This window comes from Propioniciclava soli (assembly GCF_014858005.1).
Lineage (GTDB): Bacteria > Actinomycetota > Actinomycetes > Propionibacteriales > Propionibacteriaceae > Propioniciclava > Propioniciclava soli.
The window spans coordinates 511,666-568,734 of the sequence record NZ_JACYOT010000001.1; the positions used below are offsets into that span (position 1 = coordinate 511,666).

51 protein-coding genes and 1 pseudogene (1 of these 52 only partly in view) are annotated in these 57,069 nt (G+C 67.8%); 40 read left to right on the forward strand and 12 right to left on the reverse strand.

Going from position 1 to position 57,069, the window contains the following annotated elements; genetic code table 11:
- Window positions 1–329: 329 nt before the first annotated feature.
- Genes IFY26_RS02330 through IFY26_RS02380 form a run of 11 tightly spaced genes read left to right on the forward strand, consistent with a single transcriptional unit; the run spans window position 330 to window position 10,370 of the window.
- Window positions 330–809: a hypothetical protein gene (locus IFY26_RS02330; protein WP_232547389.1), complete on the forward strand. Its 480-nt coding sequence runs from the start codon at window positions 330–332 to the stop codon at window positions 807–809.
- A gap of 4 nt (window positions 810–813) precedes the next feature.
- Window positions 814–1,482: an SAF domain-containing protein gene (locus tag IFY26_RS02335; protein ID WP_232547390.1), complete on the forward strand. Its 669-nt coding sequence runs from the start codon at window positions 814–816 to the stop codon at window positions 1,480–1,482.
- Between the two features lie 4 nt (window positions 1,483–1,486).
- On the forward strand, window positions 1,487–2,257 hold the full coding sequence (locus tag IFY26_RS02340; RefSeq protein ID WP_232547391.1) for a hypothetical protein: 771 nt from the start codon (window positions 1,487–1,489) through the stop codon (window positions 2,255–2,257).
- Window positions 2,254–3,798 (forward strand): CpaF family protein, encoded by a 1,545-nt coding sequence (locus tag IFY26_RS02345; RefSeq protein WP_232547392.1) that lies wholly within the window; start codon window positions 2,254–2,256, stop codon window positions 3,796–3,798. Before IFY26_RS02340 ends, IFY26_RS02345 begins: the two co-directional genes overlap by 4 nt.
- Complete coding sequence (locus tag IFY26_RS02350) at window positions 3,795–4,646, forward strand: type II secretion system F family protein (protein WP_232547393.1); 852 nt, start codon at window positions 3,795–3,797, stop codon at window positions 4,644–4,646. Before IFY26_RS02345 ends, IFY26_RS02350 begins: the two co-directional genes overlap by 4 nt.
- Window positions 4,643–5,536, forward strand: a complete 894-nt coding sequence (locus IFY26_RS02355) for a type II secretion system F family protein (RefSeq protein WP_232547394.1) — start codon at window positions 4,643–4,645, stop codon at window positions 5,534–5,536. The genes IFY26_RS02350 and IFY26_RS02355 overlap by 4 nt, the downstream gene beginning before the upstream one ends.
- A gap of 40 nt (window positions 5,537–5,576) precedes the next feature.
- Window positions 5,577–5,786, forward strand: a complete 210-nt coding sequence (locus IFY26_RS02360; protein ID WP_232547395.1) for a hypothetical protein — start codon at window positions 5,577–5,579, stop codon at window positions 5,784–5,786.
- 9 nt (window positions 5,787–5,795) lie between these two features.
- Entirely contained in the window at window positions 5,796–6,194 is a 399-nt protein-coding gene (locus IFY26_RS02365; protein ID WP_232547396.1) for a TadE family protein, read from the forward strand.
- Window positions 6,191–6,670: a TadE/TadG family type IV pilus assembly protein gene (locus IFY26_RS02370; protein ID WP_269778966.1), complete on the forward strand. Its 480-nt coding sequence runs from the start codon at window positions 6,191–6,193 to the stop codon at window positions 6,668–6,670. The genes IFY26_RS02365 and IFY26_RS02370 overlap by 4 nt, the downstream gene beginning before the upstream one ends.
- Window positions 6,670–7,089, forward strand: coding sequence for a TadE/TadG family type IV pilus assembly protein (locus IFY26_RS02375; RefSeq protein WP_232547398.1), 420 nt, complete (start codon window positions 6,670–6,672; stop codon window positions 7,087–7,089). Before IFY26_RS02370 ends, IFY26_RS02375 begins: the two co-directional genes overlap by 1 nt.
- Window positions 7,086–10,370, forward strand: a complete 3,285-nt coding sequence (locus tag IFY26_RS02380; RefSeq protein ID WP_232547399.1) for a LysM peptidoglycan-binding domain-containing protein — start codon at window positions 7,086–7,088, stop codon at window positions 10,368–10,370. Before IFY26_RS02375 ends, IFY26_RS02380 begins: the two co-directional genes overlap by 4 nt.
- A 66-nt stretch (window positions 10,371–10,436) precedes the next feature.
- Here IFY26_RS02380 and IFY26_RS02385 read toward each other — a convergent pair whose 3' ends face one another.
- Genes IFY26_RS02385 through IFY26_RS02395 form a run of 3 tightly spaced genes read right to left on the reverse strand, consistent with a single transcriptional unit; the run spans window position 10,437 to window position 14,154 of the window.
- On the reverse strand, window positions 10,437–12,428 hold the full coding sequence (locus tag IFY26_RS02385) for a DUF3732 domain-containing protein (protein ID WP_232547473.1): 1,992 nt from the start codon (window positions 12,426–12,428) through the stop codon (window positions 10,437–10,439).
- Window positions 12,428–12,928, reverse strand: a complete 501-nt coding sequence (locus tag IFY26_RS02390) for a three component ABC system middle component (protein WP_232547400.1) — start codon at window positions 12,926–12,928, stop codon at window positions 12,428–12,430. Before IFY26_RS02390 ends, IFY26_RS02385 begins: the two co-directional genes overlap by 1 nt.
- Complete coding sequence (locus IFY26_RS02395) at window positions 12,925–14,154, reverse strand: ABC-three component system protein (RefSeq protein ID WP_232547401.1); 1,230 nt, start codon at window positions 14,152–14,154, stop codon at window positions 12,925–12,927. The genes IFY26_RS02390 and IFY26_RS02395 overlap by 4 nt, the downstream gene beginning before the upstream one ends.
- A 397-nt stretch (window positions 14,155–14,551) precedes the next feature.
- Here IFY26_RS02395 and IFY26_RS02400 point away from each other — a divergent pair, with 397 nt between their 5' ends.
- From IFY26_RS02400 to IFY26_RS02425, 6 genes are all read left to right on the forward strand, one after another.
- Window positions 14,552–15,343, forward strand: a complete 792-nt coding sequence (locus tag IFY26_RS02400; protein ID WP_232547402.1) for a hypothetical protein — start codon at window positions 14,552–14,554, stop codon at window positions 15,341–15,343.
- A gap of 53 nt (window positions 15,344–15,396) precedes the next feature.
- Window positions 15,397–15,594, forward strand: a complete 198-nt coding sequence (locus IFY26_RS02405; RefSeq protein WP_077348558.1) for a hypothetical protein — start codon at window positions 15,397–15,399, stop codon at window positions 15,592–15,594.
- A 446-nt stretch (window positions 15,595–16,040) separates the two neighbouring features.
- Window positions 16,041–16,346: a hypothetical protein gene (locus tag IFY26_RS02410; RefSeq protein WP_232547403.1), complete on the forward strand. Its 306-nt coding sequence runs from the start codon at window positions 16,041–16,043 to the stop codon at window positions 16,344–16,346.
- Window positions 16,343–16,627: a hypothetical protein gene (locus tag IFY26_RS02415; RefSeq protein WP_077348554.1), complete on the forward strand. Its 285-nt coding sequence runs from the start codon at window positions 16,343–16,345 to the stop codon at window positions 16,625–16,627. Before IFY26_RS02410 ends, IFY26_RS02415 begins: the two co-directional genes overlap by 4 nt.
- Complete coding sequence (locus IFY26_RS02420; protein ID WP_232547404.1) at window positions 16,627–17,445, forward strand: hypothetical protein; 819 nt, start codon at window positions 16,627–16,629, stop codon at window positions 17,443–17,445. The genes IFY26_RS02415 and IFY26_RS02420 overlap by 1 nt, the downstream gene beginning before the upstream one ends.
- Before the next feature lie 10 nt (window positions 17,446–17,455).
- Entirely contained in the window at window positions 17,456–18,871 is a 1,416-nt protein-coding gene (locus IFY26_RS02425) for a hypothetical protein (RefSeq protein ID WP_232547405.1), read from the forward strand.
- Window positions 18,872–19,024: 153 nt separating this feature from the next.
- Here the strand turns inward: IFY26_RS02425 and IFY26_RS02430 are convergent, their stop codons facing one another.
- Window positions 19,025–20,032, reverse strand: a complete 1,008-nt coding sequence (locus IFY26_RS02430) for a hypothetical protein (RefSeq protein ID WP_232547406.1) — start codon at window positions 20,030–20,032, stop codon at window positions 19,025–19,027.
- The gene (locus IFY26_RS02435; RefSeq protein WP_232547407.1) at window positions 20,029–21,495 is read right to left on the reverse strand and encodes an AAA family ATPase; all 1,467 of its coding nucleotides are present in this window, start codon (window positions 21,493–21,495) and stop codon (window positions 20,029–20,031) included. The genes IFY26_RS02430 and IFY26_RS02435 overlap by 4 nt, the downstream gene beginning before the upstream one ends.
- Window positions 21,496–22,174: 679 nt before the next feature.
- On the opposite strand from IFY26_RS02435, the gene IFY26_RS02440 reads away from it, so the two are divergent.
- From IFY26_RS02440 to IFY26_RS02510, 15 genes are all read left to right on the forward strand, one after another.
- Complete coding sequence (locus IFY26_RS02440) at window positions 22,175–22,348, forward strand: hypothetical protein (protein WP_232547408.1); 174 nt, start codon at window positions 22,175–22,177, stop codon at window positions 22,346–22,348.
- 277 nt (window positions 22,349–22,625) lie between these two features.
- On the forward strand, window positions 22,626–22,859 hold the full coding sequence (locus tag IFY26_RS02445) for a hypothetical protein (protein ID WP_232547409.1): 234 nt from the start codon (window positions 22,626–22,628) through the stop codon (window positions 22,857–22,859).
- Between the two features lie 15 nt (window positions 22,860–22,874).
- Window positions 22,875–24,383: an SCO6880 family protein gene (locus IFY26_RS02450; protein ID WP_232547410.1), complete on the forward strand. Its 1,509-nt coding sequence runs from the start codon at window positions 22,875–22,877 to the stop codon at window positions 24,381–24,383.
- Window positions 24,380–25,405 (forward strand): hypothetical protein, encoded by a 1,026-nt coding sequence (locus IFY26_RS02455; RefSeq protein ID WP_232547411.1) that lies wholly within the window; start codon window positions 24,380–24,382, stop codon window positions 25,403–25,405. Before IFY26_RS02450 ends, IFY26_RS02455 begins: the two co-directional genes overlap by 4 nt.
- Entirely contained in the window at window positions 25,390–25,887 is a 498-nt protein-coding gene (locus tag IFY26_RS02460; RefSeq protein WP_232547412.1) for a hypothetical protein, read from the forward strand. The genes IFY26_RS02455 and IFY26_RS02460 overlap by 16 nt, the downstream gene beginning before the upstream one ends.
- Before the next feature lie 39 nt (window positions 25,888–25,926).
- A complete protein-coding gene (locus IFY26_RS02465; protein WP_232547413.1) occupies window positions 25,927–26,994 on the forward strand; it encodes a C40 family peptidase in 1,068 nt (355 codons plus the stop codon).
- Between the two features lie 218 nt (window positions 26,995–27,212).
- Window positions 27,213–27,848 carry a DUF1819 family protein gene (locus IFY26_RS02470; protein ID WP_232547414.1) on the forward strand — a complete coding sequence of 212 codons (636 nt, stop codon included), beginning with the start codon at window positions 27,213–27,215 and terminating at the stop codon, window positions 27,846–27,848.
- Window positions 27,845–28,444 carry a DUF1788 domain-containing protein gene (locus IFY26_RS02475; protein ID WP_232547415.1) on the forward strand — a complete coding sequence of 200 codons (600 nt, stop codon included), beginning with the start codon at window positions 27,845–27,847 and terminating at the stop codon, window positions 28,442–28,444. Before IFY26_RS02470 ends, IFY26_RS02475 begins: the two co-directional genes overlap by 4 nt.
- A 4-nt stretch (window positions 28,445–28,448) precedes the next feature.
- Window positions 28,449–31,928, forward strand: coding sequence for a BREX system P-loop protein BrxC (gene brxC / locus IFY26_RS02480; protein ID WP_232547416.1), 3,480 nt, complete (start codon window positions 28,449–28,451; stop codon window positions 31,926–31,928).
- Entirely contained in the window at window positions 31,928–35,344 is a 3,417-nt protein-coding gene (pglX, locus tag IFY26_RS02485; RefSeq protein WP_232547417.1) for a BREX-1 system adenine-specific DNA-methyltransferase PglX, read from the forward strand. The genes brxC and pglX overlap by 1 nt, the downstream gene beginning before the upstream one ends.
- Window positions 35,325–37,832 carry a BREX-1 system phosphatase PglZ type A gene (pglZ, locus tag IFY26_RS02490; protein WP_232547418.1) on the forward strand — a complete coding sequence of 836 codons (2,508 nt, stop codon included), beginning with the start codon at window positions 35,325–35,327 and terminating at the stop codon, window positions 37,830–37,832. The genes pglX and pglZ overlap by 20 nt, the downstream gene beginning before the upstream one ends.
- An 11-nt stretch (window positions 37,833–37,843) precedes the next feature.
- Entirely contained in the window at window positions 37,844–40,018 is a 2,175-nt protein-coding gene (gene brxL, locus IFY26_RS02495) for a BREX system Lon protease-like protein BrxL (protein WP_232547419.1), read from the forward strand.
- Between the two features lie 86 nt (window positions 40,019–40,104).
- Complete coding sequence (locus IFY26_RS02500; RefSeq protein WP_232547420.1) at window positions 40,105–40,563, forward strand: hypothetical protein; 459 nt, start codon at window positions 40,105–40,107, stop codon at window positions 40,561–40,563.
- Window positions 40,560–42,023 carry a type IV secretory system conjugative DNA transfer family protein gene (locus IFY26_RS02505; RefSeq protein WP_232547421.1) on the forward strand — a complete coding sequence of 488 codons (1,464 nt, stop codon included), beginning with the start codon at window positions 40,560–40,562 and terminating at the stop codon, window positions 42,021–42,023. The genes IFY26_RS02500 and IFY26_RS02505 overlap by 4 nt, the downstream gene beginning before the upstream one ends.
- On the forward strand, window positions 42,013–42,660 hold the full coding sequence (locus IFY26_RS02510) for a hypothetical protein (protein ID WP_232547422.1): 648 nt from the start codon (window positions 42,013–42,015) through the stop codon (window positions 42,658–42,660). Before IFY26_RS02505 ends, IFY26_RS02510 begins: the two co-directional genes overlap by 11 nt.
- Before the next feature lie 42 nt (window positions 42,661–42,702).
- On the opposite strand, the gene IFY26_RS02515 is transcribed toward IFY26_RS02510, so the two are convergent.
- From IFY26_RS02515 to mobF, 6 genes and pseudogenes are all read right to left on the reverse strand, one after another.
- Entirely contained in the window at window positions 42,703–43,347 is a 645-nt protein-coding gene (locus IFY26_RS02515) for a prepilin peptidase (protein WP_232547423.1), read from the reverse strand.
- 70 nt (window positions 43,348–43,417) lie between these two features.
- Window positions 43,418–44,101 carry a vWA domain-containing protein gene (locus IFY26_RS02520; protein WP_232547424.1) on the reverse strand — a complete coding sequence of 228 codons (684 nt, stop codon included), beginning with the start codon at window positions 44,099–44,101 and terminating at the stop codon, window positions 43,418–43,420.
- A 20-nt stretch (window positions 44,102–44,121) separates the two neighbouring features.
- Window positions 44,122–44,517, reverse strand: a complete 396-nt coding sequence (locus IFY26_RS02525) for a hypothetical protein (RefSeq protein WP_232547425.1) — start codon at window positions 44,515–44,517, stop codon at window positions 44,122–44,124.
- Between the two features lie 97 nt (window positions 44,518–44,614).
- Window positions 44,615–46,906 (reverse strand): toprim domain-containing protein, encoded by a 2,292-nt coding sequence (locus IFY26_RS18065; protein ID WP_232547426.1) that lies wholly within the window; start codon window positions 46,904–46,906, stop codon window positions 44,615–44,617.
- A gap of 144 nt (window positions 46,907–47,050) precedes the next feature.
- Complete coding sequence (locus IFY26_RS02535) at window positions 47,051–49,021, reverse strand: ATP-dependent DNA helicase (protein ID WP_332836135.1); 1,971 nt, start codon at window positions 49,019–49,021, stop codon at window positions 47,051–47,053.
- Window positions 49,022–49,108: 87 nt separating this feature from the next.
- Window positions 49,109–50,280, reverse strand: a pseudogene (gene mobF, locus IFY26_RS02545) (MobF family relaxase); the annotation flags it as partial.
- A gap of 420 nt (window positions 50,281–50,700) precedes the next feature.
- On the opposite strand from mobF, the gene IFY26_RS02550 reads away from it, so the two are divergent.
- From IFY26_RS02550 to IFY26_RS02565, 4 genes are read left to right on the forward strand one after another with little or no spacing between them, the layout of a single operon-like run.
- Entirely contained in the window at window positions 50,701–51,039 is a 339-nt protein-coding gene (locus tag IFY26_RS02550; RefSeq protein ID WP_232547427.1) for a hypothetical protein, read from the forward strand.
- Window positions 51,040–51,073: 34 nt separating this feature from the next.
- Window positions 51,074–51,988 (forward strand): hypothetical protein, encoded by a 915-nt coding sequence (locus IFY26_RS02555; RefSeq protein ID WP_232547428.1) that lies wholly within the window; start codon window positions 51,074–51,076, stop codon window positions 51,986–51,988.
- A complete protein-coding gene (locus IFY26_RS02560) occupies window positions 51,985–52,326 on the forward strand; it encodes a hypothetical protein (RefSeq protein ID WP_232547429.1) in 342 nt (113 codons plus the stop codon). Before IFY26_RS02555 ends, IFY26_RS02560 begins: the two co-directional genes overlap by 4 nt.
- A 6-nt stretch (window positions 52,327–52,332) precedes the next feature.
- Window positions 52,333–54,162 (forward strand): RNA polymerase sigma factor, encoded by a 1,830-nt coding sequence (locus tag IFY26_RS02565; RefSeq protein WP_232547430.1) that lies wholly within the window; start codon window positions 52,333–52,335, stop codon window positions 54,160–54,162.
- 162 nt (window positions 54,163–54,324) lie between these two features.
- Here IFY26_RS02565 and IFY26_RS02570 read toward each other — a convergent pair whose 3' ends face one another.
- Window positions 54,325–54,807, reverse strand: a complete 483-nt coding sequence (locus IFY26_RS02570; protein WP_232547431.1) for an Lrp/AsnC family transcriptional regulator — start codon at window positions 54,805–54,807, stop codon at window positions 54,325–54,327.
- A 123-nt stretch (window positions 54,808–54,930) separates the two neighbouring features.
- Between IFY26_RS02570 and IFY26_RS02575 the strand changes: the two genes are divergently transcribed.
- The 4 genes from IFY26_RS02575 to IFY26_RS02590 form a co-directional block, all read left to right on the forward strand.
- A complete protein-coding gene (locus IFY26_RS02575; RefSeq protein ID WP_232547432.1) occupies window positions 54,931–55,572 on the forward strand; it encodes a LysE family translocator in 642 nt (213 codons plus the stop codon).
- 13 nt (window positions 55,573–55,585) lie between these two features.
- Window positions 55,586–56,269 carry an alkylmercury lyase family protein gene (locus tag IFY26_RS02580; RefSeq protein WP_232547433.1) on the forward strand — a complete coding sequence of 228 codons (684 nt, stop codon included), beginning with the start codon at window positions 55,586–55,588 and terminating at the stop codon, window positions 56,267–56,269.
- Between the two features lie 288 nt (window positions 56,270–56,557).
- Window positions 56,558–57,001 (forward strand): hypothetical protein, encoded by a 444-nt coding sequence (locus IFY26_RS02585; protein WP_182818434.1) that lies wholly within the window; start codon window positions 56,558–56,560, stop codon window positions 56,999–57,001.
- A protein-coding gene (locus tag IFY26_RS02590; protein ID WP_232547434.1) for a hypothetical protein crosses the window boundary here: on the forward strand, window positions 56,998–57,069 show its beginning. It continues 81 nt past the right edge of the window; only the first 72 of its 153 coding nucleotides appear in the window; it begins with the start codon at window positions 56,998–57,000; its stop codon lies off the right edge, out of view. Before IFY26_RS02585 ends, IFY26_RS02590 begins: the two co-directional genes overlap by 4 nt.

Sequence of the window (57,069 nt, forward strand, 5' to 3'; positions counted from 1 at the left end):
GCGAGCTGGGGAGTTGCCTGTGGGGTCGGCGTCCCCGGTTACGGTGGCTCCGGCGGCGCAGCTCCGCTGAAGCACACCGGCTCCGGCAGAAGCGACCCCGTCGCCTGCGTGACGCAGGAAATGCCTCCCCGCGAAGTCCCCTGTTCGAACCCGGAGCTAGGGACTTGGAGCAACGCCCGAGCCTGCTACATCAAGGCCGAGTCGCCGCCGCCCCGCTGACGGACGCGGTGTGGAGCGGAAACACGACGGGATCGATCTACCGGTGCTCGGGTTCCGGCATCTGGTCTGGCCCGGGCTCCTACCTCTTCTGGGCCGATACCGCTCCTGGTGTGATCCCGGACCCCAGAGTGCTGGCCCAGCAGGCGGTCACCCAGATGCGCCTTCGCGCGGTCACGATCGGGATGGCGCCGGAGCCCTCGCCGGGTTCTGTGGGCCTCGTCGGGCTGCCGATCTGGTTGTGGGTGGCCTCACCGGACGCAAGCACGTGGGGGCCGAACACGAAGACCGCGTCCGCGGGCGGCTACTCCGTCACCGCGACCGGCAAGGTCACCCAGGTGGTCTGGAGCATGGGCGACGGCGGGACCGTCGCGTGCACGTCCACGGGCACCTCGTACAAGGACTCGTTCGGGATGTCGGCGTCGCCGGATTGCGGTTACCGCTACACGAAGCAGGGCACCTATACGGTCACCGCGACGAGCTACTGGACCATCAACTGGTCCGGGATCGGCGCGTCCGGTGTCATCAACCAGACCTACACGAGCTCGGTCGTTGTCACGATCGGCGAACTCCAGACCGTGGTGAAGGGATGACGACGTGAGGACACCGACCTTGGCGCCGACGACGGCGACGACCACGACCCCTCCGGCGCCTGCGGCGTTGGGTCCCGTGAAGACCCGGCGGCGTCCGGTGCTGATCATCGCGTCCGTGGCGGCGCTCCTGCTGTCGGCACTGGGCGGCGTGTGGCTGTGGACGGCGGCAACCTCGTCGGTCGAGGTCGTGGTGGCGAAGGCGGCCGTCCCTCGTGGCGCGGTGATCGCCGCCGGTGATCTGATGGTCGCGCGGGTGTCGCTCGATCCGGCGATCGCCTCGATCCCGGCCAGCGAGGTGTTGACGGTGGTGGGACAGCGGGCGGCGCTCGACATCTCGGCCGGCGGGCTGCTCACCCCGGACGCCATCGCCCCCGAGACCGTCCCGGCCAAGGGCGAGACCGTCGTCGGCCTGTCCCTGGTGGACGGGATGCTGCCCGCCATTCCCTTGAAGACCGGCGACGACGTGCGGGTGGTGCAGACGCCCGGCGCGCAGGGCCAGGTCGGCGACGTCTCGCCTGTGACCATCGCGGCCAAGGTCGTCGCGGTCACGCGCTCGCAGGACGGCCAGTTCGCCCTGGTTGACCTGCTGGTGAGCGCGGACGCCGCGCCCGATCTGGCAGCCCGGGCCGCGACCGGCAAGGTCGCCGTGGTGCTCGACTCCCGGGAACGGTGACGCCATGCCCGTCTTCACGGTCGCGTCCGTCTCGGGCTCGCTGGGGGTGACCACCCTGTCGGTCGGTCTCGCCCTGACGTGGCCCCGCCCCGTGGTGCTCGTGGAAGCCGACCCGTCGGGCGGCTCGGCGATCCTGGCGGGCTACTGCACCGGGGTCGCGCGGCCCGGACTCTCCGAGCTGGTGCTGGCGCACCGACACCACCAGTTAGCCGACGAACTGCCGTCACGGCTGTTCCCGCTGGCTGACTCGAACGCGAGCCTGTTGCCGGGGCTGCGGGCGCACCAGCAGGCCGCGTCGCTCCTCGGCGTGTGGGACGCGGTCCTGGACGCCCTGCGTGGACTCGAGGCGGAGACGGGCGTGGACATCGTCGTGGACGCCGGCCGGCTGGGGACGGTCGGCAGCCCTGAGCCGCTGATCTCGGAGTCGGACGTGACCATGGTGGTGACAGGGACCGGGCTGCCTGAACTGGCCCGGGTGCGGTCATGGCTGCCGGGTCTCCAGGAGAGCTCGCTGGGGGACGTCCGGCTGGTCATCGCCGGCCGCACCCGGCCGTACAGCACCTCCGAAGTCGCCAAGACCCTGGGCGTGCCGGTGGTCGGCGAGGTCGCGTGGGATCCGGACGCCGCGCGGTGGTGGTCCCACGGCGAGCCCCAACGTCGGTTCGAGCGGTCGCCGCTGCCCAGGTCCGTGGTGGCGTTGGGTGAGTCGCTGCGAGCCCTCGCGCCGCGCACCGAAGACGCGCTACCGCGCACCAGTGCGGGGGCGGAACGATGACGAAGCAGCCGCAGCCCACCTGGGAAAGGCCCGACCTGGCCAGCGTGCCCCTGTTCACCGCCTTCGGCGACGGCACCGATCCGGCGCGGCCGGGCCGGGTCCGCTCTGGGTTCACCTTGTCGACGGCAGTCGCACCGACCTCGTCGCTTCACGTCGTGGGCCGCGAGGCGAGGTCGGGCGTCGATGGTCGACCCACGGAGCGGGCGCCCGAGGTGGACTGGGACCAGGCGTCGGAACTGCGCGCGCTGGCGTCCAAACGCTTCTCCGAGCGGATCGGGCAGTCCCCCCTGGCCGACGAAACCGCGCGCCAGGAACTGGGGCGGGCCGTGATTCTGCAGGTCGTCCAGGAGGCGACCGAGGCGCGGTTCGCAGTCAACGGCTCGGTCAGCTCCGCCACCGCGCAGGACGCCTTGGCACAGGCCGTCTTCGACCTGATGTTCGGGCTGGGCCGGCTGCAGCCGTTGGTCGATCGCCCGGACGTCGAGAACATCATCGTCGTCGGTCACGACCGGGTGTTCCTGGACCTGGTGGGTGGCGAGAAGGTGCCGGGGCCGCCGGTGGCGGCGTCCGACGAGGACCTGATCCAGCTGCTGCAGGACCTGGCGTCCAGGGCCGATCCGCCGCGCGTGTTCTCGGACGCCAACCCCGACCTCCACCTCAATCTCGCCGGGGCGCGCTTGGCGGCGTCCGCGTTCGTCACCCACCGGCCGAGCGTCGTGATCCGCAGACACCGTCTGGTGCGCATCACCCTCGACGACCTTGTGGGCCTGGACACGGTGAGCCCTTTGCTGGCGTCATTCCTGGCGGCCGCCGTGAGGGCCCGGCTGTCGATCGTCGTCTCCGGCCAGCAGGGCGACGGCAATACCACCCTGCTGCGAGCCTTGTGCGCCGAGATCGGCCCGGAAGAGGTGCTGGGCACCTTCGAGACCGAGCGGGAACTCGGTCTGGAGCAGTTGGTCAACGAGCACCCCGTCGTGTTCTCGTGGGAAGCGCGTCCCGGTTCGGGCGAGCGGGGACCTGATGGGCGTCCAGTGAACGAGTTCACCCTGCAGGACGGGATGCACGCCTCGTTCCGGTACGCGCTCGACCGGCAGATCGTCGGCGAGGTCCGCGGACGCGAGGTGGCCCAGATGATCATGGCCATGGAGTCCGGCTCGGGCTCGTTGTCGACGACGCACGCCGCGTCGGCGTCCGACACGATGGAGAAGCTGGTCAGCTGCGCGATGCAGTCCGGCGAGTTCACCCGTGACTCGGCGGTGATGAAGCTGGCTCGCTGCCTCGGCCTGGTGGTGCAGCTGCGGTCCATGTTCGTCCGCGGCCGCGACGGCTCGGTCCGCAAGCGGCGAGTGGTCGACGAGGTGCTCGCGATCACGCCGGGCGAGGAGTCCGCCGGCTACGCCGCGACCACCGTCTTCCGCAGCGACCCCGACGGCCCGGCGGTCGCCTTCGTGCTACCCGACCACCTGCGGATGCTGGCGAGTCACGGCTTCACCGCGAACGAGTTCCTCCTGGAGGCGCAACGCCACGGCGGTGTCGCATGAACCCGCTCGTTCCCGCGCTGGTGAGCGTCCTCGGCGTCGGTGGCGTGATGGGGCTGGTCGCAGGGCTCCGTCGTGTGCCTGTCCCGACGGCCGCTCCGGCAACGCCCCGGCTCCTGGCGCGGCTTGCTTCGGTCCCGCGCCGTTTCCTGGTCGCTGGGGTCGTGGCGGCAGTGGCCGGGGTGGTGGTCGCCCTGCTGTCGGGCTGGGTGATCGCCATCGTGGTCTTCCCCTTGGCGGCGGTCGGCCTGCCGGTGGTCCTGGGCGTCTCCGACGAGTCCCACACGATCGAACGCCTCGAAGGCCTGGCGGAGTGGACGCGCAACTTGGCCGGCGTGATTACTGTCGGTGTCGGCCTGGAGGGCGCCCTCGTGGCCACCCTGCGCACCGCACCCGACGTCATCCGTCCCGAGGTGACCACCTTGGTGAGCCGCATCAGGTCGCGGTGGAACACCGCCGAGGCGCTCCGCGCGTTCGCCGACCAGTTCAACGACTCGACCGGTGACCTGGTGGCAGCCACCTTGATCCTCGCGGCCCAGAAGCGGGCGGACGGTCTCTCCCAGATCCTGTCCGGACTCGCCGAATCGGTGTCCGCGGAGGTCGCGGCCCGGCGGCATCTGGAGGCCGACCGCAGCAAGCCGCGCCAGACAGCGCGGATCGTCACCCTGATCACCGTGGTGTGCCTGGTGGGGATGGCCGCCACCGGCCAGTACCTGGAGCCGTACCGCTCGCCGATGGGGCAGGTCGTCCTGTCGGTGCTCCTCTCGCTCTATGTGGTGGGTCTTGTGGTCCTGCGACGGATGGCGCGGGTCAAGCCGCTGCCCAGACTCTTGGCAGGAGACCCGTCATGACCGGCCTGCAGCTCGCCGCCCTGACCGGCCTGATGCTCGCCACCAGCGTCCTGTGCGCGGTGTGGTGGCTCGCTCCGACCGTCCCGGCGCTCGGTCCCGCGCTGGACCGGCTGACCGGCGTGCCAACAGCTCCGCCCCTCCTGGGCGGCGCGGACGCCCAGGACCGGCTGGGTGCGTGGGTCGCGCGCTGGGTGCCGAGGTGGGTGTGGATGACCCCGGTCAAGGAGCTGGCGCTGCTGCGCCGGACGGAGGCCAGCTTCTACGGCGAGAAGCTGATCCTGGCTGCCATCGGGCTGGTCGCACCCCCGCTGCTATCGACGCTGTTCAACGTGTTCGGGTTGCGGTTCCCGATCGCGGTCCCGTTGATCGCGTCGTTGGTCGGCGCCGTCGGGCTGTTCGTGCTGCCCAACCTGGACATCCACGGCAAGGCGAAGGCGGCCCGCCTCGAGTTCAACCACGTGTTGACCGGCTTCATCGACCTGGTGGCCCTCGAACGCCGCGCCGGTTCCGGCCCCCGACAGGCGCTGGAGAACGCGGCGCGCGTCGGCCGCGGCCAGTGGGTCTTCGACCGCCTGGCGGAGGGCTTCACCCAGTCCAGCGTCGACGGCCGCCCACCGTGGGACGTCCTCCGCGCGATGGGTGACGAACTGGCCCTGCCCGAACTCGACGACCTGGCCAACATCATGGCGCTGGCCGAACAGCAGACGATGCCCGTCTACCAGACCCTTCGGGAACACAACCGAGCGCTGCGCGTGGCGCTCCTGACCGACGAGCAGGCCCGTGCGAACGCCGCCTCCGAGCGGCTCACCATCCCTGCGACCATGCTGGCGATCGTCTTCATCGCCATCCTGCTGGGGCCATCCCTGATGACCCTGATGAGCAACACCTGACCCCCAAAGGAAGAACCCCTTCAGGAGAGGAAACCCCACCATGATGCTCAACCTGTACGTGGAGAGCCAGCTCGTGCGCCGCGACCTCGAGTCGTGGCTCGCCAAGCAGCGTAAGCGGATGCTCGCCGAGGACGGCATGTCGGAGACCATCCAGAACGTGCTCTGGGCGATCTTCGCCATCGCGATCGTGGGGATCGTCGCCGCGATCATCCAGGCCTACGTCGTCAGCAAGGCCAACGAGATCCGGTAGGCGACGACCATGCGACGGTCCAGGACCAGCCGGTGGCAGATGCGGGGGGAGCGCGGTTCGTCATCGGTCGAGATGGTGATCGCGCTCCCGATCGTGCTCACCGTGCTGTTCCTGGCCGTCCAGGCCGGCAGCTGGTTCCACGCCCGGTCGATCGCCCTGGCGTCCGCCCAGTCGGGCGCCCGCACGTCGGCGATGCTCAACTCCTCCCTCGAGGCGGGGTTGTCGAGCGCGAGGTCCTTCGCCGCCGACGTGGGAGGGACGACGCTGACTGGCGTGACCGTCACCGGCGACAGGACGGCGACCAGCACCACCGTGACGGTGACCGGCCACAGCGTCCGGCTCGTGCCTTTCATGGACGTGACCGTGTCCCAGTCGGCCACCCTGCCGGTCGAGAGGTACACGCGATGAAGCACCCAGTTCACGAATGCCGACGCTTCAGGCGCGGGAGGCCCACGGCTCGGGGTTGGAGCAGCACCGATGAGCGCGGGTCTGCGGCGATCGAACTGGTGTTGTTGGTGCCGGCCCTGATGCTCCTGCTGATGTTCGCAGTGGCCGGCGGCCGGGTGGCGATCGCCCACGGGAGTGTCCAGCAGGCAGCCGCGGACGCCGCACGCGCGGCGTCCATCGCCCGCACCGCAGGCGCCGCGCAAACCACAGCCGTGGCGGCAGCGCGCGCCACCCTCGCCAACCAGGGACTGACGTGCGCGTCCATGACGGTCACGCTCGACACCTCAGGGTTCTCCAGGCCGGTGGGAACACCCGCCAGCGTCGCGGCGACCGTGAGCTGCACGGTGGAACTGTCGGAGCTGTCCTTGCCCGGCCTGCCGGACCGGGTCGTCAGCGCGACGGTCACCAGTCCGCTCGATGTGTTCAGGGGGCGATGATGAGGCATCGCGACGAACGAGGCTCGGTCACGGTGTGGGGCGTGCTGATCGCCCTGATCCTCACCCTCGTGATCGGCATCACCATCGACCTCACCGGACAGGTCAACGCCCAACAGCGCGCGCACGACCTCGCACAGCAGGCGGGGCGAACGGCCGCCAACCAGGTCCAGGCCAGCCAGATCATGCGAGGCCAATCCCCGCAGATCGACACCGCCGCCGCCCGGACGGCCGCAGCGGCCTACCTCCATGCCGCCGGCGTCGACGGCAGCGTGAGCATCACCGGACCGACCACCCTGTCGGTGCACGTCACGATCGTCTACCAGCCGAAGTTCCTCGGGACCGCCGGCGTCGGGCCCAAGACGGTCAGCGGCGACGCCACCATCCTGCTGTCGCGTGTCGTGAACGGAGCTCCCCGATGAACCCGCCGCCTCGTCACCCCCGTCTGCTCGGTCTCGCCGCCTCCGTCGCGCTGCTCGGCCTGCTCGTGGGTCTGCCGGCCGTGCTGCTGGCCCTCGGATGGGGGCCGACGCCCTCCGGTCTGGACGGATGGTGGGCGGCGCTCACCACGCCGGATGACGGCCGCCTGACCATCCTGGTCCTGAAGGTCGCCGCGTGGATCGTCTGGGGACTGCTCGCGGTCACGATCATCACGGAAGCGATCGCAGCCCTCCAAGGCCTGGAGGCACCCAAGCTGCCCGGGCTCCGGTGGTCCCAGGTGCCGGCCCGCCGGCTCGTGGCCGCAGCCCTGCTGCTGTTCATCACGGTGCCCGCGGCGGGGATCGAGACGGCATCAGCAGTCCCGGACGGCCCGAACCCGGTGGCCTCGCCGACGGCAACGGCCGCACCCCAGCTGTCGAAGCCCGCCGGGCCTACGCCGAGCGCCGTGGCCCTCTCGGCGAATGCCACCCCGCCCGTCACCCACACGGTCAAGCGCGGCGAGACCCTCTGGTCGATCGCCGAGCAGCACTTGGGGTCCGGGAGCCGCTACCCCGAGATCCTCAAGCTCAACCACGAACTCCTGCGGGGGAAGGCGCAGTTCCTCAGGCCGGGCTGGGTGCTCACCTTGCCCGCGGGCTCGCGGGCCGACGGCGTGCAGGCCACGGCATCGAACGACCACGATCACTCCCGCTACACCGTGGTCAAGGGGGACACGCTGAGCGAGATCGCCCAGGAGCACCTCGACGACGCCGACGCCTGGCCCCGGATCTTCGAGGCGTCCCGGAAGCTCAGCCAGCCGGACGGTCGTCGCCTGACCGACCCGGACCTCATCCTCCCCGGCTGGCATGTACTCATCCCGGCCGCTGCGGGAGCGACGCCCGACCTGCCCACCACCTCGCCCGAACCCGAACAAGCCGAGCCGACACCCCAGACCTCGCAGCCCACGCCGGCTGGCGCCGTCCCTTCCGCAACCGCCACGCCCACGCCGGTAGCCGCGGCGTCGCCTGCGACGTCCGAGACGGCCGTCGCTGTTCCCGTCGTCCCGTCGAGCGCCCCGGCAACGCCCGCCCCGTCCGCCTCGGCGACCGTGTCCACCGACGTGAGCAGCGACGACAAGCCAGCGAGCGAGGCGTCCGACCGGGATGCCGACGCGCCGGCACCCTGGTTGCTGGTCGGACTCACCGGAGCCGGCGGCGTCCTCGCCGCTGGGCTGCTGGCCGCGCTGCGCCAGCGCCGGAGGGCCCAGTTCCGTGCCCGTCGGCCGGGGCGGACGATCCAGGCACCGCCGCCGGAACTCGTTCCGGTGGAGAAGACCGTGATGACCGAGGGGCAGGCAGCGACGCCCACCCTGCTTGCCATCGACCACGCGCTCAGGTTGCTCGCCGTCTCCGGCGAGGACCGCGACGCCCCACCGCAGCTCCTGGCTGTCCAGCTCCTGCCAGGCGAGGTGGCAGTTCAGCTGGTCGAGCCCATCACGCTGGCGCATCCGTGGCGGCCGGACGGTAATGATGACCGTCGATGGCTGCTGGCCACCGACTCGCACGAACATGAGTCGACCGCCCGATCCGCCTACCCGCAGCTCGTCTCCGTGGGACTCGACGACGACGGCGCCACCTGGCTGGTCAACCTCGAACAGCTCGGCACGATCAGCCTGACCGGGGACCCCACCTACGCCGCCGACTTCGCCCGCTACCTGGCTGCCGAGATCGCCGTCAACCCGTGGGCACGCCAAGTCCAGCTCGACTGCATCGGGATCGCCAAGGAGGCCGAACCGCTCGACCCGGCGCGCATCCGCCACCACCGTCTCGAGGATTCCGCCTCACTGGACGCGGCGATCGCAGCGGCCCGCGTGACCGTCGACAAGTGCGCCGAGCATGACGTGACCGCAGCCGCCGGGCGCGTCGACGACCTGGGCGGCGACGTGTGGGATAGCTGGCTCGTCCTGGTCAACGGGGCGCTGTCGAGCAGCCCGCTCGACGAGCTGCTCGCCCTCGTCGGCGGGCATCACGGGAAGACCGGCACGGCCGTCGTCATGGTCGCCGACACCGAGCCCGTCCGTGGCCGCGGCGTCCGACTGACCGGGCAGGGGCGGGTGCTCATCCCGTCCCTCGGCCTCGACCTGATCGCCAACGGACTCACCCCCGCCGAGGCAGAGGGCTGCGCCCTGCTCCTGGCCCACGCCGACCTGCTCGACGACGTCGACATGCCGACGGACGGCGACGACGGCTGGCGAGAGTACTGCGACGCCGCCGGAGCGATCCGTGACGAACTCGTGCTGCCCCGTGACACAGACCCCGTGTCCGAGCCGGGGGCGACGGTGATTCCAGCCCCGGACGCTGAGGTCCTCGACGTGGCTGCGACCACCACGGACGACCTGCAGCAACTCGCCCCGCATGTGCCCGAGAAGATCCGGACAGCGGTCGAGGGCGCCGACCCGGGTCTGGACGCCGATCTGGCGGCCTGGGCGGCCGGGACCCGCCCGCATCTGCGGCTACTCGGCCCCATCCAGGCGCGCACCGGTACGACCGGGAAGCCCACGGTGGTGGCCAAGCGCAAGGCCTTCTACACGGAGCTCCTGGCGTTCCTGGCGCTGCACCCCCAGGGCGTCACGATCGACCAGGTCGTCGATGCGTTCGGCTCCGACGCCACGCAGATGAGGGTGCACCTCTCGAAGGTGCGCAGCTGGCTGGGCGTCGACCCCACCTCCGGCGGCAACTACCTGCCCGACGCCACGAAGTCCCCGGCGGGCATCGCCCGAGGTATGGGCATCTACCAGCTGATCGGCGTCCTGGCTGACATCGATCTGTTCCGCCGACTTCGCGCGCGTGGACAAGCCCGCGGTCCCGAGGGCCTCAGTGACCTTCAGGCGGCATTGGAGCTCGTGACCGGGGAGCCCTTCACAGGACAACGTGGGCGCGGCTGGGCTTGGCTGGCCGACGGCGCCCGCATCGACCAGCACATGGTGTGCGCCGTCGTCGACGTGGCCCACACGATCACCATCGCAGCGCTGCACGCCGACCACCTGGAGCTGGCCCGCACCGCCACCGAAACCGCGCTGCTCGCCGCCCCTTACGAAGACACGCCGAGGCTCGACCTCGCCGCGGTCATCGCGGCCGAAGGCGACCGGCAGGCCGCCGAACGCATCCTGCGAGACCACGTCAGCAACCGCTCCGAGGACGGCGAGGCGCCAGACGATCTCCCAGCCCGATCGGCCGATCTTGTCTCGAGCCCACCGTGGCAGCGGAAGGGCCGCGTGGCGTGATCTCGCCCACTGACCGGCTCCCGGAGGAGCGTTGCTAGTGACGGGCGTGCGATCCAGCGGTAGGGCTCAACGCGGCCCGGTCGCCGATCCGGACTTACCTTCCCCCGAAAGCTCGGGACCGTCGTGGATCCACTCCCGTGGGATGAGGGCGTTACCGTTTCGCCAGACCTCAATCACCGAGCCCCTGAACCAGTCGTCGGTGAAGTCCGCATGGTCGAACGCGATGATCTGTAGTTGTCCGTCGAGTCTGGCGACAGCATCAAACATCAACTTGTAAAGCTTCAGGGTGTTGTCACGATCAGCATCTGAGAGCTCCGTGAGATCGCCGCCCCGTTGGCGATCCCGGGGGAAAAAGGCTTGGCTAGGCTGGTCAAGGACGATGAAACGGGGCACGGGCCGGTCTGCCTCGATGAAGAACCCCTGAAGCGCGAGATAGGCAGTCAGATGGTAACCGACCCAGCTCATGCCGCTTCCGATGGCGCCTGCGTCCATGTAGGCAGGGCCCTGGAGTGTGTCTGCGACGACTGTGAGGCGATAGGGGTCGATCCTGACCCCATGCTCGGAGTGCTCGAGCGGCAACGACCTCGCAAGGTCGGTCATTCGGCGCCCGACGATGTTGAGAAGGGAGTTGACCGCCGAGCGCAGCGCTTCGGGGTCTAGCTCCTCGGTGAGCCTTGCAGCCCGGTCCTCCAAGGCTCCGATTGCCCGTTCCAGGGTCGTGATGCTGTCATCGCTCTCCATGCTGGTCGTGTCTAGGTACTGGGCAATTCGGCCCTTCACGAAGCTCTGCTGAGCCCATGTCCGCTGGGCGCCCGCGCGGATGTCCTCGCTACTGGCGAACTCCTCGAGCGCCGCTTGGATGTCAGCGATCTCGGCCCGCTTCTCGTTGCGCTCATTGATTAGTTGCGTGCGCGCGGCGGTCACGCGTGGCAGGTCACGTTGTGCCAGTTCGATGCGCCGGGCAACGCGGCCCAGACTGTGACTTATTGCCTCGTGCGTGGAGGTGCCCTTGATCGGGCTCGCGCAGACGGGGCACAGGGCACTGTCATCCAAGGAATCTGGGATTAGCCCAATTGAGGCGAGCCGAACGCGGTGTTCATTGAGCTCGGCGCTGTACTCCGTGCCAACCCGCGCGAACTCGTCAAGACCCCGGATCTTGTCGTTGATCTCGCGCACATCGCTGCGCAACGCGGCCCGACGTGCAACGAGGTCCTCTGCCTCAGCGGCACCGTCCACCGCATCGATGTCGACCGGCGGTTCCTCCTCCTGCAGCACAGCTGCGAGGAGCCGGAAGGCTTCCGCTGCGTCGCTCGGTATCGTGTCGATCTGCAGGAGGCCGCTCGCCTTGGCTTCGGCGATGAGTCCCGCGGCGCGCCCTACCCCGAGGTGTCGCGCGGCGCGCGCCTCACCAAGGCGTGCTGCGCGTCGTCGGATCTCGCGGCGCAGCTCTGCGAGCTCCTCACGTTTGCGAAGGGCGTCGGGGCCCTGCGCTCCGAGAAAGTATGGGAAGGTGTCGCGAATCGCCTGCTTCTGAAAGTCACGGTTCTGGTGGTGGAAGAGTAGGTCGGGGTTGGCAACCTCCCCCTGGCCTTGAAAGCAGTAGTAGAGGGCGTGCCGCAGGTTGGCTGCCAAGGCGCGCCGTGTCTGGCCCTCGGCCGGCAAGTGGAGGTTGTCCTCGATGCCGATGAGTCCGCCCAGATAATCGACGAGTTCGTCTGTGTTGGTGTTGATTGCGAGCGAGGAGAACGGCGGCTGCTCACGCTCGCCGACTGACAGCATCGCCTGCGTGGTTGTAACGCCATGGGCGGGCGCGGGACGCCCGACAAAGAAGCTGGTGTCGCCGACGTGAGCCAGCAGCCCGTACCAGGCCACCGTGTCTTGGATGGGTCCAAGTGGCACGTGCGGGCTATCGCTACCAAGTAGGAAACGGAGGATGCCAATGATGCTGCTCTTCCCAGTACCGGACTCGCCCGTGATGACGTTGAGCCGGCCTGGCTGGAAGCGGATGCGTCGGACGTCGCCGTCAGCGTTGTACAGAATGAGTGCATCGAGTTGCATCACGGTCGGACTCCCCATCGGGCAAGGGCGGTGGCTTCATCAGACTCGGTTCCCCCGAACCACCTGCCGAGAAAATGGGCGGTTTTCAGACAAGCATTCCAGTCCTCCGTCGGGTGCAGCGTTCGCGGGCGGCGCCGAATGGCCCCGGCCGAGATCGAGCCGAGCGAGCCCCTCAAGACAGAATGCCTGAGCCCGAAGGTGATGGCACTCGCCGTGACTGGCCGGAACGTGCTGACCCGGTTCGCAAAGTCCATGAGCAGCACTGGATTCGCCCGTTGCCAGCCCCACATCGATGAGGCTGTGGTCGAAGGCAGCGCGTCACGAGTGGGCTTGTGCAGCGCGTTGGGAAGGATTATGAACGCGAACGTGAGGGGCATGGGTTCCGAAACCTTCTCCTCGTAGCCTGCGCATGCCTTGTGGAGCAGCAGCGCGCAGAACGCAGGGTTGAACAGGGTGCTCGTCTCGGAGTCCAGCGCGGATCCAAGGGCGCTAACACTCATGCGGCACCCTGGCCATCGTCAACACTCTGCACTTCGGCGAGCCGGTGTTTCATTAGCTCGACCCAGTCGGGATGCCAGCCGATCTGCAGGCGGTCCGCAAGGATATGCAATGAGCCGAAGGGGATGTAGCCCGATCGGACTTCCGCTCGAACCTCGGGAAGCGCTCGATCTTGCAGCCTCTGGTAAAGCCGCAGGGCGCTGACGTGTTTGTCTGTGTCGAGATCCTCATCGTTGCCGGACGGTTCCTCCAGTGGCAGAAACACCCGCTTCCATTCCTCCATCAGTCGCCGGTCGTATGCGGCAAGTTCGCCGATCGTGAGGAGCTGCTCCCGCTGCCATCTGGACCGTTGCAGGAAGGCCCTGTTGTGGTCGTACACGGCTTGCCTGATGCGCTCGTGGTGAAGCAGGATGAGCTTCAACTGGGCAACGAACACCCGGTCGTCTTGCGCGATTTCGCTGCGGGTTGGCTCTGGTTCATCGTCGTAGTCCAAGGGAAGATTGTCGTCTCGCAGCGACTGAGCGATCAGCAGGAGTTGTCCTTCGATTTCGCCGATGTCAATCCAGTCGTTCTTGCCCTGGGCCACAGAAGTGAGGTGCGCCATTGCGCGCCCGTGCCACCAGCCACGAAGGCGCTCAACCAGGGGAAGTCGTCGCTGTGGAACCGTCGCTTTTCGCACGGTGGAAATGAGGCGCTCGGTCATGTCTGCGGCGCTTACCGCCCCGTGGAGCACCACTACCCTGTCGAGCAGTTCAGTTCGCTGGTCTTCGGGGAGAGAGAGGTACCTCGTGTAGTAGGTGGCGGACCCTCGGTTACCGGCTGCCTGGGCGACGGCATCGAGCTTCTCGCGCGCATTCGCGACGTCTTCATTACTCCGAGCTGGTCCGAGCAGGCTCGCGGCCGTGCCGGCCGGTGCGGCCGCGGTTGTCATGAGAAAGCACGCAGATCGATCGCTTGATGTCTCGATCCAGTTGTGAAGCGTCTTCCAGAGGTCCTGGCTGGCGTCGCCGAGGGATCCCTGTCGACTGACACGATGCTTCGTCTGCCAAAGCTCGCGGGGACGACCCTCGACTTCGAAAGTGATGTCGTCCACCGTTTCTAGAGATAGGCGGAGGTTCTCATCCCCGTCCATTCGTTGGAGAGCGATCAAGAGGGCGTACTCGACCTGCGCAAGGTAACCCAGCGCAGATCCCCCTGCGCTGAACCGGTTTGTGTCGGCGTTGGTCACGTTCAGACCGTAGCAGCGCTCCCCGTCGCAAGTCCGCGAACGTGACCCTGCGCAACCTGTGCCCTCACGCCCAGTCCAACCCGTAGGGACAGTGATCCCGTGACTCTCGGGTGCGTGTGACACCTTCGACGCCATGGTCCTCGCGTGCTGCCGGTCCATGCTCTCGGCCACCCCACCAGAGTCCTCCCATGCCTTGCTGCATGATGGCGGAAGGGACGGTCTTGCGGCGAACACTGCCGGCGGGGGTTATGGGGCAAATGTGCTACCCACTAGGGGGGTAATGCGAATCGAGAGTCTCCGCAGGCGGATTGATGCCCGCCAGCGCCGAGTCGGGCTACGAGAGTAGCAAGGTCTGATTGGTGGTCTTCCCGCGTACCCACGCGGAAGGACCACGGTAATGAACGTCACCGAGATGTTGGGTTTGCAGGACGAGCGGATGGAGTCCGTCGTCAAGGATCAGTGGGCGGGATGGGTCGCCTTCGAGCCCCGGTTGGGGGTCGTTGACGACCCGGCCGGACTGGACGCCTGGCGACGAGCGGCCGATCCCGCGGTCGCCAACGGCGTCCTCCTCGGCCTCGCCCGGTTGGCGGCGTTCGATGGCGCCGACGACCGGGAGGCAGCGCTGGTGCTCGCGTGGCTCCTGCTCCCGACTGCCCTGCGCGTCCGCCGCCGGTTGGGACTGGCTGATGATCGGGTCGACGAGGTGCTGGCCGCCCAGTTGTGGGTGGAGGTCCGCGGCCTGCCTTGGCGGCGTCCGCACTGGGTGGCGGCGAAGGTCGCCGGTCAGCTGCGTGAGGGGGTGCTACTGGATTGCGGGGCGCCCACGCACCACATGCCGCACCGGCTGTCGACGGTCTCGTTTGGCCCCGTCGACCCGGCCGACGACCGGCTCGTGGAAGACGACGACCCGGCAGCCGAGTTGGCCGAACTGCTCGCCTGGGCATGCGCCGAGGACGTCATCACCGACGAGGACTGCGAGCTGCTGGTCAGTCTGATCGAGGCCGCGAAGACCCTCCAGGCCGATGGCCGCGCCCGCGAGGGCGGGGTGGCCGGCCTGTCGAGTCGCCAACTCAGCGCCGTCGTGGCCCAGGAGTGGGGCGTGTGTGCCCGGACCGTGCGGCGTCGCACCGCTCGCTGCGTGGCGGCCCTCAGCGAAGCCGCTGGCGAGTACCTGAACGCCGTCGGCTGACTGTCCACCGATGACGGGCGCGGCCCGTTAGGGATGGCGGAGGTGATGCCGAGATGACCAGCACCCCGGCCGAGGTGGCCGCCCTGTTGAAGATCGCGGCCATGGAGCCAGAGACCCTGGACGATCTGGACGGGTGCCTGCGCAGGCTTCGCGACGTGCAGAAGGCCAGACGCGAGCTGGCCAAGGTGCCCCCGGCCATGCTCTTGTCCGGGCTGCTGGATCGGCGCCCTCGGGGCGGTGACCCGTCGTGACCGCCCACAGCGTGGCAGAGCTCCAAGAGGCCTGGCGCGCCATCGAGGCGGGCGAGTTCTCCCACGGGCCCCGGTCCACATCCGCGGCACCGGGACCTGCGACCGTCTGGACGCCGGCGCCAAGTGAGCGGGTGGTCGTCGTCGTGGGCTGCGCCGGCGGAGTGGGTGCGTCCACGCTGGCGCTCGCGCTGGCCACCGCAGCCGGGGCACCGGCGCGGGTGGTGGAGTGCGGCCCTCCGTTAGCGTCCGGCTTCTCTGCCGCAGCCAATGCCGAACTCGGGACCGAGGGCCCTTGGCGCCGCGGGAGTCGTGGCGACGTCCTGCTGGAGCGCCCCATCGCCGGCGACGCGATCGTGCCAGTTCCGACCGAGTCATCGGTCGAGTGGACGTTGGTGGACACCAACTGGACCACCGCGTCAGGCCCAGGCGCCGGATGGCTGGGGTCAATGCTGCGCACGCTCGACGATGTCGTCCTCGTCACGAACGCCACGGTGCCCGGGGTCCGCCGGCTGGAGTCGTGCGCCGAGCTCCTCGGCTGGGATGCGCTGGGGGTGGTCGTGGGACCCACGGCCAAGCGGTGGCCGCGTCCGGTCAAGGTCGCCGCGGCCGGGATTCCCGCTCGCGTGCACCTCACCGACTTCCCGCTCGATCCACGCCTTCAGGTCACCGGTCTGACTCCCGACCCGTTGCCCGCCCCGCTGCTCAAGGCGGCCCAGAACGTCCTCGCCCTCCTCCGAAAGGAACCGACATGAACCCGCTGATCGTCCCGCTGAAGATCTGCCCGGTGGCGCCCACGGGCGTCGCCGCCTACACCGACCAGATCTCGGGCATGGTCCTGTGGTCCGTGCTGTGGCTGTTCGGCATCGCGGCCCTGGTGTCCGTCGGGGCGATCCTCGTCGGACGAGCCACGCACTCCCCGCACCTCTCGAAGGGCGGCATCATCGGCCTCGCCGGCGTCCTGGTGCTCGCCGTGGTGCTGATGGGTGGCTACGGGATGCTCAACGGCATCCTCGGCGACGGCTGCGTCGGCTGATGTTCCGGCGTCGCCCACCCGTCCCGGCGAGCTCAGCCGAGGTCGTCCCGCTCTCGCGCACTCAGCTGCTGGGCGTCCTCGCAGGACTGCTGCTGGTGGGCGGCGTCCTGCTGTACGGGCTGGGCTACACCCTGGTCTCCAGCTTCTCGGCGGGAACCGCGCCCGAGGGCGTCCTGAGCGACGCTCACCCGGACGCCGACCCCGCGCGGCGGCGAGACCTCATTGCTGCCGCGCCCATGGCGACGGTGGCCCAGGATGCCGGCCTCACGCCGGGGGTGGCGATCTCACTGCCTCCCGCGATCAGGCTGCCCGCCGCCACGACCGTGGGCGCCGGCGGTGTGCCGTCGGGCTTCCCAAGCACCCCCGAGGGCGCGGCCGCGCAACTGGCGGCCATCGAGGTGCGCGTGCTGTCCGCGATGTCGCTGCCGGTGGCCATCGAGGTCTACCGCGACTGGGCGATGCCCGGCGGGGTCGGCGCCGCGGACTGGTCGCAGACCCGCAACGTGCAGTCTTTCCTGACCCACGCCCGGCAGTCGTCCAACGAGTTGGACCCCGGCACCCTGGTCAGCGTCACGCCCGCGGCCATCCAGACCAAGGGGACCGACGGCCCTGACTGGGTGGTCGCGTGCGTGCTGCTCGACGTTCGCGCCGCCCTGAAGGCGGAGGCCCGCATGGGCTACGGCACCTGCGAGCGCATGCAGTGGACCGGCGGCCGCTGGCTGATCGCCCCCGGCGCCCCACCCGCCCCGGCCCCGTCAACCTGGCCAGGTTCGGACGCCTCCGTCGAGGCCGGCTGGCAGCCCGTCGCCTCCAACTGAAGGAGCAGCCATGCCCATCGATCCGTTCGGCCTGCTCGGCTCGGCCATCGCCAACGTGGTGACCGACAGCCTGACCGCGGCCATGCTCGCGCTCTGGAACGCCGGCCTGTGGGTGCTTCGGGCAGTCCTCGAACTTGAGGACGCGATCCTCACCCCGAGCCTCGGCGAAGACGGACCCGTCGGCGAGCTGTACGCGACCACCTTCTGGATCGCCCTCGCGCTTGTCGGGATCCTCATGCTCGTCCAGGTCGGCGTCGCCCTCGGAAAGCGGGACGGGCACAGCATCGGCCGGCTCCTCGTCGGCGCCGCCCAGTTCGGCTTCGTATGGTTCGCGTGGGTGGGCTACGGCGTCACCCTGGTCGCCGCCTGCAGCGGCCTGACCAAAGCCCTCATGCAGTCACTGCTCAACGTCACCCGCTGGAGCGAATGGGAACCCTGGGAACCGTTCACCGCCAGCGACATCACCAACGGCACCGTCGCCGTCATCCTCGGCATCATGGGGATGCTGCTGTGGCTCGCCGCGATCGGCCACACGCTGGTCATGGTGGCCCGAGCCGCCTCCCTGCTCGTGTTGGCGGCAGTCACACCGATCGCGGCTGCCGGGCTGGTCACCGACTTCGGACGCGGCTGGTTCTGGAAGTCGTTTCGCTGGTTCCACGCCGCCGCGCTCACTCCGCCCCTGATGGTGCTGGCGCTCGGCATCGGGGTGAGGATCACCACCGAGGTGGCGGTCGGCGGTGAGGACGACGTCCTGAAGTCGATTGGGACGGCGTTCGTCGGCGTCGTGCTCATCTGCGTGTCGTCGTTCTCCCCGTTGGCGCTGTACAAGCTGTTCGCGTTCACCGATCCGGGCAGCACGTCCGGGTCCGCCTTGCGCGCCGGGATCGCCGCCGCCGGTGGCATCGGCGGCGTCCTCGCCGGACGCCAGACCGGCAGCAGCGCTGCCACTACGACCGACGAGGCCGGACGCACCGCGGGCGAGGACGGAGCCGCGGCGACCACGATTGGTCGGTTCGCGGCGGGCATGGGCCCGGTCGGTCAGGCCTTCTCGACCGGCATCGGCGTCATGGCGGCCGTGGGCGGGACCGCCGCGGCCATGGGCGCCGATCAGACCAACCAGATGGGAGTCGGTCACAACAACTTCCCGCCCGACTACTCACGCCGCGGCGTACGGGCTGGCAGCGGCCAGTCGGGATACGACGGTGCCACCGACGAGTCGGCCAACCCAGACGACCCAACTGTGGCCAACGGCGGCGGGTGGGGAGGTCCACCCCCGGACGCCGCGCGGGGCGGCGCGGCGTCCGGAACGGGCTCAATGCAGTCCACCGGGACGTTCGCACCCACCGGAGCGCGAGGGGGAGCTGGGGCGAGGGGCGCCGTCAGTTCGTCAGAGGTGGTTGAGGTCGCCGAGGTGGCGGCGCTTTAGCACTCGGGTCGAGACTCAATCTCGGGTACCGGGACGCGTCCTGAAACAGGCGTCTCGGAGCCTGAACGCGGGTCTTGAGGTAATTGGGGCCTCGCGGGGGGTTTCGGGCTGCTGCGTGGCGACTCCCGGAACGCGTCAGTGTTGCTGATCGCTTCACGAAATGACCCGCGTGACACTCACCATCGTGGGTTGAGTGTTGTTCTCCATCGCCTCGGCTGTCTGGAGCGTCTGCTGCGCGAGCCCGTCGTCATGTCGAATGAAGCGGAGGTTGTCGTTCAGGACCTCGCTCGACAGGGCAGTGAAGTTGTGCAGCACGTCGAAGGAATGGCCCGAGCTGAACCAGATGAAACGATCCCGGAGCGCGGTGGACTTCAGCAATCTAACTTCGATCCTCATCGGCAGGACGCGCTTGCCGAGCGACTTGCTCAAGAATTCCTCAATAAGTGCTTCGTGACCCGAACGGTCGGCGGGCTGCCAGTCGCGCTGGAGCTTCCCCAATATCGACAAGCTTGAGTTCGCGGGCATTGTGTTGGCGAGCGTCTGAACCAGCCACTCGGCGTGTCTGGTCGTGCTGTTGCCGCTTATGATGCCTTCAAGAATGTGGGGGTCGAGAAGTTTGACTCCGGATGAACGGACGGCGAGGGGCCGGATAAAGGAGTTCACGACGGCGGAGCGGCGCGTCTTTCCCATCGGAAACAGGCCAACCTCTCTCGCCGCAACCACAGCGGGAGACCGGTGGATCGTGCTCGGGATGACGACGTCCGAGTCGTCGATTGTCGTGTAACCCGAGGTGTCGTCTACACCGTGCTGCTCGGCGACCGCGCGGGTGGCGACGAACACGCGCACGTCGACCTGGTCGTCATGGACGTTGCCGTTCTGTCGTAGTCGGTCGCCCACACTCATGGCGCCCGGGAGTTGGTCGAGCCGGTTCAGATCGTAAAGGCTGTGGATCTGCGCTTCCCATAGCTTCCTCGACAGGTCGCCAAGGCCGGCGAGGGCTCGGAACAGGGCCTCCCGATCTGCTCCGGGAAGCGTCAGGATTCCATGAGCGCCCAGCGTAGTGACAACCTCGCGGTGGATTAGCTGATCACGATCGGTCGGATAGTCGGTCAGCGCGGCTGGGTCCACCGCGATCGGGAGCAGTACTTGGGGCTGGCTCACGCGGTGATCCCGAGGATGTCCGCGAGTCCGTCGTCGAAGAACCCGGTGGGCCATGGATCGAGAAGTTCGCCGTGGTCGCCGAGCCGAAGGCGGCGTACGGATGCTCCGTTGGCTGCCGTGTTGTCGACATAGATTACCGCGACGTCATCCGGACGGAGTTGCCCACCGCGGATCAGACGCCGGAGCCGGAGGAGGATCGCCTCGGAGTGAGTCTCGACGATGACCTGATTCCCGCCCGCCACGGCAGCCGTCGCGAACAAGTTCCCGAGTCTGGCCTGCAACCGCGGATGGAGGTGCAGTTCCGGCTCTTCGATACAGATGATCTGCCGCTCGGCGTGGACGCATACGTCAATGACAGGTAGTAGCTGGCTTACGCCGTAGCCGACCTGGTCTAGGTCGACGGGCGCGCCCGAGCGAACGTCCTTCAGTATCCACTTTCGTTTGTGTGGATTGCGGAGCTTCCACAGCGGATCTTCCCCGAACTCATACGGAATCTCGAGCTGAGTCAGCATCTGATTGAGGAGGTCAAATTCGCTGAATCCGGGCCTCAGCGGTTTGCGGTAGCCGTCGAACCAGCCTGAGTTGAAGGCACCACTCACCGGGTCGTAGGCCTTGCCCGGAGCGCCGCGATGAGGACCCAGGTACCGGAGCAGGAAGGCCATCTCGAAGAGCTCTGCTTGCAGCCGTCGGTCGGCATGTCCGAATAGCTCGGCGTCGATGAGCTTCGTCACGCGCGACCATGCCTCACCATCTTCGGACTTCTCTACGACGAAACTTGCGAGCTGCGGCTCTCCGAAGTCAGCAGGGTGAAAGGGATCGTGGTCGTCAGTGAAGTTCTCCGGTGTGAACCGCTTCCGGGCAACCTGCTCTGTATCGAACGGCGCGAACGATGTGGTGTGGACGTCGATCGAGCCCACCGGGTTGAGGTCGTACCCGAGTTCGGCATGTGCGCGTCGGCCGTCGTGACCCTTGAAGTCGACGCCGAGCACGAGCGGCGACCGCCACTGATGGCCGCTCGGGTCGTCGGGGTCGGGTTCCGTATACGTCAGCAGACTGCGCGCGCTCGACTCGCTGAACGCAGCGTCCCAAGGGCGAAGCGCGTCGTAGCGCCCCGAATCAACGACCTGCATAAGGAGTCGGAGGGCTTTGATCACCGTCGACTTGCCGGCTGAGTTAGGCCCGTAGATCAGAGTGATCGGAGCGAGTGAAACATCATGAGGCCCAGCAAAAGATCGCAGGTTCTCGATGTGGAGCTGTTCGACCAGAGCGCTCGGCTCCGAACGCTGCTCTAGAAGCGGGTCGCGTGTCTCGCGGGCGATTCGAGTGGTTGAGGGAGCCGCCGCAACGACTTCGTCGTCCCCGAAGGAAGTGAGGATCTCCTCTTCCTCACGCTTCAGGCGCGCCTTCTCCGCCGCAACTGCGTCGCGCTCGCGCTGACGTTGTGCTTGGCGCTTGGTCCTCATCGACCCGGCGTCGATTCCTATCCAATCGGCGCCGTACTGAGGGTTGCTGAGCCGTGAGCTGGGGTCGCTTGACTCTGGGGCTACGCCTGTTGGATCCGGCATCCGGGCCCCTCTCTACCTGTTGCTTGTGTGATGTCATTGAACCGCGGACGGGTATCCACGGACGAGAGGACGCTCCGCCCGGCGCAGGTAACCCCGAAGCCTGGGCGGAGCGTCGACGGGAGTCAGCGACGCGTTGCGCGCATCCAGAATGAGCCGTCGCCGTTGCTCACCTTTTCCCAGCCGCCGATGGCGTGCTGGGAGCCGGAGTGCTGGTGCAGGCGGGCGTCACTCACCTCCCTACGAGACCAGCACTTCTGGTCGCGGAAGTTCTTCCCCATGATGTTCACCCCCCTCGGTCTGTCGAGTTGCCCGTCGAGACTGCATGCTTGGCATCTCGTCTCCGCCGCCGGTCGCCCGAAGCAAAGTCGACCAGTCTATGGAGAGCCGACTCGCGCTGTCAAACAGCGAATCTCGAGTTGCCTGGAACGGTGCGTCTTGCGGTACAAGACGGCATCGCCGTATGCTGATCAACTTTGCAACTCCGACGTTGCTGGCTGGGTGACGTACGAATTGCAGCGCGGGCGGTGCGAGAGGGCACCGTGCGACCTTGCACCTGACCACCAGAGGGAGGTGAATCATGACTCTGCAGAGATCAGCCCAGCCCGCCACTCGTACGAGCCTCGTCGCTGCTGTTGGCGCGTGTGCCCTGCGCGTGTGGCGCGACCCCGGTTTCCAATCCGTGCTCCGCAAGGAAGCGTGGCAGTTCGCCGTCAACGTGTCCGCCGAGGCGCGCGCCGCCGCTCAGCGTTGAGACTTCTTTGAGATGCCGGCGATCATGCATGACGGTCCTTTCGGCGGATTGGCGAGGGGCGCCAGCATCCCCGATGTCAGGATCGGGCAGTTCCGTATGCGCAGCTGCTCTCCGACCTCAGCGGCATGTGCGCTGTTGAGGAGGTCGCGGGCGCCTCCGATCCGATCGCACCTGAGAACTCGATCCGTCCGTTGCACCCGGCCTGTCCACGGGCCAGCCTCCGGCCCCGTTATGCAATCGAGTGGCCTCGGGCCACCACGCTGACAGGAGGCGCCGCATGGATGACTGGACCTGCCCCTACCCGGACGTCGATCCACCCGAATCGCAGCCGACGCTCTTGGATCAGGACCGGCGCGCGATCGAGGACCACCACGCCCGCGCGCAGCAGGCGGAAGCCACCCGCGTCGCCGAACTCCAGCAGACCCAAGCCGTGGACGTCGTCGGCAACCAAGCCGAGGCAGACGTCCCGCGCCTGTTCGCGACGCCGCTCGGCGCCGCGCTGACCTTCTGAGCGACTGGCAACGTCATGGCAGCGGTGTACGACGACTACGGCCCGGATCGAGTCGGCTTCTTCTTCGGGTTGACCGGCCCCCGGCTGGCGGCCTTGACTCTCGCGGTCATCCCCGTGTTCGTAGCCGCCAACCAGCAACGCTGGGCCCTGGCGGCCGAGTTGGCGGCCCTGGCTGCCGTGGTGACGGTGCTTGTCGTCGTCCCCGTCCGCGGCCGATCGGCCACCGGCTGGCTACTCGCCAGCCTCAGCTTCACCGCAGGCAAGGCGTTCGGCTGGACCCAGTGGCGCAGCAAGGCCGCCACCGGGAAGGCCGAAGCCCTTGAGAACGCGGACCTCCCCGGGGTGATGACTGGCATCGAGGTCCACGACGGCAGCCCGAAGGGCCCGGCGCAGACCCGGTACGCGATCATCCAGGACCACGGCCTGCGTACCTGGGCGATGACGGCCGCGATCCGGCACCCCGGCGTCGGAATGGCCGAGGGCGACCGCCGCGACCAGTACGGACGCGGCCTCACCGAACTCCTCGACGTCGCCGCCCGGGCGTCCCTGATCAGCGACGTCGTGTTCCTGGTCCGCACCGTCCCCGACGACGGCGCCGAACGGCAGCAGTGGATCGCAACGCATCGGCGTCCCGACGGCCCCGAACTCGCCCGCCGGATGAACGACGAACTCGCCACCGCTCTGACCCGCGCCGCCGTCCGCACCGAAGCCTTCGTCTCGTTCGTGGTCCCCGAAACGCGGATCGCGAAGCAGGCCCGCGAGTTCGGCGGCGGCCTGGAGGGTCGTACCCGCGTCCTGTACGCGTTGGCCGACGAGATCGCCGCGATGCTGCGCGGCGGCATGGGCATGACCGACGTGACCTGGCTCACCTCCCCCCAGTTGGCGCTCGCGGTCCGGACCGGCTTCGCGCCCGCCGACCGGGCCGGGATCATCGACGCCCTCGCCGCCCACCAGAGCGACCCGTCGGTGTGCACCGAGGTGCCGTGGGCGATGGCCGGACCCTCCGGCGCCGACACCACCATGCGGCACTACTCCCACGACGCCTGGAACTCGATCAGCTCCACCATCAAGCTCCCCGACCGGGGCGCCTGCCTCGGCGCCCTCGCCCCGGTCCTCACCCCGTCCGAGCCGGGGGAGCGGCGCTCCTACACGGTGGTGTTCCCGATCCTTCCGTTCAGTCGCGCCGACCGGCAGACCGCCTCGGGGGAGTGGGCCGCCGACATGGGCGAAGGACTCCGCGGACGCCTCCAGATCCGGCAACGCTCCCGTGACCGCGCCAACGTCACCCGCGCCCACCGCCTCGACGCGAAACTCGCCTCCGGCCACGCCCTCACCCGCCCCTACGCGGTCGCGTGCGTCACCGTCGCCAAGACCATGCGCGTCGCCGAGTTCGGACGCCGCCTCGACGCGTCCATCCGGCGCGCCGGCTTCGCCCCCCTACGCCTCGACCTGGCCCAGGACGCCGGCTTCGCCGCCGCCACCCTGCCCCTCGGCCTCGGGCTCACCCGGAAGGCCGACGAATGAGGACGCCGCCCCGCGGCCGGTCGACCGCCCAACTGCTCGCCGACTTCGGCCACGACCTGCCCACCAAACCCGAACCCGAACGGCCCGGCAAGGAGCCCTACCTGTTCCACCCGTCGCCCCGCCACGGCCAACGGCGTCCCGGTCGGGGTTGGAGCCCATCCCGCACCCCGGTCGTCCAGTACCGGATGACCAGCGACCAGGCGGCGGCGTGGTGGCCGTTCATCGCGAACCCGCCCCTGCCGCCCACCGGCGCGCAGATCGGCATCGACGAACTGTCCGGGGGCAGCTTCTACGCCGACCCGCTCGGCTGGGTGCTCGATGACACCGTCCCGGTCACCAACCCCAACGTGATCACGTTCGGCAAGCCCGGCGGCGGCAAGTCCACCAACTCCAAGAACTTCGCCACCCTGATGATGGACTTCGGCTACAAGGTGTTCGTCCTCGGCGACCCCAAAGACGAGTACGAACCCTTGTGCCGCGCGTTCGGCGTCCAACCTTTCGCCGTCGGCCCCGGCATGAGCGCCCGGATCAACCCCCTCGACTTCGGCCCCCTCGGCGACGGGTGGGACACCCTCGACAGGGTCGAAGCGCAACGACGCGCCGGGATCATCTTCCGGCGGTGGCTCACCCTGATCCGCGGGCTGGTCGGCTCCCAGTTCGTCGGCGAGCAACGCGTCCCGTTCGGACCCACCGACGCCCGCGTCGTCGAAGCCGCCCTCGCCCAACTCACCGGCTACCTCGACGGGCACCACACCCTGCACGTCACCACCATCCCCGCACTGTGGCAGCTGCTCGCCAACCCCACCGACCAGCTCATCACCGAATGCCGCTACGCCTCCACAAGGCAGTTCCTCGACGAGACCCGCCTGCTGCGCGACGCCCTCGGCCAGCTGGTCACCGGCGCGCTGGCCGGCCTGTTCGACGCGCCCACCACCATCGCCGTGGACTGGACGGCCCCATCCAGTCGTTCTCCCTGTCCCGCCTCGAACCCCTCGGCGACGAGGCCATGGGCATCGCCCTGACCTGCCTGTCGTCGTGGGGACGCGCCATGCGCGAGATCAAGGCCCCCGGCGACCTCCGGATCAACATCCGCGACGAGATGTGGAAACAGATGCGCCTCGGCCTTGAAGCCGTCAAGAGCCTGGACGCCGACATGCGGTTCTCCCGCCGCGACGGTGAGATCCAGTTCGTCGTCGGCCACAAGCCCGGCGACATGCTCACCGTCGGCGAGTCGACCTCGGCAGCGACCGCGATCGCCAAGGAACTGTTGAACCTGGCCGACTTGAAGATCCTGCACGGGCAGGATCCCAGCGTCGCCCGCGAGCTCGCCGAGCTGCTGGAGCTCGGTCCGATCGCCGAGCACTTGATGGCCGACTGGGCCACCCAGCGCAAGGGTCGCGCCCTGTGGTGCGTCGGCAAGCAGATCTACAAGGTGCAGACGGTCCTGCACCCCGCGGCCGCCGCGTTCACCTACACCAACCAGGCCATCGACGGCGCTCGCTAGGCGTCGAAGTTCACCGGGGATGACCGAAACGAGCTCACGATGAAGGTTCTTGCCTGGGCCCTCGCACTCTCACTCGGCGCCCTGCTCACCGTCGCGCTCGCGCTGGTGTTGTTCATCACCACGCTCGCCACCCCGGCCGTCGCAGCGAACACCTGCACACCGCCCGCGTCCGCGATCGGTCTGCCGCAGCCCGGCAGCCCGCGTCAGGCGAGCCTGCACAACCCGCCCACCGAGATCCCGACAGACGTGCTGGCGCTCTACGAGGCCGCCGCGACCCGGTACGGGCTGCCCTGGACCCTGCTCGCCGGGGTCGGCATGGAAGAGACCAACCACGGCCGCAACATCGCCACCTCCAGCGCCGGCGCTCGCGGCCTGATGCAGTTCATGCCGGCGACGTTCACCGCCTACGGGGTCGACGGCAACGGTGACGGGCGGGCGGTGATCACGGACGATGCGGACAGTGCCCACTCGGCGGCCAATTACTTGGTCGCCTCGGGTGCGCTGTCGGGTGCCGAGGGCGTCCGGAAGGCGCTGTTCGCCTACAACCACGCGCTCTGGTACGTCAACGACGTCCTCTACTACGCGGCCGCATACAGCGGTGGCGACGTCGCCGAGAACCCGTGCGTCGCCGACGACACAGACGCCACCGGCACGCCCTTGACCGGCACCGGCCCGGCGACTGACGCCGTCAACGCCGCCCTCCGCTGGATCGGCACCCGCTACAGCTGGGGCGGCGGCACTCCCAGCGGACCCTCAACCGGCATCTGCTGCTCACCCGGCGGCCAGGACGGACGCGTCGTCACCGGGTTCGACTGCTCCGGGCTCGTCTTGTACGCCTACGCCCAGATCGGGGTCCGTCTGCCACACCTTGCCCACGACATCACCTACAACTCCGGCGGCCGGGTGATCCCGAGGGACTTCGCGCAGATGAGGCCGGGAGACGTGATCGGCTTCTCATACTCGCCCGGGGGCCGCGTGTTCCACGCCGGCATGTACATGGGTGACGGCCGCATGGTGAACTCCGACGGCAGCGGCGTGTCGATCGACAGCCTGACCACCGGGTACTGCAGCCGGCTCGTCTGGCGAGTGGTGAGGTTCGTCGCGTAGGCGAGTTCTCTTTGCCATCGCGCGGGCCGCGGCGGGGCATCATGCCGCCGCCGCGGCCTGATCGCGGGTGTGACAGGAAGTGTCGGGCGGGCCCGCTAGGGTCGGGGAGGAAGTGGCAGCCGTAAAAGGGCTGGCGTGTGCCGGATATCGGTGCAACGGCATGAACGGCACGGCCATGGGCTGACGAGAGCCTGACGACGACCCGAAGAGGAGGATCGATGAACGACGCAGCAGCATCGGTGGCCCCCTTGCGCTATGCGTTGTCCTTCACCACGGGCACTCTTCTCTCTCGCGAGGCCGCACTGCTTGCGCCGTTGTACGTCCAGCACCGTAAGTGGGAAACGGTCCGCCGCTTGGCTTTGGACAGCAACCTGCTGCAGGTCAGAACCCACAGCACTGGGATCCGCCTCGTTCGGGAGACGGTCAAGCGTCTTTCGGTATTGACCGACGACGAGGTGGTCCTGGTGACTGAGGTCACCGCGTCCGAGAGGAACTACCTGATGTGGGCCGCCGCCTGCCGCCGGTACGAGCTGATCGGGGAGTTCGCGGAGGAAGTCCTGCGCGAGCGGTTCCTGCTCCTGGCCCCCACGCTGGATCATCACGACTTCGATAGCTTCGTTCGGAGTAAGGCGTTGTGGCACGACGAAGTGGCAGAGATCAAAGACTCGACGTTACGGAAGTTGAGGTCGAATGTGTTCCGGATGTTGAAGGAGGCAGCGTTGCTGTCGGGGGGTGGGCGCATCATGCCCGCCGTGCTGTCGGAGCGAATCTCGGTCGCGCTGGGTTCCCACACTCCGAGCGACCTGCGATTCTTCCCGATCCGGCCGATGGCTGGAGAGGTGACGGCGCGGTGATCCCCAAGACACTGCCCGAGCAGGAGGAGCACCTGGTCGCTGTTCTCAGGGGCGATCGTTTCTTGCAGATGGAAGGCCTGGGCAATGAGGTTCCCTTCTTCATCTACCCCTATCCGCCCGAGGCGGCGCTTGAGGTGGCAGGGGCGAAGAAGCGGGTCAAGAATCGACTTCGCGCTGCCGGGGTGAAGGTCTTCGAGATCAACCTGTACGACTTGTCGGTCGAGTTGCTGAAGGGGCGGAAGGTCTGGGATCGGGTGTTGGCGGTCGAGCCCGACCAGGACAAGGCCGACTTCCGCGAACTGCTGCAGGGCATGCTCGACCCGCAGCTCCACATCGCCCCGGCGATCCGAGACCGACTGGCGCAGGAGGAGTTCGACATCTTCTTCCTCACCGGTATCGGTGAGGTGTTCCCTTACATCCGCTCCCACAACGTGCTGAACAACCTGCAGTCGGTGGTCAAGGGCAAACCGATGCTGATGTTCTTCCCGGGCCGCTATGAGCAGTCCGACACCTTGGGCTCGTCGCTGGTTTTGTTCGGCCAGCTCAAGGACGACCAGTACTACCGAGCCAAGAACATTTTGGAACAGGAGGCGTGAGCTGATGCAGCTCGACCAGATCTTCGCCAAGGACATCCAGCGCCCGATCGAGGGCGTCATCAAGGCTGATGACGCTGCGCATCTGGCCACTGAGGTCGACGAGTATGTGCTGACCAACGAGGCCGCCAAGGGGTTGGAGATCCTGCTGGAGAAGTACACCTCCTACACCAACGGCAACGGCGTGTGGATCTCCGGCTTCTTCGGCTCTGGCAAGTCGCACATGCTCAAGATGCTCGCCCACCTCTTGGGCGACGTCGAAGGGCAGGACTTCTCGCGCCAGAACGTTTCGGACAACTTCCGATCGAAGGCTCCTGACGCTTTCCTTCCGGGGCTGCTGAACAAGGCAGACCGGATCCCCGCCAAGAGCCTGCTGTTCAACATCGACCAGAAGGCCACCCTGATCAGCAAGGACCAGAACGACGCCCTGCTCAAAGTGTTCGTCAAGGTCTTCGACGAGTCTCAGGGCTACTACGGCAACCAAGGCCACGTTGCTCGCTTCGAGCGCCAGCTCGACAACCGGGGCCAGTATCAGGCCTTCCAAGACGCGTTTGCGCGCATCTCCGGCATCCCGTGGGCCCAGGGACGCGAACAGACAGCGCTCGAAGGACCGAGTATCGATCGTGCCTTCACCGAAGTCGACGGCAAGGCCCACAGCGGGGTCATCCAGCAGTACAGCGCCTCGTACTCGGTCTCGATCGAGGATTTCGCCGACCAGGTCAAGGCCTGGCTGGACAAGCAGTCAGACCCGACTTTCCGCCTGAACTTCTTCGTCGACGAGGTGGGGCAGTTCATCGGCTCAGACACCAAGCTGATGCTCAACCTGCAGACCATCGCCGAGTCGCTCAACACTAAGTGCGGCGGTCGGGCATGGGTGTTTGTGACTAGCCAGGAGGACATGGAGAAGGTCCTCGGCGACCGGACCCGCCAACAGGGCAACGACTTCTCCAAGATCCAGGCGCGGTTCAAGACCCGGCTGAAGCTGACGAGCGCCGATGTGGAGGAGGTCATTCGCAAGCGGCTGCTGGAGAAGAACGACGTCGGCGTTGGTGCGCTGTCGGTGATCTACGCCGAGCAGCACGCCAACTTCAAGACCCTGTTCAACTTCGTCGACGGCGCCAAGAGCTACCGCAACTACACCGACGAAGCCCACTTCGTCGGCACCTACCCGTTCGTCAGCTACCAGTTCCCGCTGTTCCAGGCTGCCATCGAAGGCATCTCCGACCACAACGTCTTCGAGGGGCGCAACAGCTCGGTCGGTGAGCGCTCGATGCTCGGCGTCGTCCAGCAGGTCGCCAAGGACATTGGCAACGTCGAGGTCGGCCACCTCGCCACGTTCGACAGCATGTTCGCCGGCATACGGGCCTCCTTGAAATCGGCAGCTCAGCGTTCGATCGACGTCGCCGAGCGCAACCTGGACAACCCCCTCGCGGTCAGGCTGCTCAAGGCGTTGTTCCTGGTCAAGTACGTCGAGAGCTTCCAGGCGACCCCCCGCAACCTGACGGTGCTGGTGTACGACCGCTTCGGCCTCGACCTGCCAGCGCTGTCGGAGCAGGTCAAGGAAGCACTGACCGTTCTGGAGACGCAGACGTACGTTCAGCGCAGCGGCAACACCTACGAGTACCTGACCAACGAAGAGCAGGTCATCGAGGAGGAGATCAAGAACGTCGACATCGACGGCTCCGAGGTCAGCGGTCGCCTGTTCAGGATCCTGTCCGGCGACGTCATCAAGACCAGCAAGATCCGCTACGCCAAGAACGGGCAGGACTTCCCGTTCGGCTTCAAGCTCGACGACCAGGCGCACGGCTCCCAGAAGGAGCTGTCGGTCCACTTCATCTCCCCGGAGTACCCCTACTCGCCTGAAGAGATCCGCATGCACAGCGCAGGCAAGGACGAGCTGCGCGTCATCCTCGAGCCCGATGCGCGGGTGCTGTCGGATCTGCGGCTGTTGATCAAGACCGAGAAGTACATCAAGCGCAAGCAGGGCACTTCGATCTCGGCCATCGAAGGCCAGATCCTGCAGACCAAGGGTGCGCAGAACACCGGGCGGGAGAAGGAGCTGATTGAGCGGGTCAAGGCCTCGGTGGGCAAGTCCACCCTGGTCATCAACGCCGCCGACATCACCTCCAGCTCGCTGGATGCGCTGGTCCGGGTGACCGAAGGTTTTCAGGAGCTGATCAGCCGCACCTACACCCAGCTCAAGCTGCTCGACGGCCGAACGTACAGCGAGCAGCAGGTCGCCGGGGCAGCCAACCCCGACAGCGGCCTGTTCGACGCCGCCGACGCAAGCAAGCTCTTCGCGCCGTCCGAAGAGGTGCTGTCCTTCGTCCTCCGCAAGGAATCCCTCGGCGAACAGGTCACGGTGAAGACCATCGTCGACAGCTTCACGGCCAAGCCCTACGGCTGGGACCTGGCCTCGATCGAAGTCCTGATCGCCTACCTGATCGGGACCTCCAAGGTAACTCTCACCGTGGACGGCAACCTCCTCAAGCGTTCCGAAGTCGCCACGGCGCTGCGCAACACCCAGAAGCACGCCCACGCCGTGGTGTCACCGCAGAAGACCTTCGACGAGCGCAAGGTCGCGGCCTTCCGGAAGTTCTGCACTGACTTCTTCGACGAGCCCAACGCCCCCAAGGACCCGCTGGAGTTGGCGCGCCACGGAGCCGACAAGCTGAAAGCCAAGCGCGACGAACTCAAGGCCACGATCACCAGTTCCAAGTACCCGTTCGTCAGCCAGCTCTCTGGCCCGATTGACCTGCTCGACCAAGTGGTCGGGAAGGCCAACGACTGGTACCTGACCGACTTCAACCTCGGCGATGACCTGCTCGATGCCAAAGAATCGACCATCGACCCGATTCAGGCCTTCATCAGCGGCGGCCAAAGAGCTATCTACGACGACGCCCTCGATCTGTTGACCACCCACGCTGGCAACCTCGGCTACCTGCCCTCCGGCAGCGACGCCACAGTGCGAGCCGCCCTAGACGACCCGAATGCCTTCCGGGGTAACAAGATGGCCCAGCTCAAGCAAGCCGCCGAGCAGCTGCGCACCCAGATTGACCGGGTCGTCGCTGACAACCGCGCTAGCGTCATCGAAGCGATCGAGGAACGCAAGGCCGAGATCGAGCAGAGCGCCTTCTACGCGAAGGCAACTCCCGACGCCCAGACGAGAGTGCTGCGACACGTCGACCAGACGATCGCCCGTGTCCGCACCCAGAATCAGATCGCCCTCATCCGGGAGACCGGCTCGAGCTTCGAGGAGACCGTCTACCCGAGCCTGCTTGACCAGCTGGCCGCTTCACAGCCGGGAGGGGGCGCCGGCGATGACGAGGCGCCGCCACTCCCGATACAGACGGTATCGGTCAGGACCATCTTCGCCATCGGCATCTCCGGAGTGCTGGAGACCGAGGCGGACATCGACCGCTACCTCGACGCCCTGCGCGTGGCGCTCGTGAAGACCCTCAACGACGGAAAGCGAATCTCTCTCTGATGCAAACTGCACCGCTGAAATCGTTTGCCACCTGGGCACGCACGTCGCTCATCCGCGAGGTGACAGCCCGGATTGCCGTGGTGCTGGCCCCCTCCTCAGCCGAGCGGGTGGAACAGCTACGGTCCGTGGAGGCATTGGAGAAGGCCGTCGCGGCGGCCGGTGGGGGCGACAAGGGCAGGGCTGCCGTCGCCGACAAGGTCGCCTACACGTGGTTTAACCGGATCATCGCCCTGCGCTTCATGGACGCCAACGGCTATACCAGTGTCGGTGTCGTCTCTCCGCAGGCCGGCGTCGCGACCGGACAGCCCGAGATCCTGGCCGAAGCCAAGCGAGGCAACATCGACACCGGGGTGGTCTCGGGCAAGACCCGCGAAACCGTCGCAAGTCTGCTAAACGGCACCCGACGGAGCGCCGATGCCCAAGGCGAGGCCTACGCTCTGCTGCTCGCGGACTACTGCCGCCACTGGAACCGGGCCATGCCGTTCATGTTCGAGCGCGAGGGCGACTTCACCGAGCTGCTCATCCCGGGCAACCTGCTGTCCGACGACTCGGTCCCGAGCCGAGCCGTCAAGGTCCTCACCAAGGATGTCTGCCACGACGTCGAGGTCATCGGCTGGCTCTACCAGTTCTACATCTCGGAGCGGAAGGACGAGGTCTTCGCTGGGTTCAAGAAAAGCCAGAAGGCCGGCGCCGACGAGATCCCCGCAGCCACCCAGCTCTTCACGCCCCACTGGATCGTCCGCTACCTCGTCGAGAACTCCCTCGGCCGGCTGTGGATGCTCAACCGGCCGACCTCGCACCTGGTCGACCAGATGCAGTACTACATCGCCCCGATCGACGGGGAAACCGAATCCCTCAAGATCGCCCGGCCTGAAGAACTCAAAGTCGTCGACCCAGCGTGCGGCTCGGGCCACATGCTCACCTACGCCTTCGACCTGCTCTACGCCATCTACGAAGAAGAGGGCTACGCCCCAGCCGAGATCCCCAGCCTGATCCTGACCAACAACCTCTACGGCGTCGAGATCGACGCCCGCGCTGGAGCACTGGCTGCCTTCGCCCTGACCATGAAGGCGCGCGCCAAGCAGCGCACGTTCTTCAACAAGCAGATCCAACCCAACGTCTGCGTCCTCGACCCGATCAGCTTCACCCCGGATGAGATCGACTTCTTGCTCACCCGGGACGGCGACAAGCATGAGGAGGTGTCGTTTTGGAACCAGTTCGCCGAGGCAGACACCTTCGGGTCGCTCGTCAGGCCGGACCCAACGGCGACGGTGCGACTTGCTCGCCACGCCATGGCGCTCGACGCCAGCGGGGATATCTTCAAGACAGATGTAGTTGTCCGCGCGAAGCGCGTCGTGGTTCAAGCGCGGTACCTCACACCTCGCTACGCCGTGGTTGTCGCGAACCCTCCGTACATGCAGTCTGACAATATGAATGAAGCATTGCGGGAAATGGCGCAGTCCAGCTATCCTGACACTAAAGCCGATCTCTTCGCAATGTTCATCGAGCGAAATCGCGCACTGGCGCTACCTAATGCGGTAATCGGCATGATCACGATGAACTCTTGGTTGTACTTGAAGTCGTTTGAGTCCCTTAGGCGCGCCATCTTGTTCAAGAGTCGACTTCTCTCGCTTGTTGATCTAGGCACCGGGGCTTTCCCGACGATCCCTGGCCAAGTCGTCGCAGCCGCAGCATTTCTCATGGCGAACACTGGGAATTCGGGTGGTGCAGCGGTTTTCGTTGATGGCACCTCGGCAGGGAGTTCATGGGCCAAGGAGCGATTGCTTCTCGATGCGGTGGCAGGCGTCGACCTCTCACATCGGGCACATCTATCCCCGAGTATCTTCAGCGCGGTCCCTGGAGCGCAAGTGCTCCTTTCCATAGACGCAAATATGCTGAGACAGTTCGCCGAATGGGCCAAGGTAGGCGACTATTTCGAGCCGCGAGCAGGCATATCGACCGGACGGAATAGTGAGTTCATTCGTCTGTGGTTCGAGGTCTGCCGATCGGACATATCCACGACGGTTCCCCCGACTGGCCGGTGGAAGCTGCACAACAAGGGCGGCGGGGGCGAGCGCCGTTGGTACGGCAATCTGGATTACGTCCTTCGATATGACGATCATTCCGTCGAGCAGATGCAGACGCTTCCTGGCTTCCGCCATGATGGCAAGGAGCGCTATTTCCAGCCGCATGTCGGCTGGTCCAAGGTGTCGACCAAGTCGCCTGCCTTCCGATTCTATCCCGGAGGTATGACTTTCGATTCTGGAGGGCTAGGGCTGTTCGCGCGGTCCGAGGAAGACCTGTATCGAGTGCTCCTCTACCTCAACTCTCGATTGGCACGAACACTGATTGAGGCGGTCAGTCCAACGCTGAACTTGAGTCCAGGTCAACTAGAAGCTCTTCCGCTCCCCCCGCTGGATGCCGTTCCAGCTGACTCAGTTAGGGACGTGGTGGACAGCGTTCGGCGGATGTGGGAATGGAACGAAGAAGCGTGGGGGTTTTCTCGGCTGCGGCTGTTGGAGGAGCCGGGAACACTGAGAGATCGCGTCGAAACGGCGGGCCGAGCCGAGACCGCACTCGCCGAGGGTGTACTCGCGAGGATTCGGTCTCTTGAGATTGGCGCTGGATGGGGCGCAGAGGAAGGCCCGGACGTTCCATCACGTGTGTCCGGCAGGACAGCCAGAAGCATCGTCGGCGACCTGGTTTCCTACGCGGTCGGCTGTATCTTCGGCCGCTTCGCTCTTGATGAGCCGGGGCTCATTCTGGCCGACCAGGGGGCAACGGTGCAGGACTACCTGGCCAAGGTGCCGAACCCGACGTTCGCGCCCGACAAGGACAATGTCATCCCTATCGTGGATGGCGACTGGTTCGAAGACGACGTGGTTGCGCGCTTCCGCACGTTCCTGCGGGTGGCTTTCGGGGAGCAGCACTTCGAGGAGAACCTGCGCTTCGTCACTGCGTCCCTTGGTGTGCGGGACGTCCGCGACTACTTCGTGAAGTCGTTCTACAAGGACCACGTTCAGCGGTATAGGAAGCGCCCGATCTACTGGCTGTTCTCCAGCCCCAAGGGTTCGTTCAACGCCCTGATCTACATGCACCGCTACACGCCGTCCACGGTATCGACGGTTCTCAACGAGTATCTGCGGGAGTTCATGGCCAAGCTCTCCTCGAGTCTGCAGCAGCAGGAGCGCCTTGCGGTTGGCGGTGGGACGCCGCGTCAGCAGGCGGCCGCGCAGAAGGAGGCCGATCGGCTCCGCAAGGTGCTGCTGGAGCTCGAGGAGTACGAGCACGACGTGCTGTACCCGCTTGCCTCTCGTCAGCTCGCCATCGATCTCGACGACGGCGTCAAGGCGAACTACCCCAAGTTCGGTGCCGCCCTGAAGAAGATCCCCGGACTTGAGGCCGCTGATGAGTGACGTCGCTGCCGTCCGTCCGCACCTACTGCGCTGGTTCGACAGCCGCCGGGTGGTCTTCTGGCATGACCCGGAGGGCCAGTACGCGGCAGATCTCGACAGCCTCGACCTGCCGGGGATCCAGACGATTCGTGTCGCCAACGATGAGTTCGCCGTCAAGAACCGGTTGTTGCACGACGAGCCAGAGACGAAGTTCCTGGTCTATCGCTCAGGTCAGGTGCCCAGCGGCATCGGGGATTGGCTGCTCGATCTGGAGCTGGCCTACGGGGTCTTCACAGCCGACCGCACCGCACTCGTCGCGCAGGGTCTGGGCCTGGTCGGCGAGGGCATCGACGAGGTCGTGCACGCACACGAGAAGTTCTTCAACGCCGCCAAGCGCGTCCAGAGCCTGAAGGCACTGCTCAGCCCGGACGACGACGCTGCTCGACTGCGTGCCAAGATCAGCGCCGTGGTGCTCGGCCAGCGGGAGCACAGCCTGCTGGAGATCACGCGCACCCTCTTGACCGAGAACGCCAAGGGGTCGCACGCCAAGTACGACGCCCTCGCCGACTACGGCCTCGACGGCTTCTACTGGCAGGGCGTGGCCCACATCTACGGCTACGAATCGCCCACCCCGAGCATTGACGACCTGGTGTTATGGATCTTCCAGCGAGCACTGGAGGGCTTCAAGTCGGACCGCCCGGGCGGGCTGCAGAACATCCAACTCGATTTCGCGAGCCTGCGAAACGACCGGCGCAGCCAGGAAGCCATGTCCACGCTCGCCAAGCGGGCCGCCAGGGACTTGGACTACAAGTCGAAGATCGAGGACGCCAGCTTCCGCGAACTCCTCAGTGTCGACCTGTTCGAAGAGACCGACCAGAAGATCATCAGTGACCTGGCGCGCGCGGTGGCCGGGCAGACCGTCACGCCGCGCGAGGTGGCCGAGGTGGTCCGGGCACGGCAGAGCAGTGTCTGGATCGACAACTATCGACGGCTCTACACAGCCGTGGCGAGTGCTTCGGAGCTGCTGGGCGAGCTGGCCGCGCTGAACTTGGCCATGCAGTCCTTCGACACCGGTCTGGAGCGCTACCGACGCGAGTGGTTCCGCATCGACCAGCTCTACCGCCAGTTCGTCGTCGCTGCCCGGACAGCTGAATACCCCAAGCCCCTGGAATCGCTGCATGAGCAGGTCGAGAAGCGCTACACCAACAAGTACGTCTACGAGCTGGGCAACGCCTGGCAGCAGCAGGTCGACCAGGTCGAGACGTGGCGCTCGACCGCGCTGCGCTCCCAGACCGACTTCTACGTCCGCTACGTGGAACCGCTGGTGCGCGACGGTGACAAGAAGGCCGTCGTCATCGTCTCCGACGCCATGCGCTACGAGGTGGCCGACGAACTCGGCTCGCTGATCAGGCAGGAAGATCGCTTCGACGCGACCTTGGAGGCCGTCCTGGGGGTGCTGCCCAGCTACACCCAGCTCGGTATGGCCGCCCTGTTGCCGCACTCGACGCTCAAGCACTCAGCAGACGCCAAGACGGTGCTGGCCGACGACCAGCCGACCTACAACACCACTCTCCGGAGCAAGATCCTGGAGGCGGTCGGTGGGTCAGCGATCCAGGCCGAGGACTTCAAGGCCCTAACCGCCGACGAACGGCGCGAGCTGTACAAGGCCAACCGGGTCCTGTACGTCTACCACAACCGAATCGACGCCACCGGGGACAAGCTCGGCACCGAGCGCCAGGTGTTCGAGGCTGTGGAGGACACGCTGCGCGACCTCGTCGACCTGGTGAAGAAGCTGGCCGGCGCCAACGCCACCAACATCTTCATCACGGCCGACCACGGATTCCTGTTCCAGGACGAGGCGCTGGCCGACCCCTTCTTCCTGTCTACCAAGCCCCAGGGAGACGACCTCAAGTACGTCAATAAGCGCTTCGTGCTGGGCAACGGCCTCAAGGTTGATCCCGCCTTCGCCACCTTCAAGGCTGCCCAGCTCGGGCTGGACAGCGCGCTGGAAGTGCAGATTCCCAAGTCGATCCATCGCCTGCGGATGGCCGGAAGTGGCTCGCGCTTCGTTCATGGGGGGGCGACCTTGCAGGAGATCGTCGTCCCGGTGCTGGCGGTCAACAAGAAGCGCAGGAGCGACGTCAGGCCGGTGAATGTGAAGATCCTCCCGGAGTCGGACAAGATCACGACCGGGCAGGTCGTCGTCCGCTTGTTCCAGTCAGAACCTGTCAGCGACAAGGTCCAGCCACGCTCCCTCCGAGCGGGGCTCTATGCGGGGGAAACGCTGCTCTCGAACCTCGTCAGCCTAACCTTCGACGAGATGTCAGCCGACGCACGTGACCGCTACCAGAGTCCGCGGATGCTGCTCAGCCAAGACGCCAACGATTACAACAACCGGGCTGTCGAGTTCCGGCTGGAGGAGCGTATCCCCAATACGAATCAGTGGCGCGTCTATGAGAAGGCCATCTACACGCTGAAGCGTTCCTTCACGTCAGACTTCGACTTCTGAGGAGAGGCGAGATGAGCGAAATCCAGAACGAGCCCCACAACGCCGGCGAGCCGCCCCAGAGCGACCTTGACTACAAGATCAACCTCCTCTTCGGTGGGGTGGTCGTTCGCAAGGACTTGGTCAAGGCTGTCAAGGGCAACGCCATCGTGCCGTCCTACGTCCTGGAGTACCTGCTGGGCCAATACGCCGCCTCGGACGACGAAGCCACCATCCAGGCCGGCATCGACGCCGTCCGGCAGATCCTCGCCGAGCACTACGTCCACCGCAGCGAGTCCGAGCTGGTCAAGTCCAAGATCAAGGAACGCGGCCGCCACCGGATCATCGACAAGGTCACGGTCACCCTCAACGAGAAGGCGGACGTCTACGAGGCCGAGTTCGCCAACCTCGGCATCAAGGGCGTCATCGTCGACTCGCCAATCATCACGGCCCACCCCAAGCTGCTGGTGGGCGGGGTGTGGTGCATCTGTGACATCGAGTACTTCCACACCGACGACCAGCGGGTCGTGCCCTGGATCCTGGGCTCGATCAAGCCCATCCAGCTCTCGCGATTCGACGTCGACCAATACCTGGAGTCCCGACGCGGGTTCACGACCGACGAGTGGATCGACCTGCTCATGCAGTCGATCGGCTTCAACCCCGAGATGTTCAGCAGGCGCGGGAAGTTCTTCCAGCTCGTGCGCCTCATCCCGTTCGTCGAACGGAACTACAACCTGGTTGAGCTCGGCCCCAAGGGCACTGGCAAGTCCCACATCTTCTCCGAGTTCTCACCCCACGGGATGCTGATCTCCGGCGGGGAGGTCACCGTCCCGAAGCTCTTCGTCAACAACGCCAACGGACGCATCGGCCTCGTCGGCTACTGGGATGTGGTGGCGTTCGACGAGTTCGCCGGCAAGAAGAAGCGCACCGACCGGGCACTCGTCGACATCATGAAGAACTACATGGCGAACAAGTCCTTCTCCCGGGGTATCGAGACCCTGGGCGCGGAGGCGTCCATGGTGTTCGTCGGCAACACCTCACACACCGTGCCCTACATGCTCAAGAACTCCGACCTGTTCGACGAGCTGCCCGAGGCCTATCACGACCCGGCCTACCTGGACCGTCTGCACCACTACATCCCCGGGTGGGAAGTCGACATCATCCGCGGCGAGATGTTCTCCAACGGCTACGGGTTCGTCGTCGACTACATCGCCGAAGTCCTCAAGTCCATGCGCTCCCAGGACTACTCCGACCGCTACCAGCAGCACTTCACACTGTCGCCCGACATCTCCACCCGAGACCGCGACGGCATCCACAAGACGTTCTCTGGCTTGATGAAGATCCTCTACCCCGACGGCCGCGCCAGCAGCGAGGAGATCGAGGAGATCCTCCGGTTCGCCATCGAGGGTCGCAAGCGCGTCAAGGACCAGATCCTTCGCATCGACTCCACGATGCCCGAGGTCAAGTTCGGCTACCTCGACAAGGAGGGCTCATGGCACAGCGTCGCCACTCTCGAGGAAGACGAGTATCCGACCTACTACCACCGAGGGCGCAAGGAGGAGATTGAGCCGGCCGAGACTCCCACCGATACCGACCCGCTTGGCGGTGCCCCAACCCCAACTGGTGAAACGTCGACGCAAAAGAGTGCCGCGCCCGTGCTGGCCCCCGAGCTCTTCCAAGGGCACCGGGAGTATCACGAGGGTCAGCGGGGCGTTTCGTACGGTGAGCTGCTTGTCCCGCATCTCCGTGGCGCCTCGCAGATCAGGATCGTCGACCCTTATGTGAGGCTGTTCCACCAGGCCAGGAACCTGATGGAGCTCGTCGAGGGCATCGCCCGTGGCAAGGATCCGGCGGACGAGGTCACGCTGAAGCTGGTGACGGTCGAGTTTCAGGATGACCCAGTCAAGCGTCAGAAGCAGTACGAGTACCTCCTCCAGATCCAGAAGAGCGCCGGCGTGCTGGGGATTGTCCTTGAAGTCGAGTTCGCCGAGCCCCAGGTCATCCACGATCGCTCGATCACGACCGACACGGGTTGGAAGATCCTGCTCGGCCGCGGCCTGGACATCTTCCAGCGCATGTCCGACAGCCCGTTCGACCTCGCCACCAAGTACCAGAAGTACCGCGAGGTCAAAGCCTTCGGCATCACCTACATCCGGGAATCAGTGGCAGAGCGCTCCGACGCCGGTGACGGCTCGGCGCCTGACGCGTGACGGGTTCACGACACGCGACATGATCGCGGCTCTGTCCCCGAGTGTGTCCCCGGCTCCGTTAGGTAGGTGGACGCGAAGGAGACGTGATGCAGAGGGAGCGTGTGCAGGACCAGTACCCATGGACGTGGGAGCTCCCGCTGGCCGTCGTGTGCGCGGTGCTCGTAGTGGGGGTCGCAGTGTGCCAGGTCGGTCGGTCGCTAGCGAACTGGTTCGCCGGCGCTGGCTGGCTCTGGCCACCCCCGGACAAGCTGGGGACCAGCATCCCGGCCCTGCTGGCCGGGGATGCCGCAGCCGGACTGTCCGGCGTCCAACATGCTGCCAGTGCGGCTGCCTTGTGGGGGTGGTTGAGCGTCGTCGGCCTGCTCACGGTCACGGTGTCCACCCTCGCCTGCGTTTGGGCGTGGCGCCAGTGGGGGCCAGGGCGGATGCGCGGCATGGCGACGGTCACCGAAGCCCACGAGCTCCTCGGTGAGGATCGGCTGTGGAAGGTGCGACACGTGGTGCGTCCGGACCTGTACCCCGCAGGCAGGAAGGCCAACCGATGAACGCCGCTCAAGCCGTCGAGCCCCGAACCAACCGGGCCAAGCGCTTCGATCCCGCCCAGGTGGGCTGGCGCATCGGAGCCGGTCACCAGCCGAGGTCCGGTGAGCTGTGGTGCCCTTGGGACCGGACCGCGGGCGTCATCGGCCCCCAAGGTTCCGGCAAGACGCTCGACCTGCTGACGCCGGCGCTCATCAGCGCCCCTGGCGCTGCAATGGTCACGCTCACCAAACCCGACGATCTGCTCTTGTCGTTGCCTGAGCGCTCCAAGGGCGGCCGGCCCTGCGTGGTGCTGGATCCGTTCGGTCTCGTCCCCGGCTTGCCCGAGCTGGTGTGGGACCCGATCGCCGGGTGTGTCGACCGCATGGTGTCGGAACGCCGCGCTAAGGCGTTCACGGCAGGGACCATCCATGGGACGAGCCACGGGTCTGGGGACGCCGCAGCGCGGTTCTACGCCGCCGAAGCCGCGAAGGTGCTGATGGCGTACTTCCACGCAGCCGCGCTTACCGGCAAGACCCTGGATGACCTGCTGGGGTGGGTGGCCAAACCGTTATCGACTTCGCAGCCCGAGGAGATCCTGCGCCGCCACCCTCACTCCGATCCCTTGTGGGCCGGGCTCCTGCAGGGGGCGCTGCGCGGTGATGAACGCACGAGCGCGAACACCATCACAACCGTCCAACAGGCCATGTCGCTGTTCTTCCAGGACGACATCCGGCGCCGTTGCGTGCCGACGGAGGGGCGACCGGCCTCCAACGTCGCCGAGGTGCTTCGCAACCGGGGGACCATCTACCTACTCGGTCGCGAGGACCCGTACGCGTCGGCGTCCCCATTGATGACCGCCGTCGCCGAGCATGTCCTCGATACCGCAATCCAGCAGGCAAACGGCAGCCAGTTCGGACGCTTGTGCCCGCCCATGCTGGCTTGCCTGGACGAGTTGCCCTCCACGGCGCCGCTGCCCACGCTCCGGACGCGGATGGCGAACGAGCGGGCCCTCGGCCTGTCCTTCATCTACGCGGCGCAGACGTTCCGGCAGTTGGCGGCGATCTTCGGCGAGCAGGAGGCGCGCGCCCTGGTGGGGCTCACCAACGTGCTGGTGTGGTTCGGCGGCTCGAAGGACGTGTCGTTCAACCAGGAGGTCTCCGACCTGGTCGGACGCGTCCGGGTGCCCCGGTCGTCGTGGCAGATAGGTGGCGGACGCGGCCGCACGATCCACTCCGAGGAGATCCCGATCTTGCGTCCCGAAGAGCTACGGCAGTTGCCCGACAAGCAGGCGCTGGTGATCGCGGAGAACGCCCGACCGATCATCGCCCGGCTGCATCGGTGCATCGAGGGACGCGATGGCCGACGGCTACTGGCCCAACAGCGAGCGCTTCGGGAGGAGCTTGCTGCGGGACGTGACGGGGGTCGTGACGTGGAGGCCCGTACCGCCGCCGCCCTCATGGAAGCGCAACGTCATGGCTGGTGAACAGGCGACCCACGCTCGCCCGCTCGTGGTGGGCTTCCCGGCGCCGGGCAGTCGGGTCCAGAAGGCCTACCACGATCTGTGGGAAGCCCAGAACGGCAGCGAGGAGCGCAAGAAGAAGCTCGGCAACCCCGCCAACCTGCCGCGTCCATGGGCCCCGGCGACCTGTCTTGATCGTGGGCTGCGGTGGGAGGTGTGGATTTGGCTCGACCAGGTGGCGGAGTGGATCAACACGGAGTACGTGTGGGAGGCCTCGGGAGGCGCGTGCATCCCGCACTGTTGGCCGCTGCATCCGCACCTCGTCCACGAGCTGGCCGTGGTGGCCGACCAGCGCCGCCGCGCTGGCCACGCGCCGACGTCGGACGTCCTCGAGAACTGGCACCGCTACGTCCTGCCCGGCTTCATTGACCGGATGCGGCAGCGCCTCAAGCAGTCCTGCGACGACGACCACCAGACCTGGCCCAGCCGCAGCCGCTACACCCGCCACACGAGCGAAGAGGCGTCTGCCCAGCGACTCCGAGCGTTCGAGGTTGACCTGTTCGCACTCGCCCATGACGAGGACGTTCGGTCCACCCCGCACCAACTCACCCTTCTGGACGGCGGTGACCTGATCGACCCGTCCACCGGTGAGGTCCTCTAGCCTCGATGGTTCAACACTCGCCTGGCTGCGACTGTGGGCCGCTCACCCGAACAGCGCGATGGCCGCCAACCCCCCGATGGCCAGCCAGGGACCGAACGGGAACGCGGTTCGGCGGCGGCGGAACGGGGTCGCCACGATGGCTGCCACACAGGCGATCAGGAAGGCCCACCACGCTACGGAGAGGCTGACCGCTGCGGTTGCGGCGCCGATGATCGGGATGTACTTGCCGTCACCCCAACCGAAACCGCCGGGCCGAACCCGGTCGAGGATCCAGAAGACGACGAACGCGACCAACCCGCCGACGGCGGCTTGGATGGCGATGCTGAGGTCGCCACTGATGAGAGCAGCGGCTCCCACCCCCACCGCGACGACGACGCCGTGGACGGCAAGAAGGCGGTTGGGCAGTCGGCGGACGTCGAGGTCGATCGCGGACAACCATGGACCGAACCAAGCGAGTGGCATGGTCGGCAGGAGCAGCGGCCAGCGCTCGACTCCGAAGCGCCACGAGAGCAGTCCACTGGCCGCTGCTGTTGCGAGGGGGATCCACCAACGGAGTCCAGGATGAGGGTGGTCGACCTCGTCGTCGCGGCGGTACGAGAGGTCGGCGAGACGCCACCTGATGGCCAAGCCGATGAAGGCGCCGAGAATGGTGAGGGCAGCAGCGAAGACGACCCCGTTGCCGTTCATGGCTGGGGTCCATGACGGACTGGCCGGGGCGCCGCCCGGTCGAGCGCCATCATCGTTGCGTCGCCTGACATCAGCGGGTCGGGCGGGTCTTCTTTGGCGGACGGCCAGAGGGCTCACCGGCGGACGCTTGCCGTTCTTCGGCGGAGTAGCCGATGTCCGCCGCTGGCGCTCCGGTTGCCCTGGCTGCACGGAGGCGTCCGACCACGGCCGAGGTGGCTGCCATGGCGGGGCCGGAGGCGTCCCGGGAGTAGGTCATCGACCGGTTGGCCTGGACGCCGAGGCTGGCACCGACCTCGATCGCGTCCTGGTCAGCGCCCATATAGAGGAACTCCCAGTTGTAGGTCTTCGTCTGCTGCTGCACGAGGGACTTGATGGCGGGATGGGTCCATTCGCGGGAGGCGTTCTCGTATCCGTCGGTCATGATCCCCACGATGACGGTTTCGGGCCGCTGGTCCTCGGGCAGAGAAGCGAGGTGGGCGCCGGCGTCCGTCACGAGGCGGCCGATGGCGTCCAGCAGAGCGGTGGTGCCGCGGGGCTGCAAGTCGAGGCCGGGGACGTCGCCGATGGGCCGGTCGGTGTAGACGACCTCGTAGCGGTCGTCGAACTGGGCCAGGGTGACGCGACAGTCACCGGCGTGCTGGCGCTGCTCGGCCATGAAGGCGTTGAAGCCCCCGATCGTGTCGTCACGGATGGACTGCATCGAGCCGGAGCGGTCAAGCAGGAAGTACAGGTGGGTGAGGTTGGGATCGGTCATCGTCGTCTCCTTCGAGAGTGTCAGGTGTCGCGGCGACGCCGGAACCTGAGCGGTTCGATCGGGTGGTCGGGGGTAGGGGCGGGGCGTCCGGTTTCGGCGTCGTAGCGGGCACGTTCAACTGATGTCCTGGTCACGCGCCCCTCGGGCGTGGCGTAAGGCATCAGTCGGGCGGTGCGGGCCAGTCGGGGCCCGACGGCGTTCTCCGAGAGGCTGGCTAACTGTCCGACCTGGCGAAGCGACGTTCCCTCCTCGATGACCGCAGCGGCCATCGCCTCGTCGATCGCCCGGGTCAGCTGCTCCTGTGCTCTGCTCAGCAGCGGTAGCGCGTCCTTGGCCGTCGTCGAGCGCTCGGCCTGGCTGAGCGCGGCGGCAGCGTCGCTCATCAGCGCGTCCAGTTGGTTCCGTCCTGTTCCCACGAATCAAGAATACGCAGTTACTGCGGACACGCAAGAGGGAAGCGCTTGCTGTCCCGATGCGCGTGGGCGGACGGTTGAGGGACCTGCGCCAGTCTGTCTACCAGCTGATCCGAGCGTGCTCTCGGTTCGGTTCGCTCTGGTGGTGCAGGTCGTCGTTATGTCGGGGTTCCTCGCCATGACCGGCCGCATCTGGGGCGAACGGTTCCGGGTAGGTGAGTCGACTCATGCGGCCGGCCAGATCGGACGCGGGGTCTGCGCGTTCGAGGGGACCCTCTTCTAGAGCGACGGTGATGGTGGCGGGCACGTCCAGTCGCTGGTCGTGAGCATCCTGCAAGACCGAGGCGAGCTCCCGCCAGTGAGGGTCCGCGACCAGGTGGGGATCCACCTTCATGGCGAGCGACTCCCAGCGGCGTGCGTTCCCGACTGCCGTGAGGCGGTCGCGGACCTGCGCGGTGAGGCCGAGTTGCTGGTCGGCAAGGCGCACTGGGTCGTTGTTCCAGGCCCGGATGAACGCTTGGACGCTAGAGCGGATGACGTCGGCGTCGACGCCGATCCTCTCCGCCACGGTCTGGACGGCCGGTTCCCACGCGTCGACTGCTTGGGCGGCGATGACGGGCGCTGCGGCGAGGGCCGCTTCCACGGGCGGCAGGTTGGCAAGGCGCTCGTCGATGAGGACGTCGGCCAGTGATCGAGCCTGGTCGAGGGCATCGACCAGGTCCGGGGCGCTGCCGGTGGCCACGAGTTCGGCGGGATCGGAGCCGTCAGGCAGGGCGGCGTAGCGGGGCCGGAGAAGCTGCGGCGTGAGGATCCAATAGTCGCGCTGTGCCGCGACCTGGCCGGCCACGTCGGCGTCCGTGGCGATGATCGGGTCGACGCCGTAGCCGCGGAGTTGGGTGGCTTGTTCGCTGGTCAGGTTTGTGCCGAGCGGCGCGACGCCGACGTAGCGGCCGTGGCTGGCGCGGGTGGCGGCGATGGCGTCGGCGGGTCCTTCGACGACGACGGGGATGCCGCCGGCGTCCAAATGGCGTGCTCCGGCGACGAACAGTTGTGCCCTCTTGTGGAACAGCAGGGTCTCGGCGGTGTTGAGGTACTTCGGTCCGGCGTGGTCGAGGTCGGTCGCGTCGGGGTGGCGGCGTCCGACGAACCCGAGGATCTGCTGGTCGTGGACGATGGGGAAGACGGCTCGGTCGCGGAACCGGTCGATGAGGCGTCCGGTGGAGGCGGTGACCGCGAGGCCGGAGGCGAGCAACTCCTCGTCGGTGACGCCGTGGCGGTGAAGGTGGTTGACGAGGCTGGTCCAGCCAGCGGGGGCGTAGCCGGGGCGAATGTCGGGGTCGTCGGCGATGTCGGTGCCGAAGCGTTCGGCCAGGTAGGGCTGGGCCCACGAGCCGTGGTAGCAGGTCTGGTAGAACTCCACCGCGAGCTCGTTGACGGCCGCGAGTCGTTCGGGGGTGTGGGGGCTGGCGCGCCAGGCGTCGGCGCGGTCGAGTTGGGCGTTGAGGTCCGCGGCGGAGAGCTCTGGCGGCGTCATCACCCGGCGTTCGAGGGCTTCGAACGTGAAGGCCAGGTTCGGTTCAACCTCGTCGACCTGGCGGTCCTCTGTTGTCGCGCCCGCTGCGTGATCGAGGTCGGCGTGCGGCGTCCAGTGCTCGTCGGGGGCGGTATCGGCGGGGTCGGGGGGCAGGTCGTCGGCGTCGGGGAGGGGGTCGAGCAGGACGCTGGTTCGCCACACGAGGGCCTGGCAGTCGTCGACGTCGACTGCACCTTCGGGGGTGCTGATCAGGTCGGTGAGCTGCCAGCCGCGGGCGAGTGCCTGCTCGATCGAGACGACGAGCGCCGGCCACCAGGGCGAGGCCTGCAGGGCGTCGGCTCGTTCGTGGCCGACGTTCTGCTCGAGAGCCGTCAGCCAGCTGGTGGTGACGGTGCTGTGCTGGTCGGCGAGCTGGGTGGCGACGGCGGGGGTGAGGTGCCGGCAGATCCGCCACCACAGGGCTGACGCCGCGTGGTCGTCGGGGAGTTGTCCTTCGCCGGCGGCGGCCTGGAGGAGCCGGTGGGCGTCCAGGCCGACGCCGGAGATCTGGGCGAGCCGATGCGCCAGCACGGGGAGGTAGGGGTCCCGGTCGGCACCCGGTGCCAGCTGGTGGAGCAGCGGCGTCCATTCGGCGACGGCGGGGGCGAGGTGGTCGATGATGCGCCGGTCGAGGCGGGCCTGCCAGCGGACCTCGACGGCCGAGAATTGCCGTTCGCCGGTGGGTCGGGTGTCGGTGGCCGGCGTGCCGTGCGCGGCCCGCCACACGGTGAGGTCGGCAATCGTGGCGGCGTCCGGACGGAAGCTGCCCGCCGGCGCCCACGCCGGGAGCTGGGTGGACGCCAGCGCCTGGTCGCGCACCTGGTCGGCGAGGTCGACGACGAGTTGGTGGCGCCGCTGCAGGTAGTCGCCCCAGTCGTTGTGCCGGGCGAGGCTGGCCGGCAGAGCGGGCAGCCACGGGAGGGGTCCGGGATGGGTGTCGCGTCCGGTGGCGGGTTCGAGGCGTCAGTCGAGCACGGCGGCCGGGTCGGCAGCGCTGCCCAGCTCGCGGGCCTGCACGGCTTCGGCGAGCGCCCGGACGGGGTCGGCTCCGGACGCCGCGATCAACAGCAGATGGGCGCGGAGCGTGGGCCACGCCGGAGCATCGGTGAGTCCGGCGACGAGCTCGTCGGCGGCCTGTCCGAGGCGCTGGACGAGGTCGGCGCCCGCGGTCTGTTCGGCGGCGTAGCCGAGAGCGTCGCTGTAGCGGGCGACGGCGTCCGCGAGCCGGTGGGCCGGGTCGGCGAGGCTGCGGGCGGTCGTGGTGGCGGAGGTGTTGTCCTCGTCGCGGGCGAGGATGCGTTCGAGGAGGTCGGTGGCGGTCGGCGGGATGATCGCCTCGGGCCGGATGAGCGAGTGGGCGTCGCCGTCACCGACAACTTCGAGGTGGACGTGGTTGGCGTACCGGCCGCGGGTGAGCATCGTGTACAGCTGCTGGCGGGTTTCGGCGCCGGTGGCGATGCCGTGCAGGACGTCGGCGGTGACGCCCTGGGAACCGTGGATGGTGCACGCGTAGCCGAGTTCGACGGACTCGGTCACGTAACCGGCGGGCAGGATCACGGTCTGCCGGTTGGTCTGGTGGATCGCGCGGAGGTCCCCGTTGGTGGCGATGCCGGTGATGGTCCAGCGGTCGCCGTTGCGGACCCAGTCGGTGCCCGAGGTGCGGAGCCGGCGGTCGTTCAGGCGGGTGATGATCACGTCACCAAGCGCGGCGTCGCTGCCGTCGGCCAGGGCTACGGTCCGCGTGGGGTGATTGCCGTCGTGGAGGTGGGTTTGGGCGCGGGCGTTGAGTTCGGCGACCAGCGAGCGGGTGGGGGCGACCATGAGGGCGTCGCCGCCGGCATGGCGGGCGGTGAGCCAGGAGTCGAAGACCTGGTCGGCGCAGGTGCCGAGGTCGCCGACATGGACGCGGTGGTTGTCGAGGTAGAAGCCCAGGGCCTGGGGGTCGCCGGCGCGGAGGGCGAGGCTGGCGGCGCCTTCGGCGGGGTCGGCGAACCGGACGAGTTCGTTCAACTGGACGGCGCCGTGGGTGGCCTGGATGTCGCGGAGGACGCCGCCGGCGCCGATCGCGGCGAGTTGCTGGTCGTCGCCGATGAGGCGCACGGAGCCGCCGCGGTCGAGGACGAACTCGACGACCTGGTCCAGCGAGAGGGTGTCGGCCATGCCGGCCTCGTCGATGATGACCAGGCTGGTCGGCCCGATGCGCTCGGCCCACGCGGGGAGCGGTCGCCGGTGGTTCAGGGCGTGGGTGAGGAGGGCCATCGTGTCGGCGTGGGTGTCGATCTGCGCCCCAAGCTGGGCCGCTGCGGCAGCGGACGGGGCGAGCCCGACGACGCTGCCGCCACCGTTGCGCCACGCGGTCGCGAGGGCGCGCATGGCGGTGGTCTTGCCGGAGCCGGCGGGGGCGATCGCGAGTTGGAGGCGGGCTCCGCTGGTGGCCATGTCGCGGACGAGCGCGACCTGTCCGGGGTTGAGCGGGGTGCGGTTCGCGACCGCCTCGATGAGGGCGACCTCGACGGCCGGGGTGGGTACTTGTTGGCCGCCGCGGCGTCCGGCTGCATCGACGAGGCGGTGTTCGGCGGCGACGATCCGGCGGGAGGTGTGCCAGGTGGAACGGGCCACGGTGTAGACGCTGTCGCCGTCGGAGCGGCGCAGCGCTGCGGGTTCAGCGATGCCGTCGGCGGGCGCCTGCAGGGCGACGGAGTGGCGGGTGAGCGCGGCGTGCGTGAGGCGCGCGACGACGTCGTCGACACGCCTGCGGGGCAGGTTCGCGGCGCGGACGATCCGGAGTGCTTCGGCGCGGACGTGCCAGTCCTGCCAGGTGGAGCGGGAGCCCTCCATGGTCGCGATGATCTGCGCCGACTGGGTGCGCACCCAGCTGCGGGTGACGAAGACCGGACGCCGCAGCTGCCGGGCGGTGAGGGTCGCGTTGAGCATCGAGCGGACGCCGTCGGCGCCGAGGGCGGCTTCGGCTTCGACGCGCCAGGTGGCGCGTTGTTCGGCCAGGGTGCGGGGTTCGTGTTTGGCCTGCCGGGTCTCGAGGTTGGCCTGCTGCGCCAGAGCGCGGGCCTCGACCATGGTCGGGGGCCGGTGGTGCTCGCGCTGGAACGCTGCCGTCAGTTCACTCTGGCGGTGCTCGATGGACGCCCGGCGCTGCGACCAGCGGGCGTTCAGCGCGGGGTCGACGCCGACGAGTTCGCGGACCGGTCGCTTGCCGGGGTCGGTGGAGGGCCGTTCGGCGAACCGGACCGGGAGGGCTTCGGACAGGCGGCGTTCCAGGGCGGTGTTGTAGACCTCGGAGGCGGCGACGATGGCTTGAACAGCAGGCGTCCGTCGATGGAGAGCCAGCGTCCGTCGAGGGTCTGGACCTTGTTCGCGACGGGGACGTGGGTGTGTAGGTCGGGGTCGCCGGCGCGGCTGTCGCGGTGGGTGAACCGGGCGGCGACCAGCCCGGTCACGTCGACCTGGCGGACGCCGTTGTGGCCGGTCCGCGTGTAGAGGGCGTGGGTCTCGATGAACCGGAGCGCGTCGCCGATTGCGGCGAGGTGGGCGCGTTCGATGGTGGCTGCGGTGGCGGGTTCGGCGAGCGCCCAGAGGGTCGAGACGCTCTTGACCGGGGAGAAGGTGAGGTCGTAGCCGGCGACGGCGGTGGTCTGGGGGCGGGACGCCGTGGCGATCAGCCCGGCGAGTTCGCGGGCGTCGACGGGGTCGCGTCCGAAGGTGGCCCGGAACGTCTCGCGTCCGACCTGGGTGCGGATCGCGGCGCGGACCTGCGAGGGGACCGGCGCGTCCTGGGGGGCGCCGACCTGGGCGTTGTAGGCGGCGAAGCGCTTGGCGACCTCGATGCGGAAGGCGGGCATGTCGTGGGCGTAGACCTTGAACGGCTGTCCGAGCCGGATCGCGTCGCGGGCCTGGGCGACGGTGGCGTCCGGTGGGAGGGCTTCGCCGCGCTGGCGGGCGAGGGGGTGGTGGCCGGAGCCGAACAGGAACCGCATCTGTTCGGCGGTGACGGGGTCGCCGGCGTCCAGGCCCTCGATGCCGGCCATGCCGGAGCCGGCCCACACGCCGGGGGTCTCGCCCTTCTGCGTGTAGTAGGACGCGAGCCCGGTGTGGCCCTTCTCGGTGGAGTCCATGGCAGCCACCTGCCGGGTCAGGTACTCATACCCGTCCCCAGCGGTCAACTTGTGCAGACTCATCACACCCGCCCTAACGGGACCCCCGAGGGCCCGGTGGACAGGGCGCTGGGACGCCTCAGCGCGGGCTTGTGGGACACCCCCCGTCAATCGTGAGTTGACTACGGGGGACAGGGGTTGAGCCGGTGATGCAACAGGTGTGGAGGTCTCGAGGTTGAGGGGTTACGAGGGGGGTCGGACGGGCTTATCGTGTCGTCGTCGGCGGACGACTGCGGGCACGCGGTTGGACGCGGTGTCGCGGTCGGTTGGAGATGGCGGCTCCGAGGGGTCGACGGCGTCGAGCGTGATTGCGGAGTCGGATGCTTCAGATGTTCGCGGCACGGGTCCTTGGCGGGGGTCGCACGGTGTCCACGAGGCTCGGCGGCGTTCCGTTAGGAGGGTGAGCGAGAAGGAACCGGCCGACGGCGCGGAGGGGCGACAGCGATGGCGATGAACGAGATCCGGCAGCAGGCCCGCAGGACCGCCGCGGAACGGGTTGCCCGGTTGCGGCAGCAGCGGGCGGACCTGGTCAAGAAGCAGGAGGAGCTGTCGGCCACCGTGATGACTGCGCTGGCCGAACGCGACGCCGTGATCGCGGACACCGAACGACGGGCAGGCGCGGCCCTCAAGGAGCTCGCCTCCAGTGGTCTGAGCCTGACGCAGGCAGCCCAGTGGTGCGACCTCGTCGACAAGGACGCCGCACGACTGGTCAAGCTCGCCGCCCAGCCGGCCATCGCCGAGGGCGGGCCGACGGCGAGGGAAACCGTCAGTGGTGACCGGTAGCTTCCGGAGCATCGGGAGGTCGAGGAGGACCATCATGACGACGTCAACGGACTACCCGTTCCGAAGCGGCCAACTCCGCCGAGCGGGCGTGCTCATGAAGTTGCCGCGGGTGGTGATCGCCGCGGTGGTGTGGCTGTTGGTCATCGAGGCCCTGCCCGGTATCGCGGCGTGGGGCGTACTGGCTGTAGTTGTCGCCGGGACGGCCGCCGGGGTCGTCGCCGAACCGGTGATCGTCCGCCTGATGTGGTGGGCGCGGCACCCCTCGACTCCACTCACGATGCCCGGCGACCCGCGGGTCCGCGTCCTGGTCACCGGTCGACGGATCGCCGGCGTCGGGCAGGCCGGACGCCGCCACCTCATCGTCCCGGCGACCGGGATCGGACGGAGTGACCTACCCGAACTGCTCACCCGCGCGCGGCAGCGTCAGCTGGTGTCGGCGGGACGGTTCGACGTCGCCTACCAGTGGTTCACCTGGCCGTGGCAGCTGCTCGCCGCTTCCGCCGCCGGGTTCGCCCACGGCATGTCCTGGTTGCCTCTGATTGGGTTCGCCTGGCGGTTGCGCATAGGAATCGCCGGCATCGCGGTCTGGCAGACCGTGGTCGCCGGCCAGCACGCGGCCACCGTGGGGATCTTCGTGGTGATCGGACTGACGTACATGCTGCCGTGGACGCGTGCCCGCCATGAGCGCCTGGTGTCGCAGGCGCTCGCGGATCTCGAACGGCGGTCGGCCACGCCAGCCGCGTCGGCGACGCGGCGTCCGGTCGTGCTGCCAGTCCGGCCCCCCGCGACTCACGCCGGGCGCCGATCCTGCACCTCTGTGCGGCGGCGTGGCCCTGAGCCCTGTGGACAGTGGCGGTCGCCCGCGCGCCAGGTGCCTTGTACGGGCGAAGGGATTCGTGGGCGTGCCCACGATCCGAGGACAAAGGGAAGGAGGGGATCACGATCATGACCGGAGTGCCGATGCCCGCCGAGTCGATCGCCAAGGTCGACCTCCTGCTGGGGCAGGCGACGATGCTGACTGCTGACCGCTGGGACGACCTGGCCGCGATGATCCAAGAGGCAATGGGGATCTCGCTGTTGATGGCGGCCACGCACCCGGCGAGCCGGCCCGTGGATGTCCCAGGACTGACACGACTGACGGCACTCGAGTGCGTCCAGAACGCGCAGCGTGAGGTTCATGCCTGGGACCTGGCCCTCGCCGAAGACCTGCCCGACTTGGCCCGGCTGCGGGTGCTGTTGGCCGACGTCCGCAGGGAGTTGGACAGCACCGTCGGACGGCGAGGGTAACGGCCCATGTGGGAGGTCGTCCGGCGGGAACTCGCCCGGCTCGAGTGGGACGTAGAGCCGCCCCTCACCCTCGATCTGATGGCGGACTGGACACAGACCGTGTCCAGCTTGGTGACGATCCGCCGAGCGCTCGGCCCGATCTCCACAGCCGACCCCCTCGCGCTGCTGGCCACCGCAACGACCGGCGCAGCGCGAACTGCTGAGGTGAAACCGATCCTGGCGCCGTCGCTGGGCGCTGTGAGCGCGGCGCTCGCCGACGTCGGCCAGGACGTGGCGGCGCGCCCCGACTTCGACCGGCAGCGCGACGCGGCGACGCTCAACCACGTCGCCTACGAACTCGTGCACTGGGTGCGCGTCCGGACACCGGACGACCGCGCGAAAGCGTGGCTGCTCGCCGGCGAGACCGCACTCGACGGCGCGATCCACGCGCCGACCGGCCGATCGGCCGGCGGCGTCGGACTGGCGGCGTGGCAGGACGCGCTCGCAGCCGTGCAGCCCGTCCAGAACGCCCCGATCGTGCGCCGCAGCGTGGCGCTCGGCCACTTGGCGATCCTGCGCAACGCTCACGCCCTGGTGGACGAAGTCACGAAGGCCGGGGCGCTGCCCGGGCCGTACGCGGACGCCCTCCTCGGCAACATCCGCGACCTGGCCCGCGCACACCAGACCACGCTGAGTCAGATCGACGGCTGGCGCCTCGGCGCGACCCGCGTCGACCAGGCCGTCATGCTTCAGGTCGGCACCGCAGTGCGGCAACTGACCGGACGCCCCGAGCCCACCGAGCCTCTCCACGTCCGTCTCGACGTGCTGCTGCGGTCGGGTCTCGGCCAGGCGATTCTGGTCGCCAATCTCACCGGCGAGCCGTCGGCCCATCCTGCTGCCGCGAGGCTCAGCCAACTCGCATTGGAGTACCTGACCAAGCCCCGGATGCTCCGCGACGTCGACCTGTCGGACGCCCCGACGCCGCCAGCACCGATGGAGCCCAATGCCGCAGCCGCGCGGGAACCCCGAGCGTCGGCAGGGATCGCACCCGTGGAACCGACGATCACCCCGGGGACCGTCCTGGACGGCCCCTCCATCCTGGCGCTCTGCAAGGCCCGCGACCTTGGCGTCGACGCAGGGTCAGCAGACCCGGAAGACCCTCCCGACAGCCTCCGGGGGGTCGACCCATCGCGTTGGCCCCAGTTGGTCGCCCAGGGGAGGCAGGCCGTGACCGACATGGTCGCCTCGGTCCTCCCGATGGTCTACGCCCAGACCAGACGAACAGCCAACGCCGCGGACATCCGCGGCCAGATGTTCGTTGAACTCATGGGCGCGGCCCACCGGTTCGACCCCCAGCGCACCAGTCCTGAGGGTTGGGCGAGCTACGCCTGGATGACGATCAAGCACGTCCGCTGGCGCGGTGTCGACGACGCCGGCGTGGTCCGAAAGCGCACCTCCAGCCCCCGGTCTGCGCCCATTAGCCTCGACGGCTGGGACCCGGCGAGTCGCGCGCCCGACCCGGGCGAGGTCGTCGAAGAGCGGCACGCCGTCGCTGCCATCACGCAGGCTCTCGGGCAGTTGTCCCCGTCGTTGCGGGGACCGCTGCTGGAGTCCATGCAAGGACACCCGCTCCGGGAGATCGCCGAGGACCTCGGGTACTCCGAGAGCACAGCCCACCGACGCAGCAAGGAGGCGCGTGCGCACATCAGGGACGACCTGGCGTCGCACGCGGGCGACCGCCCCTGGGTGCCCCTCGAAACGGGGACCGACGCGGTGCTGCAACGCGCGCAGCACCTGTTCGAGCAGACGTCCCCGCCTTCTTTCGATCTGAAACCAAGCCGCGGGCCTGCCCGATGAAGTATGCGCGCCTGCTCGCCTGTGCCTCCAACCACCACTCTGGCCACCGTGGCTCTGAGGTCGTCGAATTTCGAGGTCGGACTTCTCGCCATTGAGGAACCTCGTTCCGTACGTGAACCGTCTGAACGTGTGGTCGGTTCCGCAGGGTCGCGGCGGGTCCGGTCACCTGCGGGGACTGGTGTGCACGTCCGCTGTCGAGACGGGGGTGTGTGGGGCGACTACGGTCTTCATGACGAGTGTCGAGGTGAGGCGCTGGACGCCGGGAAGCTGGGACAGCGACTCGTCGTAGAGCTGCTGGTAGTGCTGTTTGGAGGCGGCACGGACCAGGAGTTGGTAGTCCGGTTCGCCGAACAGCCGGTAGGCCTGGACGATGTTCGGGACGGCCTGGACGCCCGCCTCGAAGGCGGCCACGGAGGCGGAGTCACCGGCCCGCATGGTGACGAATACGAGTGCTTCGAAGGGCAGGCCGAGAAGTTCGTTGTCGAGGTCGGCGTGGTAGCCCCGGATGACTCCCGTCGCTTCGAGTTCCCGAATCCTGCGGTGGCAGGCCGAGAGGCTGAGCCCCACTCGGGACGCGATGTCGGTCACCGTCGCTCGGCCATCTTCCTGAAGGATTGAAAGGATCACGCGGTCGAGGTCGTCCATGTCGAAGATCCTTCCACTAAATAGGCTGACCCCCGGCAGATACCACAGCACATTCGAGTCACTTCCTCGTAGGCTTCGAAACGTGAAGAGTCACACCGCCCGGGCCGGCATCGTGGGGATGCGATGAACATCGCCACGATCGCTGCATTCTGGACCGTGTCGATGCTGTTCGTCCTCACCCCGGGAGTGGACTGGGCCTACGCGATGGCCGCCGGCATCCGGCACACGAACGTGGGGTGGGCCGTCGCCGGCCTGCTGGCCGGGCACCTGACCGCAACCGTGATGGTCACCGCGGGGCTGGCAGCCCTCCTGGCCGCCTCGCCGACGGCGATGACCGTGCTCACGGTGGCCGGCGCCGTCTACCTCTGCTGGCTCGGGGTCACCACATTGCGGCACCGCCACGCGGTCGCCACTGCCGAGATGTTGGCGCCCACCGCTGGCCGGCAGCTGTTCCTCAAGGGGCTCGGCGTCAGCCTGCTCAACCCCAAGGTGTTCCTGCTGTTCCTGGCCCTGCTGCCCCAGTTCGTCACCCCAGGCACGGGCTGGCCGGTCCCTGCGCAACTGCTCACCCTCGGCGCGCTCCACGTGCTCAACTGCGCGATCATCTACGCCATGGTCGCCTTCGGCGCTAGCGCCGTCCTCACCGCCCGGCCGCGGCCCGCCCTGGCCGTCACCACGCTCACCGGGATCGTGCTGATCGGCTTCGGCGGCGTCCTCGCCGTTGAACAACTCGCCCCCCACCTCAGCCGCATCGTTGTCCCCTAGGAAGGATCCACCCATGGACACACCAGAACGTCGACAGGTGCGCGACCTGGTCTACGCCACGTTCGCGAGCGAGGGACGCGCACCCTCCCCGGAAGAAGTGGCCCGCAAGACCCACACCACGCGCGACCAGGCGCAGGACGCCCTGCACGCGCTCGCCGACGCCCACGCCCTGGTGCCGGCCGCCGACGGCGACGCCATCCGGATGGCACACCCGTTCTCCGCCGCCCCCATGGGATTCGTCGTCACCCCCCACGACGGACACGATGACCGCCGCTGGTGGGGCGGCTGCGCCTGGGACTCCTTCGGCATCAGCGCCGCACTCCACCTCGACGTCCGCATCGACACCGCCTGCCCGCACTGCGGGGCCCACCTCAGCTACCACGCCGGCCCCGACACGCCGCCACCCGCCGGGCTCGCGGTCCGCTTCCCCAAGCCCGCCGCACAGTGGTGGGACGACGTCGTCGCCACCTGCACCGCCATCCGCACCTTCTGCGACCGCGACCACGCCGAGCAATGGACGAACCAGCACGCACCCGACTCCGGGTACATCGCCGACGCCGTCACCGTGTGGCGACTCGCCCAGCCGTGGTACGGCGACCGACTCGATCCCGACTTCACGCCCCACACCCGCGACCACAACCAGGCCCTCCTCGACGAAGTCGGCCTCACCGGGCCCTTCTGGAACCTCCCCCTGTAACCGGCCGCCGTCCGAACACAGGCCCCAGCCGACTACCGACTCCACCTGAGGTCTTGGCCGATGGAGAGCGCCCCCACGTCCGCGACGTCCGACTCTGGCTACGCGTCGGGGGCCTAAGTTCCCACTGCCGCGGCAAGGCGTTTGCTCGTTGAAGCATTGGCGCGGCGGGCCGGTCCGGAATCACGGTGAACGATCTCGGCGGCGGTCAGTCAAGGGCTGTGTCCACGAGAGGGCGCGGCGTCTCGTTATGCGGGGTGGCAGGTCGCGAGCTTGGCGAAGGAGAGCGACATGAACCACGACGCAGATCGCCTCGTCACCCGAACCGGGTTGTGGCTCCAGTGGGCCGAGGAGCACGGCGTCCGCTACGACGACTCCGGCAAGTCGTTCGACGACGTGGCCCGCGACTATCACCAGACCAGCGACGCCTACCGCGAGCTCCTGACTCCCGAAGCGCGAGGTGATGTCCTCAGCGTGACGCACAGGGCCGCGGCGAACACCGCCTACGCACGGGCGCTGCTCATCGAGGCCGCCATCGAACGCCGGGGCGGTGACCTCGACCTGTACGTCGACCCCGTCCAGGTACGCGACCCGCACGGACGGATCGTGCCGCCAAAGCAGAGGCCCGAGGCGATGGGCGAGTGGGAGGACGTGGCGCCGGTCCCGTTCGCGGCCGCCGAGGAACCCGCGCAGCAGCACGACGCACGGACCACTGACAGGGGGTACCGGCCGTGACCGAACCCGTGCTCCCACTCCCCGATCTCCCGCTCATGATCGAAGACCTCCTCGTCCGAGCCAGGCAG

Coding starts and splice junctions, on each gene's coding strand:
- IFY26_RS02455 (WP_232547411.1), top strand. CDS start 24,380: ATGAGGACGCCGCCCCGCGGCCGGTCGACCGCCCAACTGCTCGCCGAC.
- IFY26_RS02550 (WP_232547427.1), top strand. CDS start 50,701: ATGGCGATGAACGAGATCCGGCAGCAGGCCCGCAGGACCGCCGCGGAA.
- IFY26_RS02575 (WP_232547432.1), top strand. CDS start 54,931: ATGAACATCGCCACGATCGCTGCATTCTGGACCGTGTCGATGCTGTTC.
- IFY26_RS02360 (WP_232547395.1), top strand. CDS start 5,577: ATGATGCTCAACCTGTACGTGGAGAGCCAGCTCGTGCGCCGCGACCTC.
- IFY26_RS02345 (WP_232547392.1), top strand. CDS start 2,254: ATGACGAAGCAGCCGCAGCCCACCTGGGAAAGGCCCGACCTGGCCAGC.
- IFY26_RS02375 (WP_232547398.1), top strand. CDS start 6,670: ATGAGGCATCGCGACGAACGAGGCTCGGTCACGGTGTGGGGCGTGCTG.
- IFY26_RS02350 (WP_232547393.1), top strand. CDS start 3,795: ATGAACCCGCTCGTTCCCGCGCTGGTGAGCGTCCTCGGCGTCGGTGGC.
- IFY26_RS02580 (WP_232547433.1), top strand. CDS start 55,586: ATGGACACACCAGAACGTCGACAGGTGCGCGACCTGGTCTACGCCACG.
- brxL (WP_232547419.1), top strand. CDS start 37,844: ATGAGCGAAATCCAGAACGAGCCCCACAACGCCGGCGAGCCGCCCCAG.
- IFY26_RS02410 (WP_232547403.1), top strand. CDS start 16,041: ATGCTGCGCACGCTCGACGATGTCGTCCTCGTCACGAACGCCACGGTG.
- IFY26_RS02425 (WP_232547405.1), top strand. CDS start 17,456: ATGCCCATCGATCCGTTCGGCCTGCTCGGCTCGGCCATCGCCAACGTG.
- IFY26_RS02400 (WP_232547402.1), top strand. CDS start 14,552: ATGAACGTCACCGAGATGTTGGGTTTGCAGGACGAGCGGATGGAGTCC.
- IFY26_RS02470 (WP_232547414.1), top strand. CDS start 27,213: ATGAACGACGCAGCAGCATCGGTGGCCCCCTTGCGCTATGCGTTGTCC.
- IFY26_RS02520 (WP_232547424.1), bottom strand. CDS start 44,101: ATGACCGATCCCAACCTCACCCACCTGTACTTCCTGCTTGACCGCTCC.
- IFY26_RS02380 (WP_232547399.1), top strand. CDS start 7,086: ATGAACCCGCCGCCTCGTCACCCCCGTCTGCTCGGTCTCGCCGCCTCC.
- IFY26_RS02585 (WP_182818434.1), top strand. CDS start 56,558: ATGAACCACGACGCAGATCGCCTCGTCACCCGAACCGGGTTGTGGCTC.
- IFY26_RS02435 (WP_232547407.1), bottom strand. CDS start 21,495: ATGAGGACCAAGCGCCAAGCACAACGTCAGCGCGAGCGCGACGCAGTT.
- IFY26_RS02370 (WP_269778966.1), top strand. CDS start 6,191: ATGAAGCACCCAGTTCACGAATGCCGACGCTTCAGGCGCGGGAGGCCC.
- IFY26_RS02450 (WP_232547410.1), top strand. CDS start 22,875: ATGGCAGCGGTGTACGACGACTACGGCCCGGATCGAGTCGGCTTCTTC.
- IFY26_RS02460 (WP_232547412.1), top strand. CDS start 25,390: ATGGGCATCGCCCTGACCTGCCTGTCGTCGTGGGGACGCGCCATGCGC.
- IFY26_RS02390 (WP_232547400.1), bottom strand. CDS start 12,928: ATGAGTGTTAGCGCCCTTGGATCCGCGCTGGACTCCGAGACGAGCACC.
- IFY26_RS02535 (WP_332836135.1), bottom strand. CDS start 49,021: ATGCTCAACGCGACCCTCACCGCCCGGCAGCTGCGGCGTCCGGTCTTC.
- IFY26_RS02340 (WP_232547391.1), top strand. CDS start 1,487: ATGCCCGTCTTCACGGTCGCGTCCGTCTCGGGCTCGCTGGGGGTGACC.
- IFY26_RS02555 (WP_232547428.1), top strand. CDS start 51,074: ATGACGACGTCAACGGACTACCCGTTCCGAAGCGGCCAACTCCGCCGA.
- IFY26_RS02515 (WP_232547423.1), bottom strand. CDS start 43,347: ATGAACGGCAACGGGGTCGTCTTCGCTGCTGCCCTCACCATTCTCGGC.
- IFY26_RS02505 (WP_232547421.1), top strand. CDS start 40,560: ATGAACGCCGCTCAAGCCGTCGAGCCCCGAACCAACCGGGCCAAGCGC.
- IFY26_RS02510 (WP_232547422.1), top strand. CDS start 42,013: ATGGCTGGTGAACAGGCGACCCACGCTCGCCCGCTCGTGGTGGGCTTC.
- pglX (WP_232547417.1), top strand. CDS start 31,928: ATGCAAACTGCACCGCTGAAATCGTTTGCCACCTGGGCACGCACGTCG.
- IFY26_RS02415 (WP_077348554.1), top strand. CDS start 16,343: ATGAACCCGCTGATCGTCCCGCTGAAGATCTGCCCGGTGGCGCCCACG.
- IFY26_RS02565 (WP_232547430.1), top strand. CDS start 52,333: ATGTGGGAGGTCGTCCGGCGGGAACTCGCCCGGCTCGAGTGGGACGTA.
- IFY26_RS02420 (WP_232547404.1), top strand. CDS start 16,627: ATGTTCCGGCGTCGCCCACCCGTCCCGGCGAGCTCAGCCGAGGTCGTC.
- brxC (WP_232547416.1), top strand. CDS start 28,449: ATGCAGCTCGACCAGATCTTCGCCAAGGACATCCAGCGCCCGATCGAG.
- IFY26_RS02500 (WP_232547420.1), top strand. CDS start 40,105: ATGCAGAGGGAGCGTGTGCAGGACCAGTACCCATGGACGTGGGAGCTC.
- IFY26_RS02445 (WP_232547409.1), top strand. CDS start 22,626: ATGGATGACTGGACCTGCCCCTACCCGGACGTCGATCCACCCGAATCG.
- IFY26_RS02405 (WP_077348558.1), top strand. CDS start 15,397: ATGACCAGCACCCCGGCCGAGGTGGCCGCCCTGTTGAAGATCGCGGCC.
- IFY26_RS02560 (WP_232547429.1), top strand. CDS start 51,985: ATGACCGGAGTGCCGATGCCCGCCGAGTCGATCGCCAAGGTCGACCTC.
- IFY26_RS02570 (WP_232547431.1), bottom strand. CDS start 54,807: ATGGACGACCTCGACCGCGTGATCCTTTCAATCCTTCAGGAAGATGGC.
- IFY26_RS02440 (WP_232547408.1), top strand. CDS start 22,175: ATGACTCTGCAGAGATCAGCCCAGCCCGCCACTCGTACGAGCCTCGTC.
- IFY26_RS02385 (WP_232547473.1), bottom strand. CDS start 12,428: ATGCAACTCGATGCACTCATTCTGTACAACGCTGACGGCGACGTCCGA.
- IFY26_RS02355 (WP_232547394.1), top strand. CDS start 4,643: ATGACCGGCCTGCAGCTCGCCGCCCTGACCGGCCTGATGCTCGCCACC.
- IFY26_RS02465 (WP_232547413.1), top strand. CDS start 25,927: ATGAAGGTTCTTGCCTGGGCCCTCGCACTCTCACTCGGCGCCCTGCTC.
- IFY26_RS02365 (WP_232547396.1), top strand. CDS start 5,796: ATGCGACGGTCCAGGACCAGCCGGTGGCAGATGCGGGGGGAGCGCGGT.